We start from the raw sequence: 56,736 nt of genomic DNA, 5'->3' as shown, positions 1-56,736 counted from the left end.
GGCGATCACCATGTGCCGCATCTGCGCGGCCTGACGGCATCCGGCGAGCACGCCCATCTCGCCGAGCAGGTCCTGCCGTTCGCCCGCAAGGCGTGGGCCGACCTGCACCACCCCGACCACGGGAAGGTCCGCTTCGAACACGACCACTACCTGAAGATGTGGGCCCTGACCGAGCCGCGGCTCGAGGCCGACTTCCTCCTCCTCGACGGGGCCCAGGACACCAACCCCGTCCTCGAGGCAGTCTTCACCGCCCAGCGCCCCCACACCCAGCTCGTCATGGTCGGCGACTCCGCCCAGGCCATCTACGGCTGGCGCGGCGCCCGCGACGTCATGACCGGCTTCGACGCCACCGCCCTCACCCTGACCCGCTCCTTCCGCTTCGGCCCCCTGATCGCCGAGGAGGCCAACCGATGGCTCACTCTCGCCGACGCCCCCATCCGCCTCACCGGCACCAACACGATCACGACTGGTGGCGGCGGCCTGGAGCAGCCGGATGCGGTGCTGTGCCGCACCAACATCGGCGCCATGGCCGAAGTCATGCGCCTGCTCGCCGCCGGCCACCGCGTCGCCCTCACCCGCGGCGGACAGCAACTGGCCGCACTCGCCCTCGCCGCCCGCGACCTCAAAGACGGCCGGCGCACCAACCACCCCGAACTCGTCTTGTTTCCCTCCTGGGGAGAGCTGCAGGACTACGCCGCCTATGACCCCGCCGGACGCGACCTGCAGCCCTTCGTCGACCTCATCGACACCCACGGCCCCGACGCCATCCTCACCGCAGTCGACCAACTCACCGACGAGACCCACGCCGACGTCACCGTCTCCACCGCCCACACTGCCAAAGGCCGCGAATGGCCCACCGTCCAAATCGGCAACGACTTCCCACCACCCAAAGACACCGACCAACTGGACGACCACGGACACCCGGTGCCCGACCCCGTCAGCGACACCGACGCCCGCCTCGCCTACGTCGCCGTCACCCGCGCCCGCCACCACCTCGACCTCGGCGGCCTCACCTGGATCAACAACCAGCCCGCAACCGCCCCAACGCCAGGCGGCTGATCAGACACCGGTCCGCACCGCACCGGCAAACGAGGCATGCGCCCACAGCGGCCGCACCGGTACGCAACGCCGCGGTCAGGGCGCGGGCTCGTAGATGACCTCCCAGCCGTGCCGGCGTGGCGCTCGGTCCTGGGGTGAAAGGGCTGGAAGTCGGCGAGCCGGTTGCCGCATACCTGCCCGCCTTCGGTGGCACCGCCGAGGTGGTCACGGCAATCACTGCGTGTTCACGTCCTGTGCCAGCAGTCACAATCTGGAGCGCTGATCGTGGCTACATTAAGCGGATGGCATGATGTGGCACCTCGCAGATGGCGAATAAGTTCGTCATGCCGGCCGGCTACCTTGATGACGATGTTCCTCGGCTCGTCTTCCGGCACCCCTCGTCCCCGTTGGTCCTGATGCCAGTGCCCGACGAACTCCAGAATCAGGTCGGCGATTCCTCTGCCTGCGTGGGCAGTCAGGATGTCGGCCGGGAGTGCGAACTCGCCGGTGTGAATGGCCAGGTTGCGGCTTGCGTACATCCACGCCAAGAGGCCGTGGAAGAGCTCCTGTTGATCTTTGAGAAAGTCGATGAGAGCTGACGGTGCCGCGAGTCGGTGTTGCCAGGCGGTCAGCTGCTCCCTGGCCAGGCCGCCCGCCGCATCAGCCAGGACAGTCAGTGCGTCCGACGTCTGCTGAACGGCAGGGGGAGTTGATGCCCGTCGTGGCAGTACGGCGTCCAGGAAGTCGTTCAGATCCAATTTCCAGCTGGACATGTTGAATGGATTGTCGCGGTCACCACCTTGCAGTAGGTTCTGCCGAACGACGTCGATAGCGGGAACGAGGGCCTTCTCCAGCTGCGCGGCATGCGCTCGAGCCTCGGCTTGCCGTCGGCGGATACCTGCCAGCGAGTCCCTCAGGCGGGATGCAGCCTCGTGTGCGGCGGCAGTGGTGCCCAGGTTGGCTGCCGCGAGTGAGCGCTCGGCCTTGGCCAGTATGGCTGCGAAGCCGTCTGCATGCCACCGCGCGTGACGCAGCTGCGAATTCGCTGAATCTGTCACTGATTTGTAGACGCTCAGCAGCTGCTGTCTGACGCTGTGCAGAGCACACGCTTTGCCAATGGTCTCGAAGTCGGCCGCCGCGACCCCGGCCGACTCGATGGCGCTCCAGGCGAGGGTCACGCTGGCCACCGGGGCATCCATCCGGCCGGCCAGGTTCGCCATGCGAAGGGCTGATCGCAGAGAAGCCGACCACCCGCTGGTAAGGGGGCGAGCGGTCTTGGCGCCGCTCACCCGGCTCTCTGTCAGCAGCGGTCTGTTGGTGGGGCCGATGACGACAGAAAGCGGGCTGAGATCCAGCTCCAGGAGTCGCTGCCCTGCCGCGTATTGGTCGAGTGTCTCCGTCAGCTCCCTGGGGTGCATAGGCGATCGCAGTGTGGGCGTCCGCAGGTCGAACTTCCCCCAGGATGTCAGATCGATCCCGCCGAACCGGGCATCCTCCCGCACTCCCACCGACCACTCCCTCTGGGCATCAACTCCCCCAGCTATCAGGGCTATTGATGCCCCATCCTGCCTCATGGCGATCATGCGCTGCCGTGGGCGTCCACCGGGGGCAGGAGGGTGTGGCCTGCAGCCTGGGTCTTCACTCGTTCCTACCTCCGCGAGAGGTCTTTCAGCTGGTCATCGCGGGCCGCTCGGGACCTTTGCCTCCCCACCTACGTGGGGTCTGCCCGGCGCAGCCGCTCGGCCAACTGCGGTGGTTTTCTGTCCTGGGGCAGCACCGTCACCACAGCCGAGCACCGGCCGTCACCAGTTCAGCCAACGCGTGTAAAGTAAGCAAAAGGCAGCCCGCTGATCTTCAAACCCACAGGTCACGAAGGGTCTTCCCCACACGCGTGGGGGTCTGTCCGGCCAGCCCTCGCCGACCTCGGCGGCCTTTTCGTCTTCCCCACGCACGTGGGGGTCAGTCGAAGACCACCCAGCAGAACACCGGCCTCCTCCGGATACTCCCCACCCGCGTGGGGGTCAGTCCGCCGCTTGCTCCTCCTCATTCATGCTCGCCAGGTTTTCCCCACACGCGTGGGGGTCAGCCCTCCTGCCAGGGCTACGGCCCGTGCCGCCGCATGTTTTCCCCATGCCCGTGGGGGTCCGTCCGGCTGATGCTCCAACTCGCCCACCAGGTCACGCTCTTCCCCACGCACGTGGGGGTCCGTCTGTCCCAACCTTCGTGCTGGCCAGGGTTTTGGAGCCTTCCCCACTCGCGTGGGGGTCTGTCTTCGCCTTCGCGGTCTTCCCTGCGCCTGTAGGGTCGTGTCCGCCCGCCAAAAAGAGCGCCTCGCACAGGGGCGGGAAGGCGGACCAGCGGCGGCGAGGTTGCGGCAATGTCGTCAGGTTGCTGCCTGTTGCGCCGGAGCGGCAGCCGGCTTCGGAAAGATCCCGCCGAGCCGGTTGAGCCGGTTGAACACTGTGCGGACCTCGGTGGTCAAAGGGTCATCATGGCCGAGGTGTTGGGTGAGGAGGGAGTAGATGCCGGCAAAGGTGGCGAGTGCTTCCTCTGGTCTGTTGCTGGCTGCTTGCAGCAGACCGACCCGGCTGCGCACTTCGAGCAGCAAGGGGTCGTCGGGCGGGGTGTCCTGGATCAGCTCTGCGGCCAGGTCGGTGTATTCGGTGAGGGCTTGCTGGAGATTACCCAGACGCAGGTGGCAGAACGCGGCCTTGGCTCGACACGCCGCTCGTTGTCGTGGGTTGTCGTCGGCTGCGGCCGATTCTGTGCTGAGTGTGTTGTAAAAGGGGAGGGCTTCCCCGAAGTGTCCGGCGTCGAAGAGGGCCTGTGCCTGGACGATGCGTATAGCCGCGGGCAGTTGTGCGGTCGTGGCCGGGATGGTGGCGGGGTCGTCGGTTTGGTCGTCTTCGTCGTCGTCGGAGTGCTGGGTGGGGGCGGGGAGTGTGGTGTGGGATGCGAGCCGTTCTGCGATGAGGTGTGCGGAGGCGGGACGGTCGGCGGTGTCCTTGGCGAGCATCGTCATCAGGAGGTCGTCGACGTCCGGCGGGATCTCTGGCCGCAGTTCGCGGGCCGGGGTGGGGATGCGGGTGCGGTGGGCGTCCATCACGCTGGCCGGGTCGCCGGTGAACGGGGGCTGGCCGGTGAGCATTTCGTAGAGCAGGCAGCCCAGTGCGTAGAGGTCGGTCTGCGGCACGATGAGGCCACGGTCGGTGAACTGCTCGGGGGCCATGTAGGCGACGGTGCCGAGGAGTTGGCCGTCTTGCGTGAGGCGGGGGTAGTCGCTCCCGTAGATGGCAGCGACGCCGAAGTCGAGGAGCTTCGTTTTCCAGGCTTCGGTGATCATGATGTTGGACGGCTTGAGGTCGCGGTGGATGACGGGGTCGTCGTGAATGCAGGCCAGGGTGTCGCTGATCTGGGCCGCGTAAGACAGGGCCCGGTTGATCGGCAGGCGGCCGCCCTGCGCTGCGAGGATCTGGGCGAGGTTTTGCCCCACGATCAGTTCCCACACCATGTACAGGTCGTTCGGGCTACCGGTCAGTTCGGCGTCGTAGAGTATGGGCAGCCCGGGGTGGGTGAAGCGGGCGCCGAGTTCGGCTTCACGGCAAAAGCGGGCTGCGACGACCTCGGGGCTGATGCTGTTGGCCTGCTCGACGAGCCGCTCAGGGTTGATGATCTTGACGGCGGCCGGGCGTTTGAGCCGGGTGTCCCAGGACTGCCAGACCTGTCCCATGCTGCCCTGCCCGATCAGGGTGCGCAGTTCGAACCGTTCGATGCCGCGCATGTCAGGCGCCGCCGTTTCCGGTGGCCGGGATGAGCGCCTCGGCCAGGTCAGCGAGCGTGCCTTCGCCGGGAACAACCCAGCTGCGGGCTCCCTGGACGGCGGAAGGGGCTTCATGCCACGCGGCTTCGCTCCAGATGTGGCGAACGAGGGCACTGGGCGAGTATGCCTGCTGGTCGATTTCCCAGATCAGAGGGCGGCGCGGGTCGTTGGTCCAGGTGGCGAGGTAGCGGCGGGGGTCTTCGCTGAGCCATTCGCCGATGGCGCGCTCTTCGGTGGGGCTGGGCCGGTACATCACCCGTGTGCCGTCGGGGATACGGGCGTGGTCGACGAGCGTGGTGACGCTGTTGGGCCTGCGCCCGGCACCGGAGGACTCGTGGGTGAATAGGGTGGGGGGTGCGGTGAGAGAACGGGTGACGTCATCGGCGAGCACGTGGATTTGGCGTTCGTCGGTGAAGACACTGGCCAGGAAGAGGTGCTGGCCGAAGAGGCGCTCGACCGCGGAGGCCACGAGGTCGGCGATCTCCCAGGTGCGCTGGGCAGTCCAGTCCTCAAGTCCGTCAGCGGATTGGGAGAGTTCTTCGAGGAGGTCGGGATCAATGCTGCGGAAGACGAGGTGGGCGATCAGGAGATCGCCGTGCTCGGCGAGATCGCGGACGCGGGGCGGTCCTCCCGCTGCGGCGTAGGCCAGAGCAGTTCTCACCTGGCGCAGCAGCAAGACGCATTGCCAGATCTGGCGGGCGCTGGGCCGTCCTCCGAACAGGCGCGTGTAGGCGCCTTCCGGAGCGGGGCGCCACAGGTAGGCGGGGTCGGCGCTGGCCCGGGCGGTCAGCGAGACGTCCGGATGCGCGCAGGCCAGGGCGACGGCCGCTTCCTGCATGGTGCAGCCGGCGTCCGGGGCGGGTGCCACCGCGCCCCTTTTGTAGACGTACTCCTTGTGCAGTTCGTCAGCGAACTCGTCGCGCAGCGCCTGCTGGAAGGCATCGAGTGCGACGAAGTCGAGGGGATCAGCGGAGCCTTCGGTCTCGCCGGCCCGGGTCAGGGCGGAGGCAAAGTCTTCGGGGGCGCCTTCGAGGCAGATGATCCGCACCGGCACCAGCGCCAGGTTGCCGGTCGCGGGATGTTGGTCGACCGCCTGGGCGACCGTCGCGACCACCGTAGCCCCGTTGGTGACGCGGGCATTGTGCAGCCGCAGGAGCAGCGGCTGACCCGCTGCTCTGCGGGCGAGGAAGCTCGCTTCGATGCGGTCACAGAGCATGGTGATGCCGTTGCTGAAGTACCAGAATTCCTCCGGCGCGGTGAGCAGCCGGCTCAAGGCCGCAGGGTCGGGCCGTCCGGTGGAATACGGACGCAGAGCGGAATCGAACAGCCGGTCTCCGTGGGTGTTGTACCAGGACGCGAGTTCATCGGCGGAGACACTCGCACTGTAGGCCTGATAGGGGACGTCGATGCGGTGCCAGCCGTCTGTCAGGGTTGCCGACAGGGACACAGGGCTGGGGCCTGCGTCGGCGCGCGCCGCGGAATGGAAGTCGGCCAGTCCCAGCGTGTGCACGGTGACCGGGACGCGGCCGGCGAAGCCGAAGCCTTCTCCCACCAAAGCCAGTTGCCGCTCCACCTGAGGGGCCAGGCGGGCGTCGCCGGCCAGCGCCGCCACCAGATGAACCCGGCAGCGGGGGGAACTCAAGGCCTCGTTGATCCGATGGATCGATGCGCGGATGCGGGAGTTGAAACCCTCGTAGCGCTGGTCGGCCAGGCGTTGCAGTCCGGTCACCAGGACGGCGGCGTCCTTCTCCCCCAGTCGGGCGCGGCCCTTGTCGCTCCATTTCGCCTGCACAAGCCAGATGTCGGAGCCGCCCTTGGAGAACGCGATGGCGTCGATGCCGGAGTCTCCTGGGCCGTCCACGACGGATGCGGCAGCCTCCTGAGGGCTGCAGTCGGTGAGCATGCTGACGGCCTGGGCGGCCAGAGCCCGAGACAGCAGGACGATGTCCCGCTCCTGAGGAGAGCGGGGGGCGACGTCGGACAGATCGATCCACGGCCTGTAGGTGTGCGTGAGATAATTCCGCACAAACCGCATCGTGTTAGGCAGGGCGGAATCGTTCACCGAGCAGTCCCTTTCGTCGTCAGTGCCCCGTGCGCCGGCCGCTCACGCCGGGTCGCGCACGTACTCCACGCTCAGCGGGCTGGCCACCACGCAGCGCGCCGCCGTGTCGGTGGCCAGCAACTCGGCCGTCACGCGGGCCAGTCCGGACATCCAGGCACCGGGCACCTGGCCATGGCGGGCGTCGATCGCCTCGAGCAACTCCCGCACGCCCGCCCCGTTCAGTCCGCTGGGCGGGGGCGTCACGCCCTCGGCCGCCACATCGTGCTCCAGGGACAGGGCACGTACCGCCTGCCCGGCAGTGGTCAGGAAGGTCGTAGCGAAGCTGGAGCCGCCGTCGATGCCCTCCAGCGCAGGGGCCTCGACCGCGGCTGGTGCGAAGCCCCGCAGGTGGCGGGAGGATCCATGCAGCAGCAGGCGGCAGCCCGTCTGCTGCTCATAGGACGGGTCCTCCCCCGGAGCGGGGTCGGCAAAGAGCACCATGTGCTGGTAGTCGCCCTGCAGCGTGACACAGCGCAGCGGCGCCTCGAACCACACCCACTGGGCCGGGCGCAGTCCCGGCTGGGCAAACCACTCCGCCCGCTCCCCCAGGTGCTTGTCGAGCTTTTCCAGCTGCCGCATCCGGTCGCGCTCACTGTCGGCTGCCGGCGCATCGACATCGACACCCCCCACAGGGGTGTTCAGCCGCAGGGCACCGGGCAAAGCCAGCCGCCGCGGCAGCGAGAACTGCTGAAGCTTCGCATCTGACAGGTAGACAAACTCGCGGTACTCGCTCAATGCGCCCCCACTCCACGTGATCTCCCATCCTGCCACGTCAGTCCCGACAGCAACGCCGCCTCGCCCATATCGTCAGCCGCCAGAGCGAGCAGAAAGCTTGCCGATCCCGGCCCAGCCCACGACGGTTCTTCCCCGCGTGCGTGGGGCCTGTCCGTGAGATGGGCGTGGGTCACAGCCGGGTGACGTTCTTGCTGTCCGACACATCGCCCGTGCGGGGATCGTTTCCCGCTCCTCGATGGCGACAGTGATCCAAGGCCAGGAGAGCCTGGTCCTGGGGTGTCTGGCCGTCGGACCAGCCGTGCGAAGTGGCAGTTGTGGGAGGGTGTGCCTCTTCTGGCTGACTTATCGGCGCCATCGGTTCAGGCGCCGACGCAGCCTGGCCAGGGACGTGCGGTCGGCATCGGCACTAGCCTCGTCGAGTCGTCCGCGGTCGCGTTCGCAGTTGGCGGCGATTTCTTGGGCCGAGTAGCGTCGGCTCCAGTGGATATCGCCGTTGCGGATCCAGTAGTGGGACTGGCAGGCAAGTGCCCAGTTGCCGATCGAGGGTGCCAGGGACACGGTCTCGCCGTTGTAGGTGACAGACCACTGTGCTGGTGACAGCGGTGTGATGACTTCTTCTCCGCAGCCGCAGCAGCACAGGTGCCCGCAGGTGCGGTAGGTGATGGAGATGTACAGCACTCCCTGGTCCAGGGTGGCCGGGAAGGTTTCGACGAAGGCCGGGCGAAGGCGGCTGGCTGCGCTCACGGTAGGTCCTCGTTGGCGATCTCGTTGGTGATCAGCGAGTAGGTGGCGAAGCCTTCGGCGGCGGCGTCTGCGTAGAGTTTCCAGCGGTTGACGGCGAGGATCGCGTTGAGGGCGTTGAGGTCTGCGGTCTGGATGTTGCGCGCGTAGGCGTCGCGTTCGGGTGCCGGGGTGGGGATGCGTCCGCGGACTGGTGCACGCCGCCCGGGCAGGCTGGTCGTCACGCGCAGCAGCCCGCTGAGCCGACCGTCGATCTCCTCGATGCCCATGCCGACGTCGATGAACGGCACGTCGTGGGCTTCCAACCAGTCCATGACGGCGGGTTTGCCCGCTGCATCGTCGGAGGCGAGGAAGACGAAGGTCGCCGCTTCGAGGAGGGTGAGGTTGTCCTCGTCCAGGTACTGCTCGCAGGGGGTGATGCGGCGGTGCATGTGCGAGTAGCGGGAGGCGAAGTAGGTGGCCTTGTTGGGGCGGCTGCGCAGGGTCTCGAGGGTGGGCGCGCCTGGTGCCCGGAAGGCGTTGTGGTTGTCGAAGGTGTCGCCGTCGATGAGCCGAATGGTGTCGACCTCGGTCTTGGCGACCTGGTCCAGGATGTAGCTTCCCGATCCTCCCAGGCCGACGATCACGATGTGGTGGCCGCGGTAGCGGCGGTTGACGACGGCAAGGCCCGCGCGGGACGTCGCGGTGTCCCGGTAGGCGAACGGGCTGTCGTCGTCAACCTCTTGCCAGGCCGCGCCGGGGGTGGGCGTGACGGCTTGGTCGATCGCCTGGGCCTGGTCGGCGATGATGCGCGCGTAGGCGGTGACTTTCGTGTACTCGTCGGGGTATCCGGCCGGGCCCGGCTTGCTGGAGAGCATGAACTGCGCCTGTAGGCCGTCGGTGATGGCGCGGGCTTCGGGATTGGCCAGCGGGAGCGGTCGGCCGTGCTCGTCGCACGGGGCCGATCCCCCGAACCAGATGCGGTGGTCGGTACCGGAGACGAGACGGTCTCCGCTGACGGTCACCGGGTAGGCGAGGAAGCCGTAGCCGATGCTGCGGGCCTGGGTGACGTAGGGGATGTGGCGGACGATCAGGTGCCCCGCCTGCAGGGCGACGTCGTATCCGTCGTCGAGCAGGCGCGACAGGTCCGGGTCACGAGCGAGAAGTGCGGTAGACATCGAAGACCATTCCGTTCTTGACCTTCACGCTGTGGCCGGCCGTCAGACTGCCCGATCCGTGGCCGTCGTGGCCGCGGCTGTAGCGGACCGTGTACGTGTCCTGCTCGGTCGGTGGCTGGCCGGGGTAGGCCAGTTCGACGGCCTGCTCGAAGGTGATCTCCTTCGCCTCCCAGTCGTAGGGGCGGGTGTTGATGATGATCGTGACGGTGTGGTGTCCGTGGTCGTCCTGCGGCATCAGGTTCCTCCTGCGATGGCATGTCCGGTGTTCGGCCCCGCGCTGCGGGGCCTGGGTCTGTCGCCCGCGGCGGGCACGGCCGCGGGCGGGGCGTCGTCGGCCGTGTGCACGTGCGGCGTGGCACGGTCGGCGGGCCGGCCCTGGGGCTGCGGGGGTCAGCGTCGGGGAAGGGCCAGGAGGTTGTCGGTCCACACGCGGTCGGCGTGGGTCCGCAGGTATTTCTCGCCATGGTCCGGAGTGATCACGGCGACGGTCGCCCGGTGGCCGTCCGCGTCGCTGGTGTGGGCCTGGCCGCCTTCGTCTTCGATCCAGGTGACGATCTGTGCCCGGGTGTTCTCGCCGGTCTTGTCAGTCGCCGGGTTGGTCCACCAGAGGCGGACGATGTGCTCGTGCCTGCTTCCGCCGGCGGACAGGCGTACTGCGGTGATCTGGATAGCCATGTCTTTCCCTGCCGGCCTTGCGTGCGAGGCATCCGGCGGCCGGCTCCGGGGCCCGTCACCCCGGGTGTGGGGTGCTTCGCCTGGGACGGACGACATAACTCGCGGGTAGCGAGAGGCGGGTGCCTGATGGGGCTGGCGGGGTGTCAGGAGCAGTCGAGGCAGCGGTCGCTGCCGTCGGGGAACATGGCGGGCGGGTGCTTGATGAAGCAGGCGGGGCACAGACGTTCGTTCACGCGGGGTGTGCAGGCGCAGTGGCCGCACTCGGGGCATGGCGGGGTGCGGCAGGCGGAGCAGGCGGGTTCGAAGGAGCGGTATTCCTCGTCGCAGTGAGCGCAGAGGTATTCGCGGGTCTGGGGGCCGGTGTCCTTGGTGGGCGCGGTGAAGGTGCGCCAGGGGGCGGAGTCGGCGACGAGGACGGCGACGAGGTAGCCGTCCATCGGTGCGGTCTGCGCGTGCAGTTCGCGTCCCAGGATGCCGTCGCGGTAGCGGACCTGGGTGGTTCCCTGGGCGCGTCCGGAGCCGGAGCGGGCCCGGTCGATGACGGGGATGTCGCCCTGGAAGCTGCCGCGCCGCAGCGGCGGGAGGCCGTGGGAGGCGGCGAAGGCGAGGTGTCCGCCGGCGTCGAGGAGGAGGACATGTCCGGGGGCGGGCAGGTGCTGAACGGCCCGGACGCACACCGCCATGCGGGAGGCTCGGCTGTCCTGCCACAGCTGGGCGAGGGCGGGGGCGGTGGGCCCGGTGGAGGCCAGGTGACGGTCCACGAGCGGTGCGGGCAGCAGGATCTCGGCAGCGAACGCGTCACAGGCCGCCTCCTCCAGCAGCACTCCGCCATCGGGCTCGCGTTCGAAGGCTGCCATCAGGTCGAAGCTGTTTTTCTGCAGGTGATGGCCCAGCTCGTGCAGAGCGGTGAAGTCCCGCCGGGCTGGACTGGTGGAGGAGGCGACGGAGATACGGGGAGGCGGGCCGGCATCGTAGGCGCCGGAGACGCTGCACCGAGCGCCGGTCTGGTCCTCGGCGACCTGCCGGACCGTCAGCTGCAGCCACGTCTGTAGCTCGGCCAGAGCACCCTGTCCCAGGCGCTGGGCTGCGCCCGGTCTGCGGGTTTCCAGTTCCTGGGTTATCGCTATCGCCTGGGTGCGCGCAGTGGCAGCGAGTACGTAGTTGACCATCCCGGCTCCTACTGCCCCAGGTGCAGTTCGAAGTAGTGGTCCGTGCGGGCCACCCAGTCCGGGTGTGTGCGGTCGTCCTGGCGGGCCGCGAGCGTGAAGATGCCGTAGGCGGCGCGCAGTCGGGCCTGCTGCTCGTCCTCGGAGAGTTGGGCGGCAAGAGCCCGCACCTGCGTGCGGCGCGGCGGGCGGCTCAGTTCGTGAACCACGGGAGGCGGCAGCGCGGGGTTGGCCGCCAGAACGTCGTCTGCGGACAGGCCAAGCACAGCAGCAAGCTGCTGCGCCTGCTCGGCCGTGAGGGGGTGCTGTCCGCGCCATACGTCCAGGGCCTGGGGAGGCGGCAGCTGCAGGTGACCGGCCAGCTGCTGCACGGTGACCGCGTGTTTCCTCAACAGCTGGGGCAGGCCGCCGGATCCTTGCGGTGCCCAGCGTGCAGTGCTCAGGGCCGCCATCTGGTCCGCCAGCAGGCCCCGGTATTCCAGTGCCGCCGCGGCAGGCGAGGGCGCGGGACTCCCCCACTGCGCCCCGGACGGCAATTCTTGCGGCAGATTCGGGCCGTTGGAGGCAGGCAGCGGCATGGTCAGCTCGCTGATCTGGCGTTCCAGCACGTGCCAGGGCAACGGTCCTTTCAAACCCCACCACAGGGCCAGCGGCTGCTCCAGCGTGGAAGCGCCGGCGGGCAGTAGCAGGGTGTCCGCGTCGGCGTATTGTTCCAGGGAGAGCGGCACGGTCTGCACCGTGTCGTCGCCGACCGCCGTGATCACCAGCAGTTGGATGGTGTGCTCCCACACCGCCCGCCAGATCTGGCCGGGTTCAGGATCTTTGGGTGATGCGGTGGCGACCTTCCGGACGGCATCGGGCACCTTCAGTCCTGCCGCGGCGGCCACCAGCCGTTGATAGGCACTGCTGTGGGCAGGTTCCATCTCGCTGTCCCCCTCTCCTCGGCTGCGGTCCATCAGCGCATTCTCTTCCCACTGGATACGGACGACATCACAGGGCCGTCTCGGAGGACGGATCCGTGCAGCGGCTGAGCAGGGCCTGCATGATTGCCGCGGGATCGCCGTCCTGGGACAGAGCCAGCCGGAGTTTCTCCTTCAGGCCGGCCAGCACGGCGGCTGCCTGCTGCTGTCCGATCTCCAGCAACTGCGCGGCGTGATGGGCGTCTTCGTCCAGGTAGGGCAGGCTCAGGCGTTCGTTCGCAGTCAGCCGCTGCCAGATGCCCTCGGCGTCGCCGCCGGCTCCCGTGGGATCCGCCGACGTGGCCGTGGCGGCCTCGGCCAAGTCGGCCAAGGTCCCTTCGTCGGCGTACAACAGCGTGAAACTTGCCGCAGCCACCAGCTCGAACCGGGACTCGAGCACCTTGGCCAGGTCCTCCTCCCGCACCGCCCCACGGGCGTACCTGAGGACATGGACAAGGACGGTCTTGAGGGCGTGAACCGTCTGCCGCGGCGTGGGGCCGGAATGATTCCAGCGGGTGATACCGATGCCGCGTACGCGCCAGGCCTCGGCAATGAGATCGTCGAGATCACCCTGCCATACCGTGTCCGGAGGATGATCGCTCAGCGCCCACCGCGGCGGCGAACCCGCCGCCCGGCGAAAGGCGGCATCCTCGCCCATCAGGCGGGCGATACGGCGTCGCAGCTTGCCCCGCGGGGTCTTCTTCGCCTCATCGATGAGGAAGTTCTTGATCGACGCGAGGAACAGCCGCTCCAGCGACGCATCGTCCACGGACAGCGCAAAACACCTGGTCACGAACTGCTGCCCCGCACCCTCACGGGTCAGCATGGCGGTGATCACCTCGTAGGCCGCGTCATCACTCCACTGCGCGTAGCCCTCCGGCGGGGGAAACCCCGAAGCGTGGCGCACCTGATGCACCAAACGCCGCAGCAACTCAAACGTCTGCGGCCCCAGCTCGCCCGTCTGGGACAGCTCCTCGAACGCTCCGCCTGCCACCAGTTCACCCCCGATCCCCGCCCCGCAGAAACACCCCAAGGCTTGGTGCCTGAATACACCCGGCGCAACCCTCGCACCAGGCAACACGCGCACGGACCGCCAAAGTCATGGCCGGCTCAGGCACTCCCCGTTATCTCCTTCGCGGTCCTGCAAGAGGGCCGCTGGCCTCCGAGCCCGGCATGACTGTGCCCCCCTGTCGAACGGATGACCTGGGGAGTGGTGTCACCGGGCGGTCAGGCAGTTCAGGCCGCTCCGCTAGAAGCAACCGCGGCCAGGAAGCCGACCTCGCCAGCACAGCCGGCTCAGGTAAAGTGAGTGAATTACGGCCTGCCAATCATCAAACACACAGGTCGTTAAGGGTCTTCCCCACCCACGTGGGGGTCGTTCGCAGTGGTGGTACTCCGGACACTGCACCAGCGAGGCTTCCCTACGCGTGTGGGGGTCTGTCTGTGATGCCGCCCTCGACGTCGGCGAAGGTCTGGGCTTCCCCACACGTCTGGGGGTCGTTCCATCATCCGGTTATCCGCTAGCCCCAGCGCAGGAGTCTTCCCCACGCACGTGGGGGTCGCTCCCCCACGGTGACAACCTCGACTTCGGGCGCCCAGCCTTACCCATGCACGTGGAAGTCGTTGCCACGCGATGGGACATCGCCAAGGTCGCGTCTTCCCCACGCAGGTGGGGGTCTGTCACTACGGACGATCCGTCGGAGCACCGTGCTTGCGTACTCCCACTCGGCCCCGGCCCGTAAGCTCGTCCCGGCCCTCAGCGGGACGGTGATAGCTGATCTGCCAGCGGACGGACACAGCAACCTGTAATGCCCGGTCACAGCGCTCAGGTTCCTTCGCTCCAGCGGCGGTCCTTGGGGATCAGGCTTCAGACATAAAGGTGCAGGTCAGATAGCCACTCCTATGGCCTTCTCATTTCAGTGCGCTGGGGATTCTCACACGAGGTCACCAAGACTTCTCACTCGATGTCACCAAGTTGGCACTCTGAACAGCAGAGATGCATGACATCCAGACGAGAACCACTGGTGACGCCGAAATGAGAAGTCGCACACTGGTGGAAAACCCGACTCTGGGTGTGACCTGCTGCTTTGCAGAGCGGGCAGGTCGGTGAGGAAATACGCCGCCGCACCGAGGGTGCCGTCTGGGCCTCGCTGGCGTTCCCGCACCAGGAAGCCGCGGCTTTCCAGCTCCGTCAGCCCGCTCTTGACGGCTGAGTCACCGTCGCGGCCACGGCGGGCGATGTCGCAGACGCTCATCCGCCAGCCGTCCCGGTGCGTGCAGAGCAGTCCGAACAGGCCCTTGGCCTTGAAGGACAACCGGGGGTCACGGAAGAGCTGGTTGGCGATCTGGGTGAACTGATCGACCGCCATCACGCCCCGGCGGATCCCCGCCGGGGCGTGATGGCGGCCGGCATGCTCGGCCTCGGGGGCCGTGACCATCACGTCGGCTTCGATCAGCGCGATGTCCAAGGTGGCCGGTCGGTCGGTGATGCAGTAGACGATCTCGCCGAGGGTGCCGTCCGGACGGCGCAGGCGTTCACGGATCAGGTAGCCGTGCGCCTCGAGCTCCCGCAGGCCGGTGCGTACCGCTTCGCGTCCGTCCGGACCCAGGCGGACGAGGTCGGTGACCGTCACCTGCCAGCCATTCCTGTGCGTCGAGACGTACCCGAAGATGCCCTTCGCCTTGAACGACAGCCCGCAGTCACGAAACAGCGCGTTGGCGATCTGAGTGAACTGATCGACCGCCATGACACCCCGGCGGATCCCCGCCCCGAAGCGGCTCACCGCCCTGCCCCCGACGCCTGCCGAGCGCAGCGGCCACGGCGGCACACCGAGCCCGCCGAGACGGGGCGGCCGGTAGTCCTGGGCGTGCAGGCGTGCGTGTGTTCCATGGCGCCAGCCCACCCGCCGACCCCGACCAAGCTGACGGCCACGAGCCCCGACCACCGGTCACGATCCGGCAACGCAGCCCTCTAGTGCTCTGACCGCATTGGTTCGCCGGGTTGGTCAGGCTGCAGTCTTGAGAGGGTGTCCGCCCCAGCGGATGCCCTTCTCACTGCGAATGCGGGCGCGCTCTTTCCGTTCCGCGGCGAGGACGTCCCGGTGGCGGGCGTTGGCGTTGCGCCAGCGGAGGTAGGCGTGCAGGGCCCGGGTCTGCACGGTGTGGTTGGGGGGGTGGAGTTGGCGATGGTGAACTGCCTCAGCGGTCCGAAGTGGGCTTCGATGAGGTTCGCCCAGGAGGCGTAGGTCGGGAAGAGTCCTCCCCGCCGACGCGGGGGTGTCTCGTAGGGGGAGTCAGCGCTGCGTTTGTCGATCTCGTCCTTCCTGCCGATGCGGGGGTGTTCCGTGGGAGGTCTACCGGCGCATCGACCCGCCCGAATCCTCCCCGCCGACGCGGGGGTGTTCCGGCCAGGGCAAGCGCCCACCTGCGGGCCTGCTCCCAAGTCGCGTCGCGACAAGAACGCCAGGGGCTCCTGGACGGCCGGTATCACGACTCCGTCCCGCTCCTCTCCGGTGAACGGCATGACCGGCCCGTGTTCCACGAGGGTGTCGGTGCCGGTCGTGCCGTCGTCGGCGGCCGGTCGCGGGCGGGCCGGTGGGGTCTGGTTTGCGGGCGGGGTCAGGCCGGTGTGTTCCAGTCCTTCGGTACGGCGTCGGTGTCGGCGCCCGGGGTGGGTGCCGGGCGGGGGGCGGGGGGCGGCGTGCGGGAGAAGTGGGGGGCGGGGGACGGCTGGGGGCGGCCGGCGACCTCGGTGAACGTCGCGCGCTCGCGCAAGGCAGGGTGCTCCGCGGCTTCCTCGGGGGTGAGGACGGGCACCACACAGGCGTCCCGGTCGGCGAACACCTTGGCCCAGTGGTCCCGGGGGCGGGTCCGGAACGCTTCGGCGAACCGGTCGCGCAGGGCCGGCCAGTTCGCCTGGTCGTCGCGGTCGGGCAGGGCGGCCGCGTCCAGGTCGAGCTGTGCGCACAGGGCGTCGTAGAACCGCTGCTCGATCGCGCCGACCGCCACGTGCCCGCCGTCCTGGCATGCGTATGTGGTGTAGAACGGCGCGTCGGTCACCGTGACGTTGCCCGGGTTCTCCCGCCACTGGCGGACCATCACCTCCAGCAGGGCCGCTCCGTCGGCCATGGCCGCGTCGACCACCTGGCCGCGCCCGCTGCGCGAGCGCTCGTGCAGCGCCGCCAGGACACCGAGGACCTGGAGCAGGCCGCCGCCCGCGAAGGTGGACAGGTAGGTCGAGGGGGGCGACGGGTTGCCGGCGGCGTCCGCGTCGGTGTCGAGCACTCCGGCCAGGGCGAGGAAGCTGATGTCGTGACCGGAGCGCTGTGCCCAGGGTCCGCTCTGGCCCCAGCCGGACACCCTGGCGTAGACGAGCCGGGGGTTGGAGTCGTCGAAGGTCTCCGGGCCCAGGCCCAGACGCTCGCATGCCCCCGGGCGCAGGCCTTCGAGGAGCACGTCGGCGCGGTCCACCAGGGCGCGCACCCGGCGTATGTCGTCCGGGTTCTTCAGGTCGGCCGTGACCGAGCGGCGGGAGCGGCCGAGGGGGTCGGCGGGCCCGAATGTGCCGGCGCCCGGGCGGTCGATACGGACGACGTCGGCGCCCAGGTCTGCGAGGAGCGTGGCGGCGAAGGCGCAGGGTGCGCCGCTCGCCAGCTCGACCACACGTACACCATTGAGTGGCCCCACGAGGCTCATCTCCTTTCCAGTGACTTCTAGGATCAGTATTCACGGATCAGTTGACGATTTGCGCTTCGGGATTCCGTATTGTTTCTCCTCTGATTTCCTCCCTATCTTGCGAGTGTTTTTCTTCTTGCTTTCCCGGATGAGAAAGGGCAGGAATCGTGACGGTTCTCTACACGGCTGAGGTCACTTCGTCGGGAGACGGCCGCAAGGGCCGGGTCAGCTCCTCGGACGGCGTGCTGGAACTGGGGCTGGACGCGCCCAAGGAGGTGGGCGGCTCCGGGGAGCGGACCAATCCGGAGCAGCTGTTCGCCGCCGGGTACGCGGCCTGCTTCCACAGTGCGCTGCGGCTGTCCGCACGTGAGGCGCGGGTGCCGCTCGACGAGGAGCCGGCCGTCACGGCCCGGGTGCACCTCGAGCGGAACGTCTCCGGTTATGGGATCAGCGCCGATCTGACGGTGCGGATGCCGGGAGTGGCCGCGCAGACGGCGCGGGAGTTGGTGGACCGGGCTCATGCCCGCTGCCCGTACTCGCGGGCCGTGCGGGGCAACATCCGCGTGGGGATCGAGCTGGCCGGCTGAAGGCCGGTTCCCTTGTGGCGCGTTCGAGGGTGTCGGACGCGTTCGACGGGACGCTCTCGGTGTGTGCCGCCGGAGCCGGACAGGGTCCGGCTCCGGCGGCGTCCGCGTGTGCGGGGCGGCTCACGCCGCCGGGGGTACGGCGGCCGCGGCGGCCCTGGCGGCCTGCGGAAGGGCCGACACGATGCGGTCCACGGCCCGGTCGTCGTGCGAGGCCGACACGAACCACGCTTCGAACGGCGACGGCGGCAGGTAGACGCCCTGGCGCAGCATCGCGTGGAAGAAGGCCCGGTAGCGGAAGGCCTCGCTCGCCCTGACCTCGTCGTAGTCGCGGACCGGCCGCTGCGAGAAGAACACCGAGAACATCGTCCCGGAGTACTGCAGCACGTGGTCGACGCCCTCGGCGGAGAGCGCCGCGGACAGTTCGGTTCCGATCGTGGCGGACACGGCGTCCAGGCGCTCGTAGACCGCCTCGGTGCAGTGGCGCAGGGTCGCCAGGCCGGCGGCGGTGGCCACCGGGTTGCCCGCGAGCGTGCCCGCCTGGTAGACGGGGCCGGCCGGGGCGAGGTGGGCCATGACGTCGGCCCGGCCGCCGAAGGCCGCGGCGGGGAAGCCGCCGCCCATCACCTTGCCGTAGGTGAACAGGTCCGCCGCCACGCCGTCCCGGTCGTACCAGCCGGCGCGGCCGGCGCGGAAGCCGGTCATGACCTCGTCGGAGATGAACAGGGCGCCGTGGCGTCGGCACAGGTCCTTCAGGCCGGCGTTGAAGCCGGGCAGCGGGGGGACGGCGCCCATGTTGCCCGGCGCGGCCTCGGTGATCACGCAGGCGATCTGCGGACCGTGCTCGGCGAAGACTCGCTCGACCGCGGCCAGGTCGTTGTACGGCAGGACGAGGGTGTCGGCGGCCTGGGCGCCGGTGACGCCCGGGGTGTCGGGCAGGGCGAAGGTGGCCAGGCCGGATCCGGCGGCGGCCAGCAGTGCGTCGACGTGGCCGTGGTAGCACCCCGCGAATTTGACGATCTTGGATCGGCCGGTGAAGCCGCGGGCCAGGCGGATCGCGGACATGGTGGCCTCGGTGCCGGAGGTGACCAGCCGGACCTTCTCCACGGGGGTGACGCGGTCGACGATCTCCTCGGCGAGGGCGATCTCTCCCTCGGTCGCGGTGCCGAACGAGGTGCCCGCGGCGAGTGCGGCGGCGACCGCGTCGAGGACTGCCGGGTGCCGGTGGCCGAGGATCATCGGGCCCCAGGAGCAGATCAGGTCGACGTATTCGCGGCCTTCGACGTCGTAGAGGTACGGGCCCTGCGCGGAGGCCATGAAGACGGGGGTGCCGCCGACGGAACCGAATGCCCGCACGGGGGAGTTGACGCCGCCGGGGATGACCGTCGCGGCTCGTTCGAACAGCGAGGCCGAGGCGGTGCCGGCAGAGCCGTCGAGGGCGGCGGGTGCAGGGGTTGAGGACATCGGTCGGTGCCTTTCGCAGTTGGAAGAAGAGAAGCGGGGTGAGCGGGGCGGGGGTGGGGGGCCGGGCGGGGCCGGTGGCGGGGGGAGGGCCAGGGGTCCCGCCCGGCAGGGGCGGCCGGGAGGTCGTCCGTCAGTGGGCCGGGGTGGTGCCGGTGCTGAACGCGGCGTCCAGGACGATCGCGCCGTGCGGCAGCACTCGCACCGGGTTGAGGTCCAGTTCGAACTCGCCGGGCCAGTCGCGGATCGCGTCGGACAGCCGGTACAGCAGGTCGGCCAGTGCCGCGGTGTCGAGCTCCGCCGTGCCGCGGGCCCCGCGCAGCAGGGCGGCGCCGCGCAGTTCGGAGATCATGCGCTCGGCCTCGCCGTCGGCGAGCGGCAGCACGCGGTGTGCGACGTCGTCGAGGACTTCGGTGAAGATGCCGCCGAGCCCGACGGTCAGGACGGTTCCCAGCGGGCTGGTGCTGACGCCGACCAGCGCCTCGACCCCGTCCGGGGCCAGTTCCTCGACGAGTACCTCGCCGCCGAGCGCGGCCAGGTCGGCGAAGGCGGCCGGCGCCTGCTGTTCGGTGACGCCCACCCGGACGCCGCCCGCCTCCGACTTGTGCAGCAGTCCGGGTACGACGGCCTTCAGTACCGCGCGGCCGCCCAGCTCCCGCACCAGCGTGGCCGCGTCGTCGGCGTCGCGGGCGCCGCGCCCCTTCGGCACGGTGATCCCGGCGGCGGCGAGCAGCTGTTTCAGCTGCGGCTCGGTGGCCTGTGGCGCGGGCGCGGGGAGCGGCGGCGTGAGCGCCTCGCGGTGGGTGTCCGGGCGGGGCCGGCTGACCTGCCACAGTGCGGCGGCGGCCTTCAGCGCGCGGGCCGGCGTCGGGTAGTCCGGCAGTCGGGCGTCGCGGAGCATGGCGGGGGCGTCCGGCGCGAGGAAGTCGGCGCCGGTGCGGGCCACCAGGATCGGCTTGCCGCCCTTGCGGGCCGCCTTGGACAGGGCGGTGACCGCCTTCTGCACGTCGGGTCCGGCCATGACGCAGAAGCAGGCGATGATGATGTCGACCGAGTCGTCCGCGAGCAGCACGTCCAGCGACCGGTCGAACAGGGTGGGGTCGCTGAGCACGGTGGCGGTGATGTCGACGGGGTTCTCCACCGCGCCGAACGGCGGCACGATCTCGGTGAGCGCCGCGATGCTCTGCGGTGACAGCCGGCTGAGCTCGAGGCCGGAGTCCTCGATGGCGTCGGCGGCGAGGATGCCCGATCCGCCGGAGGTGGTGACCACGGCGACGCGCGGGCCCTTCGGGCGCAGGGGGACCTCGAACGCGGCGGCGGCGTCGAGGAGTTCGTCGATGTCGTCGACCCGGGCGATGCCCAGCCGGCGCAGCGCCGCGTCGAGCACGCGGTCGTCGGTGGTGAGGGCGCCGGTGTGGGAGGCGGCGGCGCGGCCGCCGGCTTCGGTGCGCCCGGACTTCAGCAGTGCCACCGGTTTGCCGGAGGCGCTCAGGGCGCGCAGGGTGTCCAGGTCGGGCACGTCTTCCAGGTAGCCGAGCAGTCCCTGGCACTCGGGTTCCTGGGCCAGTTCGCGCAGTACCTCCAGTGCGGTGACGTCGGCGTCGTTGCCGGTGCTCACCACCCAGCCGGGGCGCAGTCCGCGCTGGAGGGCGAGGCTCGCCGCGCCGAAGCCCAGGGCGCCGCTCTGGCTGACGAATCCGAGGGTGCCGGGTTCGAAGGGGACGCTCTCGGCGCCGAACAGGGGGCTGAAGGTGGCCAGGACACGGTTGTTGAAGCTGACGGCGCCGATGCAGTTCGGTCCGATCAGGCGCAGTCCGCCTGCGCGGGCCCGGGTGACGATGTCGTCCTGGAGGGCGGCTCCGTCGGCTCCGGTTTCCGCGAAGCCGGAGGAGGCGATGATGGCGAGGGGTATGTCGGCTTCGACGCAGTCGTCGACGGCGTCGGCGACGCGGTCCGCGCCTACCATGATCAGCGCCAGGTCTATGGGGCCGGGCGCCTGCTTGAGCGAGGCGTACGCGGGGACGCCGAGGATGCTCCCGCCCTTCGGGTTGATCGGCAGGATGCGGCCCTTGTAGCTGTGGCGCAGCAGGAAGTCCATCGGCTTGCGGCCCAGCGCCCCGGGGCGTTCCGTGGCGCCGATGACGGCGATCGAGTCGGCGTTCCACAGGGCTGAGATCGCGCTCATGCCATGACCTCCTGGGCGGACGCGGGGGCGGCGGGTGCGGGTGTGGGGTGGGGGGCGAACAGGAGGTGCAGGGCGTCGACGTAGACGTCGCCGTCGGAGCGTCCGGCCAGTTCGCGGGCGCGGACGGTGGGCTGGTGGAGCACCTTGTCGACGATGCGCCGGACGGTGCGGGAGACCTCCTGGAGGGTTTCGCCGTCCATGGCTTCCAGCCGCTTGCCGAGCCGGGTGAGTTCGGCTTCGGTGGCCTCGGCGGCGGTGGCGCGCAGGGCGGAGAGGGCGGGGGTGGCCCGGGCGGCGCGGCGGGCGGCCTTCAGGGCCTCGACCTCGGTGTCGACGATTTTGTGTGCGCTCTCGACGCTGGCCACGGACAGTTCGTCGTCGCCGCCTTCCTCGGCGATGCGCTGGAGGTCGACGAGGGTGGCTCCGGGGACCTGGCCGGCTTCGGGTTCGATGTTGCGCGGCAGGGAGAGGTCGAGCAGGTAGAGGTCGCGTCCGCCGCGCGGGCCCATGGCGTCGGCGACCTGGTGGGCGTGCAGGAGGGGTTCGGTGGCGGCCGTGCAGCTGACGACCACGTCGACCTCGGTCAGCAGGCGGGGTATGTCCTGCAGGGGGTAGCCGTGGCCGTCGGCGGTCTCGGCGAGGCGCTGGGCCTTCTGCGGGGTGCGGTTGGCCATGTGCACCCGGCTCAGGCCGGAGCGGCGCAGCGCGGCGAGGACGACCCCGCCGAACGAGCCGGCGCCGATGACCAGGGCGGTCTTCCCGTCGAGCGATCCGACCAGGCGTTCGAAGAACGCAAGGCCCGCGGTGGCCAGGGAGCGGCCGGCCTCGTTCAGGCCGGTCTCGTTGCGGGCCCGCTTGCCGGTGCGCAGCGCGGCCTGGACGGTCTGGTTGAGGGTCTTGCTGGTGGCGCCGACGCGCTGGGCGCGCTCGAGGGCTTCCTTGACCTGGCCGAGGATCTGGTCCTCGCCGAGCACGACCGAGTCGAGGCCGGAGGCGACTTGGAACAGGTGGCGCAGGGCGTCGTCGTCGTGGCGCACGTACTGGTAGGGGGTCAGTTCCTGGGCGTCGACGCCGGTGTGCTCGGCGATGAGCGCCTCGAGGACGGGCACCGGGTCGGTGTCGGAGGCGGTCTCGGCGTAGACCTCGAGCCGGTTGCAGGTGGACAGGATCAGTGAGGCGGACAGGCCGTCGGCGTCCGCGATGCGCTGGGCCAGGTCGTCGAGCGGCTTGGGGCTCTCGTAGAGCTGTTCGAGCAGGTCAAGGGGGGCGGTGGCGTGGCTGATGCCCACCGCGAGGAACCGGTTGTCGTCCGGTGTCGTTCGTTGCACGTTCCTTACACCTCGATGGATGATGTGGGGCGGGCGCCCGGCCCGGGGGGCCGGGCGTGGCGGGGGCGGGTCAGCCCAGGCGGGGCGCGAACTCGGTGGCCCAGTACGTGATGATCTGGGAGGCTCCGGCCCGGTGGATGGAGGTGAGGCTCTCCACGATGGAGCCGTCGCGCTCCAGCCAGCCCCGGGCGGCGGCGGCTTCGATCATCGAGTACTCGCCGGAGACCTGGTAGGCGGAGACGGGCACGTCGACGTGGTCGGCGATCAGCCGGACGATGTCGAGGTAGGCCAGGGCGGGCTTGACCATGACCATGTCGGCGCCTTCGGCCAGGTCGAGGGCGACCTCGCGCAGGGACTCGCGGATGTTGCCGGGGTTTTGCTGGTAGGTGCGGCGGTTGCCCTGGAGGGAGGACTCGACGGCGTCGCGGAAGGGGCCGTAGAAGTGGGAGGCGTACTTGGCCGAGTAGCCGAGGATGGCCACGTTGTGGTGGCCGGCCGCGTCGAGGGCCGCCCGGATGTGTCCGACCTGGCCGTCCATCATGCCGCTGGGGGCGACGATGTGGGCGCCGGCGTCGGCCTGCACGACGGCCGCCTGACCGTACAGCTCGACGCTGGCGTCGTTGTCGACGTCTCCGTCGGGGCCCAGGACGCCGGTGTGGCCGTGGGTGGTGTACTCGTCGAGGTTGATGTCGCCGATGACGACGGTGGCGTCGCCGACCTCGGCGACCACGTCGCGCAGTGCGACCTGGAGGATGCCGTCGGGGTCGACGGCGCCGCTGCCGCGCTCGTCCTTGTCCTGCGGGATGCCGAACAGCATCACTCCGCCCACGCCGGCGCTGACGGCCTCGACGGCCGCCTTGCGCAGGGTGTCGCGGGTGTGCTGGAAGACGCCCGGCATGGAGGGGATCTCGCGGGGGGCGGTCAGTCCCTCGCGCAGGAACAGGGGCTGGATCAGGTTGCTCGCGTGGACCTGCGTCTCGGCGGTGAGACGGCGCAGGTGGGGGGTGCGGCGCAGTCGGCGGGGGCGGTGCAGCGGGGCGCCTGCGGGGGTGCTGACGGGGGCGGGGCCGAGGGTCGACTGGATGGTCATGCGGATCACGCTCCTTGGAGGATCGAGCCGAGGAAGACCTTCTCGAGGTGCTGGGAGATCTCGGCGGGTGGGCGGTGGAACCAGTAGCCGGCGTCGGATCGGGAGAAGATGCGCAGGTCGCGCAGGGTCACGGTGAGTTCGGCGAATTTCACGGCGAGGCCGGCCGGGTCGATCACGGGCATGCCGTGCAGGTCGCGGACGCCGAGGTGCCAGAAGATCTCGTTGGGGATGCCCTCGGCGGGGATGATGATCTCGGCGCCGGCCTTGCGGGCGCGGGCGGCGGCCTCGGTGTATGCGGTGAGGAACTGGTCGCAGTCGCCGTCGAGGGCGCGGTGGACGCCGTCCCAGCCGCCCGGCACGACCTCGTAGGCGGCCATGGACCGCTCCAGGCCGTACCGGGAGACGTTGGCCCGGATGGGCTCCTGCAGCGGCGGCATGAAGCCGAGCAGGCCGAAGCGGTGTCCGGTGAGGGCCGACAGGAAGAACGCCGTCTCGCCGTAGCCCAGCGTGGGGACGGCGGCCAGGTGGCGGGCGTCGCGCAGGCCGGGGTCCTGGCCCGCCGCCGTGATCCAGGCGTCGTAGCCGGCGCGTTCGGCCTGGAGGGCCGAGTGCGCGAAGTGTTCGCTGAACAGGACCTGGGCGGCGTGGTGGCCGACCAGGCCGAAGGGGGTGTTGTCGGGGTAGGTGTCGGCCGGCAGCGTCTTGATGTCGATGACGGTGCCGGGGGCGGCGATCGCGTCCAGATGCTCGCGGTACCACTGGTCGAGCAGTGGCAGCCGTCCTTCCACGGTGTGTTTGTGGAACCAGATGCGCATGGCGCTTGCGTCCTCTCGGCTGAAAACGGGCAGGGGCAGACACGGGATGGGCGGGGTGAGGAAGAGGGGCAGGTCGGTGGGTTTAGTGGGTGAGCTGGGGCCGGGGGGCGCAGTCCAGGAGCGAGGCCTTGAGCAGGTAGTCGGTGGTGCGCTGCGGGTCGGCGGCGATGCGGCCGACGCTCTCCAGGGCGCCGCGCAGACGGGCCGGGTCGTCCAGGCCGGCCGTGCGGGCCTCGCTGCGCGGGATCACCTTGTCCGTCACCGCCTCGCGCCGTTCGGCGGCGACCGAGGCGAGGATGCGTTCGCCGGCCGCGCCGTGGTGCAGCCGGGTCAGCGCCCGTCCCCAGGCGACGGCGTCGTGCAGTCCGCAGTTCATGTTCATGCCGCCTGCGGTGGAGGTGAGGTGGGCTGCGTCCCCGGCGAACAGCACCCGGCCCGCCCGGTAGTCGGGCAGGACGAAGGAGGCGAGCCGGTAGGTGTGCGCGTCGGCGATCTGGACGTCGCCGGCGCAGGAGGGCAGGGCCCGGTGCAGCAGGGCGTTCACCTGCGCCCGCTCGACGACCTGACGGCGCGGCACGTGGGCCGGCATGCGGAAGATGAGCCGCCAGTGGTCGGGCATGCCCAGGATGCTGAAGGACTGCCGGCTGTCCCGGACGTAGGCCAGGGGCGCGAGGTCCGGCAGCAGCCCGTCGAGGGCCGTGTGCGTCACCACGCGCAGGGCGTACGAGGGGTATTCGGTGGCGCGGGAGGGCAGTTGGAGGGCGGCGCGGACGGTGCTGCGGCTGCCGTCGGCGGCCACCACGTAGTCGGCGTCCAGCGGCGTGCGCAGTCCGGTGGGCCCGTGCAGCCACAGCCGTACGGCGTCCGTGCGGGGCCGCACGTCGAAGACGGTGCTGGTGAAGCACACTTCCGCGTGCGGGTGCTCCTCGAGCGCGGACAGCAGCAGCGGGGTGAGCCGTGACTGTTCGGCGTGCACCCGGTAGGGGTGGGCGGTGCGGCCGTTCAGGGCGTCGTAGCCGATGCGGTGCAGGACCCGCTGCCCGAGGTCGCGCCACTGGATCTCGTGCACTTCCCGGCCCGCGGCGCGCAGGGGGGCCGCGACGCCCAGTTCGTCGAGCAGGTCCAGGGTGGAGGGGTGGAAGGTGGAGGCGCGGGAGGCCGTGGACAGGTCCCGGGAGGATTCCAGGACGGTGACCGGCACGCCGCCGCGGGCCAGGACCAGGGCCGTGGTGAGCCCGACCGGTCCGGCGCCGACGACGACCACCGGGCGGCGGCGCACGCTCATGCCGTCCCGCCTGTGCGGGCGGCGAGCCGGCGCAGCAGGCCCGTCTCCTGCGCGGGGTCGGCCGGCAGGCCCGTCTGCTTCAGCGCCCAGCGGGCCGAGCAGATGTTGGAGGTGAGCAGGACGCGGTCGTTGCCTTCGCCGATCTGTCGCAGGGCGTCGAACGTGAACATCCCGGTGCCGGTGAGCAGCAGGGCCTCGTCGTCGCCGAGGCCGGCCTCGGCGACCTGGCGGACGAGGTCGTCGGTGGAGACGTCGTAGGGGGAGAAACGGTCGCCGGCCCGGATCGGGACGACGCGCGAGACGGTGAGGCCGGCCTGCTCCCAGAAGGTGCGGGACAGGTCGGTCAGCCAGGGCGCGTACGGCGAGACGAGGACGATGTCCTGGACGCCGAGGTCGGCGCAGGTGTCCAGGGTGGCGAGGGTGGAGGAGGCGACGGGCCGGCCGCCCGCGTCCGCGAGCTTGTCGCACAGGGCCCGGTCGCCGTCGGGGCCGAGCAGGTAGTGCGAGCCGCTGCACGCCACGACGACCGCGCCGAGTCGCAGAGCGCCGAATCCGGCGACGACCTCGTCGAGGCCCTCGTTGTAGGTGTCCAGCCGTTCGCGCAGGGTCCGCCCGGGCAGGACCGGGAAGCGGGAGGTGTGCACGTTCATCGCGGGCCGGACGAGGCTGCCGATCTCCGGTTCGGCGGCGGCGTTGCCGGAAGGAACGACGACCCCGAGGCGTTCCGCAGATTGCAAGGACATCTTTCCCCTTTTCCGAGGCGTTTTTCCGAGGCTTTTCGGGACTTTCCCGGGACGGCTTCTTCCGTGCCGGGACGTCCGGTCGCGGGCTTTTCCCGACGCCTGGAACGCTAGGTGGGGAGGGCGGTGCGCGGCACTACGGAATCACGCAGTGAGGCGTTCCTGCTGCGGAATTCCGAAGCGGGGGACGGTGGCGCCCAGGGCGGCGGCGAGCTGGGCGCGGCGGCTGATCGACAGTTTGCGGTACATGCGGGTGAGGTGTTGTTCCACGGCCCGGCAGGACACGTTCAGCCGTTCGGCGATCCGCTGGTTGGTCATGCCGGAGAGCACCATGCGGGCGATGCGCGACTCGTGCGGGGTGAGGACCACGTCGGGGGCGGCGGCGGGGTCCTCGGGCTCGCGTCCGGTGAGCGCGCTGTGGCCGTACTCGACGTTCCAGGAGCGGATCGTGGTCCGGGCGATCAGTGCCTGCCGGACGAGGGGGTCGGCGCGCAGGATCCGGTGCAGGGAGACCTCGTCGGACACGGCGATGACCAGGATGTCCCCGTTTCCCGTGCCGGCGAGGCCGCCGCCGACGAGGATGCCGCGGCCGGACAGTGCGCGCAGGTGCGCGACGTGGTCGGGCCAGGCCTGCTGGAGGCGGGATTCGGCGGGGTGGAAGGTGCGTTCGACGACGTACGGCATGGGGTCACCTCAGCGTGGGCGCGGCGCGGTCGCCGGTGGCGGTCCGGGTGGTGGCGGTCCCGTTCCGGTCGGCGGTGGACGAGGGAGGGTGAAACGGGGGGGGCGAAGCAGGGGGCGAAACGGAGGTGAGGCGGGGGCCGGGCGGGGGGGCCGGGGCGGGCGGGCTTCCGGCGCGGTCCCGTCCAGGGGTGGTGCGTGCGGTGAGGTCCGCGGGCCTCACTGGGCGCCGGCGGTCAGACCCTTCGCCGGTGCGGGGGCGGCGGCGGGGGTGGCCGCGGCCTGCGGCGCGGGCTTGTCCACGGGCTTGCGGCGCAGCAGCGCGATCGCGACGAGCACGGCGGCGGTGCCGAGCAGGACGCTCCAGCCGAGGGACTCGCCGAGGAAGACGGCGCCCAGGACGACGGACACGACAGTCATCAGGTAAATGACGGTGGCCGCGGCGGCGGGGCCGTCCTTGGTGATGATGACCGTGTTGAGCAGGACGGCGAAGCCGGTGCACACCACGCCGAGGATGATCAGCGCGATCACGGAGTCGGTGCGCCACTCGACGGGCTCCAGGCCGATGAAGGGCACGGCGAACAGGGTGAGCACGGCGGCGATGGTCAACTGCCCGCCCGCCAGCATGAAGACGGGGATGCCGCGGCCGGCGAGGAAGCGGCCGACGTAGGCGAAGCTGCTGCCGAAGCTGACGGCGCCGAGGACGAAGCAGATGACGCTGCTGGTGGAGGCGTGGGTGCCGGGGCTCCAGGGAGCGGCGACCAGGACCACGCCGAGCAGACCGACGGCCATGCCCAGGATGCGGGCGGCGCCCAGCCGCTTCTCGGAGCCGAGCAGCACGGCCGCGCCGAGCGTCCAGACCGGGCCGGTGCCGCTGATGATGCCGGCGACGTTGCTGGAGCCGCTCACCTCGCCCTGGGCGAACAGCAGCCAGGGGATGGCGTTGCCGAGCAGCGCGGCCACGGCCATGTGTCCCAGGAGTGTGCGGTCGCGGGGCGGGCGCTGCCCCCGGGACAGGCCGATGGCCATCAGGACGGCGGCCCCGAGGACGAGCCGCACGAAGACCATCTCCACGGGCGAGAACCCGTACCCGGAGATCTTGATCCAGAGGAAGACCGAACCCCACAGCAGGCTCAGGCCGGACAGTCGCAGCAGCGCGCCGGATTTCATGGCGGACCCTCACATTCAGCGGACGACAGGGGACGACGAGGCAGAGGAGGCGGGGGCGGAACTCGTCCGCCGACCCGCACCAAGAGCGTCGCCCGTGCCGCCGCCCGGGGTCCAGCAAGTAATCTTTCCGATGAACGTGAAGGCAGACTGAAACATTCGATCCTTCGGTCGAATATGGCCTTCCCTCTATGAAATCACTGCCCGGGTGCCCCTTCCAGCTCTGATTCCGCCGCCTGCGCCGCCTCGCTCAGGGCCTCCAGGACCGCCTCGATCTGGGGCACTCCCCCACTGCCGGGCCGCACCGCGGCGAACACCCGCCGCCAGGGCGCGTCGTCGAACCGCCGCACCGTGACGCCGGGCTGGGAGGACCGGCGGGCCAGCCGGGGCACCAGACAGATGCCCAGACCCTGCCGGACGGCGGCGAAGGTGGCGTCCCAGTCGCCGATGACATGGGTGGCCTGCGGGGTGAAGCCGGCGGCCGCGCAGGCCGCGAGAGGGATCTCCTGGCACATGCCGACCGTGGCGAAGATCCACGCCTCGTCGGCCAGCTCCCCCAGGGTCAGCGAGGGCGCCTGTGCCAGCGGATGCTCCTCGGGCAGCGCCACGTCGAACACCTCCGTCATCAGGGGCCGCTTGTCGAAGCGGGAGTCGAGGGCGGGCGCCGCCGGCGACTCGACGGCGATGACCACGTCCGTGCGGCCGAGCTCCAGCAGCTCGAAGCTGACGGGCGGATCGACCTCCGCCAGCGTCGTGCGCAGCTCGGGCAGGCGCCGCTTGAGGATGCCGGCGGCCGGCAGGATGAGCGGCGAGAGCGTGGTGCCGAACCCCGACACCGACACCTCGCCGCGTTCACCCCCGCTGTGCTCGGCCAGAGCGCGGTGCAGCCGGTCGATGCTCCCGAAGATCTCCTCGGCGTGCCGCAGCACCACCTTCGCCGCGCCCGTGAGCCGCAGCCGGCGCCCCACGGGCTCGGTCAGCGGTACCCCCAACTCCTTCGCCAGACCGGCGAGTTGCTGGGAGACGGCCGACGGAGTCAGATGCAGCGCGGCCGCCACCGCGCTGACCGTGCCCCGCCGGTCCAGCTCCACCAGAACCCGCAGCTTGCGCAGATCGAGTTCGCTGCCGTACGGCTTGGCCGTCGCAGCACCCTTGTCCATGCCCATGCCTGGCGCAACGTCAGCGCAGGCGTCCGTGTTCCAGGTCGATCACCTCCTTCGCCAGCCGCTCGAACGCGGCGAGGTCGGCGGCGTCGCGGTCGGCGTCCCGCCGCTGGCCGGGGAAGGTGGGGTCGAGGACGACCGTGTCGGCGCCCAGCCGGTCGAGCAGGACGAGGTCGTCGTGGATCTGCTCCAGGCTGCCCTCCCCGAGCACCCGCCCGGCGGGCAGCGGCCGGCCGGTCAGCCGCAGCTTGATCCGCGGCGCGAGCGCGGGCACCGGCAGGTTCAGCCGCTTGGCGGTGTCGCGCAGCGCGGGCAGGCCGACGTGCACCAGCCAGTCGGCGGTCACGGAGGTCGGGTGCCAGGCGTCGCCGTACCGGGCGGCCCTGCGCAGGGCGCCCGCGCTGTGCCCGCCGATCCACACCGGCGGCCCCGAGGGCTGCACCGGGCGGGGCCCGGTGTGCACGGGAGCGAACCTGACGAACTCCCCGTCGTACGCGACGACGTCCCGCGTCCAGAACGCCTTCATCACCCGCAGGTACTCGTCGCTGCGAGCCCCCCGGCGGGCGTACGGCACCCCGAGGGCGGCGAACTCGCCCGCCGCCCAGCCCGCGGCGGCCCCGAACACGAACCGGCCCCCGCTGAGCTGGTCGATGTTCGCCACCTGACGGGCCACCAGCAAAGGGTGGCGGTACGGCAGGATGGTCACCGTCGTCCCGATGCGCACGCGGCTCGTGACGCCCGCGAGCCAGGCGAGCACGGTGAACGGGTCGTAGAACGGGGCGGGGAACAGGTGCTCCACCTCGGGCGTGGGCGCCACGTGATCGGACACCATCAGCTGGTGGTAGCCCATCTCCTCCAGCCGCCGGGCCCAGTCCAGCATGGTCCCCGCAGTGGTGGCCGGACCGTAGTTGGGCAGGTTAGCGCCGAACTTCATGGGAGTCTCCGTTTCGCTGGGACCCCGGACGCGGACGTCCGTCCGGGGCTGGGTGGGGCACGCTGGGCAGGAACCGGCGGCCGAGGAGGTGCAGCCCGCAGGCCGCGGCGGCCACGGCCGCGGCGAGCGGCGGCAGCCGGCCCGGCGCGATCCCGGCCGACAGCACGGCCCCGCCGAGCGCCGCGCCGGCCGAGCCGCCGAGATAGGTGGCGGAGCTGTTCAGCGCGAGAACGGCCGCGCCGCCCGAGGGCCGCAGCCCCAGCAGGCGGTGCTGCTGCGGCACCACGAACGCCCAGCCGGCCGCGCCCCACAGCACCAGCAGCACCAGTACGGCCGCGCCGCTCAGCAGCCCGAGCGGGGCCAGGCACAGGGCCAGTGCGGCGAGCAGCACCGCCACCTGGGCGCCGGACCGGCCGGTGCGGTCCAGCAGCGGCCCGGCCAGGAAGCTTCCCGCGACCCCTCCGGCACCCCACAGCCACAGCGCCGTCTGGTGCGCGGTGACACCGGAGGCGTCGAGCACCGGCACCAGGTAGGTGTACAGGCCCAGGCTGGCCACGGTCTGCAGGAACGTCGTCAGCACCGCCACCCCGACCCGCCGGTCCGTCAGCTGGGCGCCGCGCTCGCGCAGTCCGGGCATCGCGGCGCCGGACACCGCCGGCAGCAGCAGCGCCGCACCCGCAAGCGAGACCACGCCGATCGCGGTGACCAGCCACAACGCGGCCCGCCAGCCCGCGTGCTGGGCCAAAAACAGCCCGCCCGGCACCCCGAGCACGGTGCCCGAGCTCAGCCCGCCGAGCACCACCGCGAGCGCCCGGCCCCGCCGCTCGGGACCGGCGAGCGCGGCGGCCGCGGTCGCCGCCACCGGCATGAACACGCCCGCGGCCACCCCGGCCAGGCCGCGCGCCGCCATCAGCGCGGCCAGCGAGGGCGCCAGGGCGGAGGCGGCGTTGGCGAGGCAGAACAGGCAGAGCGCCGCGACGAGGACCTGCCGGATGCCCCATCGCGCGAGGGCCGCGCCCACGAGCGGGGCGAGCAGCGCGTAGCAGAGCATGAAGACCGTCACCAGCTGGCCCGTCACGGAGGCCGGCTCGTGCAGGTCCCTGCCGACCGCGGGCAGCAGTCCCGCCGTCACATAGGCGTCGGTCCCCACCGCCAGCGCTCCCAGCCCGAGCAGCAGCACGCGCAGCACGGTGTCTCCTCCCTCGTCGGCGTCCGCATGGCTCAAGCCTCACCCGGGGACCGGCGGGAAGGGGCGTTCGGACGGACCGGGGGTTCGGGTTCCCACACCCCCCGCGCCGCCGGACGGCTCCGGCCCGCCCGCGGCGGCCTAACGTCGGCGTCCCGACGGGGCAGTGGCCCAGCCGGCCGCCGTACCGAATCGACGTGACGGAAGGGATGAGCCATGCAGGACCGTGCCATCATCGACTCCTGGTTCCCCGCCGACCTGTTCGCGCCCGCTCACTGGGAAGAGCGCTACACGCCGCGGGAGCTGCCGCCCGGCGCCCGGGTGACCCGGTTCGCGCCCAGTCCCACCGGCTCGATGCACCTGGGCGGCCTGTACGTGGCGACACTGGCCCGCGATCTCGCCCGGCGTTCCGGCGGCGTGTACCTGGTGCGGATCGAGGACACCGACAAGGACCGTGAAGTGGCGGGCGCCGCGCAGGAGTTCGCCCGGACCTTCCGCTACTTCGGTCTGGAACCGGACGAAGGTGAACAGGAGGGCCGCTGGGGCCCCTACCGGCAGTCCGACCGCGCGGACATCTACCTGTCGTACGTGCGGGAGCTGATTCGCGAGCAGCGGGCCTACCCGTGCTTCTGCTCCCCCGAACGCCTGGAGGACAACGCCGGGGAACAGCGGCGCTCACGCTCCCCGCTCGGCTACTACGGCAAGTGGGCCCGCTGCCGTTCGCTGTCCGTGCGGGAGGCCGGGCAGCGGATCGCGGCCGGCGAGCCGTACACCGTCCGGCTGCGCTGCCCCGCGGGCCTGCCGGGCCGGGTGCGCTTCCGCGACCTGGTGCGCGGGGCGCTGACGATGCTGGACAACGGCAACGACGTGGTGGTGCTGAAGTCCGCGGACGCCGAGGGCCGCCGGCTGCCCACCTACCACCTGGCCCACGTGGTGGACGACCATCTGATGCGGGTGAACCTCGTGGTGCGCGGCGAGGAGTGGATCTCATCGCTGCCGCTGCACCACCAGCTGCACCGCGCGCTCGGTTTCCGCACGCCGGAGTACGCCCACGTCGCGCCGTTGATGAAGCTGGACGGCTCCAGTCGGCGCAAGCTGAGCAAGCGCAAGGACCCCGAGTCGGCGGCCGGGTTCTACGAGGCGGCCGGCTATCCGGCGGCGGCGGTCGGCCACTATCTGCGCGGGCTGGCCAACAGCCGTGTCGCCGGGCTGCCGACCGGCCCGGCGCTCGCCGAGCCCCTGCGGCTGGCCGAGATGGGGGCCGCCGGCCCGATGGTGGACCTGCTCAAGCTGCGCTCCCTGAGCCGCGAGTACATCGCCTCGCTGGAGCCCGAGGAGGCCCTCGCGCAGCTCGGCGACTGGGCGGCCGGGTACGCGCCCGAGTTGCTCGCCGTCCTGCGCAAGCACCCGGATCTCGCGCTGGCCGCGTTCGAGATGGCGCGGCGCGGCAACGGCACGCCCCGCAAGGACCTCGCGTGCTGGCAGGAGTTCACGGCCGCCTACGGCTTCTGCTTCCCCGAGCTGCACGAGATGGTGGACCGGCCCGACGACGGCCGGTTCGGGGGCCTGCCCGGCCCGGCGGTGTCCGCCCTCGCCGCGGACCTGACGGCGTCCTACCGGCACACGGGTCCCGCGCAGGACTGGTTCGCCGTGCTGCGCGCGGTGGCCGAGCGGCACGGCTTCGCCCCGGACGTGCGCGCCCACCGGGCCGATCCCGGCGCCTACCGGGGCTCGATCCGGGACGTGGCCAACGTTGTGCGGGTGTGCCTCACGGGCAGCCGCCGCAGCCCGGACCTGTTCCAGGTGGCCCAGTCGCTCGGGGAGGAAGAAGTGCTGCGCCGGCTCAGGCCGCTCGCCACCGGGGCGCCGGCCGGCCGGTGCTGAGAGGGCTTCCGCCGGAAGAAGGCGGGTGAGACGGCGTCCGGCGGCAGGACGCGGGAAGGGCCGGCGTCCGGCGGCGGAACCCGGGTGACACGGCGGCCGGCGGCAGGACGCGGGAAGGAACGGCGTCCGGCGGCAGGACGCGGGTGACACGGCGCTGTCGCCGCGGTGGCCGGTGCCGTTCGGCGGGCGCGGCCCGTCCCGGCACGGCGGGCGGCGGGCGGGCGGCGGGAGAGGAGGGTGCCCGGGGTGTGGGAGAGCAGCGGCGCAGGCGAGAGGGAGACGGCGGCCCGGTGTCCGGGCCGCCGTCCGGGGTGTACCCCCTCAGCTCGCGAGCAGCCGCTCGCCGCGCAGGGCGACCGCCAGCTGCGCGCGGCGGCTGATCGACAGCTTGCGGTAGATGCGCGTGATGTGCTGTTCCACCGCGCGCGGCGACACCATGAAGTGCTCGGCGATCTGCCGGTTGGTCAGTCCGTCCAGCATCATCCGGGCGACCCTCAGTTCATGGGCGCTGAGCCGCCCGTCCGGCTCGGTGTCGTCGGCGGCCGGGCCGGCACACTCTGCTCGCTCCTCCGCTCCGAGCAGATCGTCCATGCCCTGGACCGTGACGTCCACGGTCAGCCGCTCCTGGGTGTAGGGGTCCGCGCCGAGGAGCCGGTGCGCCGCGGCCTGGTCCTGCGCCTTGACCACGAGCACCTCCCTGCGGCCTTCCTCCCAGCTTCCCCCGCCGAGCAGCACGCCCTGATGCATGAGCCTGCGCCAGTACGTCCGGTGCGCCGGCCGGAGCCGGTGCAACCGGGGATCGTCCTGGAACGCACGGCTGATGATGTACCGCACGGTCACCGCCTTCTGACGTGTCTCATCTGGCTCCGCCTCCTCACGCGGCCTGGGGCACGGGCCGGGGCGGGGCCTCCTGGGCGGTGGTCCGGCGGACCACCTGGTTGACCGCGTCCGGCACGGGCCGCCCCGTCAGGGCCAGGCGTACCGAGCGGGCGACGGCGATGCCGGCCTTCTCCTGCGCCTCGTCGGTGGACGCGCCGAGATGCGGGGTGGCCACGACCTGGTCGAACTCGAACAGCGGGGAGTCCGTGCAGGGCTCCTTCGCGTACACGTCGAGGCCGGCGCCGGCGACCCGGCCCTCCTTCAGCGCCGCGTACAGCGCCTCCTCGTCGACGATCCCGCCGCGCGCGGCGTTGACGATGCGCACGCCCGGCTTGACCTTGCGCAGCGCCTCGTCGCCGATCAGACCGACCGTCTCCGGGGTCTTGGGCAGGTGGACGGTGATGAAGTCGGAGACCTCCAGCAGCTCGTCCAGCGAGAGGACCTTCACGCCCATCTGGGCGGCGCGCGCGGGCTGCACGTAGGGGTCGTAGGCGACGACCTTCATGCCGAAGCCGGACATGCGCTGGGCGACGAGGGCCCCGATGCGGCCGAGGCCGACGACGCCGAGGGTCTTCTCGGCGAGCTCCACGCCCGTGTACTTGCTGCGCTTCCACTCGCCGTTCTTCAGCGCGGCGTCGGCCTGCGGGATGTGGCGGGCGGTGGCGAGCAGCAGACCGCAGGCGAGCTCGGCGGCGGTCACGATGTTCGAGGTGGGGGCGTTGACGACCATCACGCCGGCCTTGGTGGCGGCGCAGACGTCGACGTTGTCCAGGCCGACGCCGGCTCGTGCGACGACCTTCAGCTTGTGCGCGGCGGCGATCGCCTCGGCGTCCACCTTGGTGGCCGAGCGGATCAGGATCGCGTCGACGTCGGCGAGGGCCGGGAGCAGTTCGGCTCGGTCCGCTCCGTTGCAGTGCCGGATCTCGAAGTCCGGGCCGAGTGCGTCCACGGTCGCGGGCGACAGCTCTTCAGCGATGAGTACGACAGGTCTGCTCATGGGAGATTCCCTTCCTCGATGGGGGCGGGGCGGGCGGCCAAGACCTCAGCCACCCGCCGGGTACCGGCCCCCCGCGTACAGCACTGCGGGCGGCCGTTCGTCGGCGCGCGACCAGGTCACGGCGCCGGCGACGAGAGTGTGGTCGAACACGCGGACCGAGCTGCTGACGTGGCACACCGCGGCCACCGAGGCCGCCGCCAGCACCGGGACGCCGTGCTGCGGGTGCCAGGACACGCCGCCGAAGCGCTGGGCCGCGGTGCCCGTCGCGAACTGCCCGGCCAGGTGCCGGTCGCCGAACGCCAGCACGTTCACCGCGAAGGAGCCGCCGGCCAGGACCTGTTCCAGGGTCCGGCTCGCCGTGGACAGCGAGACGAGCAACGCCGGTGGGCGCAGCGACAGCGACATGACGGCGCTCACGGTGCAGCCGACCGGCCCGTCGGGGCCCTGTGCGGTGATCACCGCGACGCCCGTGGGCAGCCGGGCCATCGCGTGGCGGAACGCCTCGCCCGACACTGCGGGGGGCGCGGACAGCAGGCTCTCGGTCGTCATCGGTGCCCCCCGCCTTCGGGGCCGGCGGTGTCACGCAGGGTCCGTTTCATGATCGTCCTCTCTGGGGGGGGGAGGTCCGTGCCCAGGGCTTGCTGAGCGCTCAGCACCTGCTCGAGCGCGCGGTCGACGACGCCGGGGCGGGGCCGTCCCCGCGCGGCGGACTCGGCCGCGAACCGCAGCGTCCGGGGCAGTTCGCCCCAGGCCGCCGACGCGGCCGCGCCCGACTCGGGGTGGAGCCGGCCGTCGGCTACCGCGAACGCCAGCGCGTAGGTGTGGTGGCGGGCGGCCGCCCACAGGTCGTCGACGTAGCGGGCGAGCACGGTGGCGTCGGTGCGCAAGGCGCCGGCGATCGCCGCCAGCGACGTCTCCAGACGAAGGCTCCAGGTTCCCGGGCCGGGTGCGGCGCCGTCGTGGGACGGCCCGGCCTGCCAGGTCAGCCAGCGGTACTGCCCGGCGGGCGGGAGCGGTGTCTCCTGGCCGAGCGCGAACCGGTCGCGGCGCACCACCTCCGGCGGCGGGTCCGGCACGGGGGCCAGGGCCGCGGCCAGAGCGGCGTCGTCGATCCAGCCGTGGAAGGGTTCCTGGTCGCCGAAGGGGGTCAGGGCGGTGAAGTGGTCGGCGATGCGCCAGCGGCCCGCCCGGTGCTCGTGGATCAGCAGCCAGTGCGGGGCGTCCGCCCGCCCGTGGGCCGCCGCCCAGGGCAGATGGCGGGTGTTGCCCGCGGCCAGGACGCGCCGCTCGTGGTGCAGGGTGTCGAGCAGCGCGGCGCGGGCCGCCGGCCAGTCGGCCGCGCCGCGGTAGGCCAGCTCCCGGCCGTCCTGCGTCCGGTCCACCCGGGGATGGTGGGAGAAGGCCAGTTCGCCGGGGGGCAGGTCCAGGCGTACGGCGAGCCGGACGCCTTCGGCGAACCGGCGCCGCACTCCCGGCACGTCGGGCGCCAGGTGGGCGAGGAGGTTCGTCGTGTAGCAGCTGAGGTCCGGCATCGTGGCCGGCGCGGCGGTCGGGTTCACGAGGTGTCCAAGTCGTGGCGAGGGGCGGAGAAGGCGCAGCTCAACGGCGTCCGCGAGCGATCGCGCAGGCTGATCCACTGGAAGTCGTGCCACTGTCCGCGGCGGCGGCCGGGCTGGATGTCGATCGCCCACGGCCGGCCGGACAGCCCGGTCCCGGCCGCTTTGACGCAGGCTTCCTGTGCGGTCCACACCCAGGCGAACTCGGCCGCCCGGGTGCGCTGCGGCAGTGTGGCGACCTGCGGGGTGTGGGTGCCGAGGCAGCGGCGCAGCAACGCGTCGGGGACGCTGTCGGGGGGCTGCTGGACGTCGACGCCGACCCGGCGGCTCCGGGCGACGGCGACGGCGACGGCGTCCCCGTCGTGGGAGATGCTGATGCCCGTGCCGGGGGCTCCGGCGAGGACGGGGCGTCCCTGCTCCTCGGCGAGCACCGGCTCGTCGGCCAGTTCCGGGAGCGTGGTGCGCAGCAGATGCCGCAGCAGGGCGCGGCTGGCGAGGAACTCCTCCACCCGCCACCGCGGCAGGACGGCCGCGGCCGCCCGGTCGTGGGGGTGCGGGTCGGGACGGGCCCACTGGCCGCGTTCGCCCCGCGCCACCCAGACACCGGGTGTGACCTGGAGCGTCAGAAGAGTCATGAGCGCAACTCCGTGAGCAGGGTGTCCGCGTGATCGGCCACGGCGGCCAGGACCACCTCGGTGACGCCGCCGCCGATGCCCAGGACGCCTGCCTCGGCGCGGATGGTCTGGGCGCCGTCGCGGGCGAAGCCGTCGGCGCCCTGGAGCTGGGCGCAGGCGGCCAGCACGGGGTCGGCGACGAGGCCCGCCGCGGATTTCAGCAGGGCGGCCGCCGCGAGGTCCTGCCGGCGGGTGACCCGTTCGGCGAGGCTCTCGCACAGCGCGCGCAGCTGGCGCACCTGCACCAGGCAGGCGGCGTAGCGCTGGCGCACGGCGTCGTGGTGCCACAGGGGCCGCCCGTCGCAGTGCCGCCGGGTCAGCCGTTCCCTGGTGTCGGCGAGCACCCTGCTGGTCAGCGCCACCGCCCACAGGGCGCCCGCGAGGCGTTCGGTGCCCATGTGCCGGGCGAAGAGCGCCATGCCGCGTCCGGGCCGCCCCACGAGGTGGTCGGGCGGCAGCCGTACGCCGTCGAGTTCGACGTGCCCGGTCGCCGAGCCCCCGAGCAGGTCGCTGTCGGCCGGGCGCACGCGCACACCGGGCGCCGTGGCGGGCACGAGCACCCAGGTGAAGCTGGTGAAGTGCCGGCCGGGCCGGTGCCGGGCGAGGACCAGCAGCCGGTCGGCGGCGCAGGCGGTGGTGATCCAGCGTTTGCCGCCGGTGAGCCGCAGCCCGTCGGTTGCGATGTCCACCTCGGTGCCGAGGCCGGCCAGATCCGAACCCGCCGCGGCGCTGTCGGTGGCGGCGAGCGCCACCGTCGCCGACCCCGACAGCGCCTCCTGGAGCGCCTGCCGTACGGGTCCCGTCGCGGGGGCGCAGGCGGCGAGGAGCGGCAGTGCGGAGGCCGCCTGGACCAGCACGCTGAGGGTGACGCCGTTGTCGCCGCGGGCGTCCACGGCCCTGATGAGGTCGGCGAGCCGTGCGGGGTCCAAGGTGGCGGCGGTCCCGGTCCCCGGGCCGGGGCCGGGGTCCTCGTGGTCGTAGAGGTCGGTCAGGACGCCCGCCGCGCCGAGCGCCGCCCACACCTCGGACACCGGTGCGGCCACGGGAAGCGCGGCCAGCGCGGCGCCCGCGCGCGGGCGGTGCCGCGCGGTCGGGGCGCGATCCGCCTCGATCAGGTCAGGCAAGGCGCACCTCCGCGTCGAGCAGGGCGAGCTTGCCGTCGACCAGGTGCAGGCGGTCGTTGCTGTAGTTCAGGGCGGCCGAGCGCAGGTCCCGCAGGCTGTGTTCCAGGCGGGTGGGTGAGTCCTTGAGGTAGCCGTGCCGCATCCCGACGGCGTCGACCAGGTCGTCGACGGCCCGGTGGCACTCGTCCGCCGCGGTGATCTTCAGCGCGTTGAGCAGCAGCTGTACCCGGGGCACGCTGAGGTCGTCGGCGGTCGCGACGACCTGGCGGGCCCGGTCCAGCAGTGCGTGCACCGTGTCGATCCGCTGCCGGGCCCGGGACAGCCGGGTCAGCAGCAGTTCGGAGTCCAGGTCGACGCGCCCGCGGTTCTGCGGGGAGCGCAGCAGTTTCACGACGCGGGAGAGCGCGCCCGCCGCGGTGCCGAGCCAGCACGCCGACCAGCCCAGATGGGCCATCGGCCCGAACACCGTGGTCACGATGGTCCGGAACGCGCCGTGCTCCCCCACCACCTGATGGGCGGGGACCGTGCCGGTCAGCCGCAGGGCGACGCTGTGGCTGGCGCGCATGCCGAGCGGCTGCCAGTCGCCCGACCGTTCGACGGTGAGCTGGTCGCGGTGGGCGTAGACCAGCGACACCTGGTTCGGGGAGGCCGGGGGCGGGCTCTGCATGGTGACGAGGAAGCCGTCGGCGTACTCGCCGCCGGTGACGATCGGCGCGAAACGGTCGAGGACGAGCTCGCCCTCGCGTGCGGCGAGCGCCGACTCGCTGCTCAGCAGGTGGCCGCCCTTGCCGGCCTCGGTGGTGACGGACGCCAGGTACATGCGGCCCGCGGCGATCTCGGGCAGCAGCTCGTCCCGCAGCCTCTCGTTGCCGTGGCGCACCACCGCGGCCACCTGCTGGCAGTGCATCACGAAGATCATCGCCACGGACATGTCGACCCGGCCGAGGGCGATGCCGGCGCTCACCACGTCGTCGGTGCTGCCGCCGAGGCCGCCGTGCGAGGCGGGGACGAGCAGGCCGAGCAGGCCGCTGCGGCGCATCTCCTCCAGCGCCTCGACCGGGAACGACGCGTCCCGGTCGGTGCGTTCGACGTGCTCGGCCGCCACGCCGGCGACCCGGGCCACCCGGTCGGCCAGTCCCGCGGCGGTCAGCGGCTCGGCGGCCGGGGCCGGCCGGGCGGGGGCGAACGTCGGCGCGCTCACGCGGCCGTCACCTGGGTCCCGTCCGTGGCGTACTGCGCGTCGAGCGCGGCGCGCACCACGGTCCACAGGCTGCCGGCGGTGGCGAACGTGTCGTCGTTCATGTCGTCGTCCGCCAGGGTCACGCCGAAGGCGTCCTCGATGGCGAAGAGCAGCTCGATGGCCTGCATCGAGTCCAGGCCCAGCTCCCTCAGCGACGCTTCGGGGGTGATCTCCTGCTCGCCGAGGAACTTCAGGAACGGCGTGAGCAGTTCGGTGAAACGGGCGTCCATCACTTCACTCCAGGGTCGGTGCCGGCCGGGGCCGGGACGGTGGTGCGGGTCAGGTGGATCCGGGTGATCTCGGGGGCCGTGCCGGGGCGGTCGCCGTCGACGACGGCTTCCGCGGGCAGCGGATGGCCGAGGAAGGCGACGAGGCTCGCGCTCAGCCCGTACGCGCCGACGTTGGGGACGGCGACGAGGTCGCCGGGGGTGAGCGCGGGCAGCTTCGCGGCGCGCGCCCAGGTGTCGAGCGGGGTGCACAGCGGGCCGGTGACCAGGGTGTCGAGGAGCGGAGCGGCGTCGGCGTCGGGCCGGGCGCCGTGCGGCACCAGGCGCGGGTTCAGGGCGGGCAGCCGGCGCAGCCCCGACATGCCGCCGAGGTGGTTGATGCCGGACTCCAGGACGACGACGTCCTTGCCGTGGGAGCGCTTCACGTCGAGCACGGCCGTCAGCAGGACCCCGGCGGTGCCCACCAGGTAGCGGCCCGACTCGAAGACGACCCGGGTGCCGTCGGTGTGCCGGCCGGGCAGTTCCGCGTCGAGCAGCGCGGTCAGCCGCGGCCGCAGTCCCGACAGGTCGATCCGCTCGCCCTGCGTCGCGAAGGGCGCGCCGAAGCCGCCGCCGAGGTCCAGGACGCGGATGCGCGTCCCGTGCCCCGCCAGGGCCGCCGTCAGGGTCTTGGCGGTGCGCAGCGAGCGGGCGAACTGGCCGACCAGCGCGTCCACTTCGCCGAGGTTGGTGCCCATGTACAGGTGGAGGCCGACGACTTCGGCGTGCGGGCGGCTCGCGAACAGTTCGGGCCGGTCGAGCACCCACCGGGTGTCGGCGCCGAACTGCGAGGCCACGCCGGTCATCGCCAGGCCCTGGCCCGGCACCGGCTGGTCGTCGTTGACGCGCAGCAGACACCGTGCGGCGGTGCCGGCCCGGCCGGCCAGACGGTCCAGCTGGCCGATCGCGTAGGGGGAGTCCACGGAGAACGTCCGCACGCCCAGCCGCAGCGCGTGGCCGATCTCCTCGTCCCGCTTGCCCGGACCGGTGTACAGGACGTCCGCGGCCGGCCAGCCCGCCCCGAGCGCGGCCTGGAGCTCGCCGGTGGAGCACACCTCGGGCAGCGCCCCGCGCTCACGCAGCACGGCCAGCAGGGAAGGGTGCGCGTTGGCCTTCAGGGAGTAGTAGAGGCCCGCCCCGTCGGGCAGCGCCTCCACCAGCGCGCCGTGGTTGCGCCGGACCTCGGCCAGGTCGTAGACGTAGGCCGGGGTGGGCAGGCGCGTCAGGACGTCGTCCGGCACCGGCGGGGCCGGCCGGACGGTGCTAGCGGGTGCGGACACGGGACGCCTCCTGCGCCAGGGCGGCGAGCGCCTTGCGGTCGATCTTGCCGTTGCCGGTCAGCGGCAGCGCGTCGACGACCAGGCAGTGGCGGGGGATCTTGAACTCCTCGATCTGCTCGCGCAGGCCCTGGAGCACCTCGGCGGGCGACAGCTCGCCGACCGCGAACAGCACCGCGGGGCGCGGGCTCTGCGGCGGCAGGACGGCGGCCGCGCCGACGGCCGGGACGCGGCGGGCGGCGGCCTCGACCTCGGTGGCGCTGACGCGGAAACCGTTCTCCTTGTAGAGGTCGTCGCGCCGGCCCTCGAAGTACAGGTAGCCCTCCTCGTCCACCCACCCGTAGTCACCGGTGTGCAGTTGCGGCAGCAGGCCCTCCACCCGGTGGAAGCGCTGCGCGGTGAGCTCCGGGCGGCGCCAGTACCCCGCCATGACGTTCGGACCGCGCACCACGATCTCGCCGACCTCGCCCGCAGGCCTGCGGCGGCCCTCCTCGTCGACGACGAACACCTCGGTGCCCGGCAGCGCGCGGCCGCTGGAGCCGGGCCGCTCCAGGTCGGCGTCGGGCGGCATGATCGTGGCCCGCTTGCACTCCGTCAGACCGAACATCAGCTGCACCCGCAGCCCCGGCAGCGCCGAACGCAGCGCCTGGAGCGTCTCGGCCGGCATCGCCGCGCCGGTGTTCGTGAGCAGCCGCAGCGGCGGCCGTTCCCGGGAGGTCCGGCGCAGCAGCCGGGCCAGGGCGTCGGCCACGGACGGGACGGCGGCGAGCACGGTGGCGCCCGTGCGCACCAGGTTGCCCAGCAGCGCCGGACCGACCTCGGCGGGCCGGCCGATCACCACGTGGGCGCCGGCCTGCGCCGACAGGAACAGCTGGTAGAGGCCGTAGTCGAAGGACAGGGGCAGCGGGCTGTAGACGACGTCGCCCGCACGGTATTGCAGCACCGACTGGATGGCCGTGGCGGCGAACGTCACCTGCTGGTGGGTGCTGACGACGGCCTTGGGCAGCGAGGTGGTGCCGGAGGTGTAGATCAGGCACACGGGGTCGACCGTGAGCGGGCCGGGCGGCGCGTCCCGCGGCACGGGCGAGCCGGTGAAGGCCACCGCGGCGACCGCCCGTGTGTCGGCCGTGCGCACCCCGCGGCGCTGCGCGGCCGACTGCGAGTCCGGCGCGTCGGTGACGAGCAGGGCGGGCTCGCAGTCGTCGAGGACGTGGTCGAGCTGGATGCCGTGGACCTGCTCGTGCAGCAGGGAGAAGGCCACTCCGGCCCTGGAGGCGGCGTACACCAGCGCGGGCTGGGCGGTGGAGCCCGGCGCGCAGATGACGAGCCGGTCGCCGCGCCGCAGTCCGCAGGCGTGCAGCCAGGCGGCCAGCCGCCGGGAGGCCGCGTCGAGTTCCCGGTAGCTGAGGGTGTGGCCGCCGCTGGTCACGGCGGGCCGCTCGGGCCACCGGGCGGCTGCCCGGTCGAGCAGGTCGTGCAGCAGGTCGGCGTGGGCGGACATCAGTTCCCTCCGGTGCGTGCGACGGGACGGGCGGGCTGCGGCGCCGTGCCGGCGGGCAGGGCGCGCAGCACGATGCGGCAGATGCCGTCGACGTGGTGCAGGTTCTCGGGGACGAGGTCGTCGGCGTCGAACTCGACGGACAGCTCGCGTTCGAGGCGTTCGACGATCTCCACCACCCGGAACGAGGTGAAGCCGGGGACGTCCGCCAGCGGCCGCCCCTCGAGCAGGGCCGCCGGGTCGGCCTTGAGCACGGCGCCCGCGGCGGCCGCGACCCGGACCCGCAGCGGGGCGGGCAGGGGTGTCGCGTCGGCCGGAGGCGGCACGGCCGCGGGGACCGTCGCGGGGCCGAACGCCTCGCGGTCCCGGCCGAGTCGCTCCGTCAGGCGCGTGAAGACCTCGCGGGTCTCGGGCCGGCCGCGCTCCACCCGCCGGTAGCCGAGGTAGACGCTCTCGGCCAGCGACTCCCACGCCTCGACGTGCGCGAGGGCCGCGCTGTCGTCGGCGAGCAGGCCGCGCGAGCTCAGGAAGCGGGCGTGCAGCCTGCGGGAGCGGGCCAGCAGCCAGGTCTCCAGGGTGAGCCGGTCGAGGGCGGCGCGCCGGTCGGGGTGCTCCGCGTACGCGGCGACGTACCGGGCGGCCGTCTCCTCGTCCGCCAGGTCCACTTCGGCCGCGGCCGGGGCGGGGGGACCTCCGGCCGGGGCGAGGGTGACCACCAGCGCCGGACCGGGCACGGCGGCGGCCAGTTCGGCGCGGCTCAGCGGGCGGCGGAGCGGGCGGGCGCTGCCCCAGGGCGTCTCGTTGTGGTAGCCGTCCACCACGACGGCGTCCGCGTCGCCGGCCGGCTCCAGCAGGAAGCTGTGCTCCATGTGCCGCCGCCCGGCATACGGCACCCACGGCAGGTGGAAGGCGTCGGCCACCACGTAGCGGCCCTCGGCCGGGGTGAGGGTCTCGCCCGGAGCGGTGGTGCGGCGGTCCAGGACGGCGAGCCCGAGGCGCTGGGCGGCCTCGGTGAGCTGGTCGGCGGCGGAACGTTCCACCGTGGGCAGTCCGTCCGGGCCCGGCAGCGGGCGGAAGCGCAGCACGGCACCCAGGTCCAGCGGAGCTCCCGGGCCGTGCCAGCGCTCGGCCAGGATCGCCAGGTTGACCTGGACGCAGTCGAACAGCGGCCATTGCACGCACGCGGGGAGGGATGCGGAGGCGGGGGCGGGCACGGAGGCGGGGTCGAGGTCAGCGGACATGAACGGCTCCCGCACCCGCCAGCTGCTCCACCGGCTCCAGAGCGCTCACGGCGCGGCGCAGCGCCTGCGGGTCGGGCGCCTCGTCGCTCAGCTCGCCGTCCAGGAACTGCTGGTAGGCCCCCAGATCGAGGTAGCCGTGGCCGCTGACGCACACCACCACGCCCTTCTCGGCGCGCAACAGGCCGTTGTTCCCCTCGGCTCCGGCGCCCGCGAGGCGCGCGGCCGCGGCCAGCGCGTGACCGGACTCCGGAGCGGGCAGCACCATCTCGCCGCGGGTGAAACGGCGGCCCGCGTCGAGCGCCTCGACCTGACCGACGGCGGTGGCCGCGATCTGGTCGCGGTGGCGCATCGCCGAGAGCACCTTCGCCGCGCCGTGGAAGCGCAGGCCGGCCGAGTGCGAGTCGGGGATCGGGTAGGAGCTGCCGATGGTGTACATGGCCTCCATCGGCCCGGTGCCGGTGGCGTCCGTGCGGTCGTAGGCGTACGTGCCGCGGGTCAGCTTGGGCGTCGTGGCGGACTCGGCGGCCACCAGCAGCGGCGGCTTCTCGCCCGCGGCGGCCGCGGCCGAGAAGAACGGCAGCGCGATCCCGCCGAAGTTGGAGCCCGCGCCCACGCAGCCCACCACCGCGTCGACCGATGCGTCCAGGCCGGCGAGCTGGTCGGCGGCCTCCAGACCGATCACCGACTGGTGCAGGATGCTGTAGGTCTCCCCGCTGCCGATGCAGAACGCCGCGCCCTCGGTGCGGGCGGCGTACTCCACCGCCTCGCCGATGGCCAGCGACAGGCTGTTGACGTCGCCCCCGGCCTGCCGGGCCACCTCCGTCAGCGGGCTGGGGCTCGCGTGCACGGTGGCCCCGAGGGTCCGCATCAGCGTGCCCCGGTACGGCTTGCGTCGCAGGCTGCCCCCGACCATGAAGACGGTGCACTTCATCCCGAACAGGGCGCAGGCGGCCGCCAGGGCGGTGCCCCACTGCCCGGCGCCGGTGCCGCTGACGAGTTCGCGCACACCGGCCCGCGCGTAGTAATAGGCCTGCGCCAGGGCGGTGTTGAGCTTGTGACTGCCGGAGATGTTGCCGCCCTCGTACTTCACGTAGATCGGCACCCGCGCGCCGACCGCTCGCTCGAAGCCCCGGGCCCGCCACAGCGGCGTGGGCCGGAACGCCCGGTAGGCGTCGGCGACCTCGGCCGGGATCTCCCAGTGCTCCTTCAGCTGCACGCTCTGGCGCACCAGCGCCATCGGCAGGTTGACCTGCACGGTGCCGCCGCCCGCGGTCTGGGGCGTACGGTCCGCGGGCAGCCGCTCGTCCAGGTGCGGCAGGACGCTGCGCCAGCGGGCGGGCAGTTCGACAGGGCTCATCGGGACGCCTCCGCCGCGGACAGGACGATCTCGATCAGGTCGTGGACGGTCCGGAAGCTGCGCCCGACGAACAGGTCGTCGGGCAGGACGATGTCGAGTTCGTCCTCCAGGCGCACCAGCATGCCCACGAAACCGAGGGAGTTGACGCGCAGGATCTCGCCGTTGAGCGGCTCGTGGTCGTCGATGTCGGCAGGCCGCAGGGACAGCCGGGACTCGGCGATGACCACGCGCTTGACGGACTCGGTGACCGCGGCGCGGTCCAGTCCGGTGATCATGGTTCCTCCGTGAAGGGTCGGGAAGGCCTGGAAGGCTCCGGGAAGGCCGGGAAGGCCGGGAGGGCCGGGAGGGCCGGGAGGGCCGGAAAGGACCCGGCACGCCCGAGAGGTCAGGGCCGGGACGCGGTCAGGGGGCTGCGCAGCGTGCCGCGCGCCTCGACGACCCAGCTGTGGGTGACGAGCGAGCCGAGGGTGACGGGGCCGCGCACGTGCATGCGGCCGGTGCTGATGGAGATCTCGGAGCCGAGGCCGAGCGTGGGGCCGTCGTGCAGCCGCAGCGAGCCGTTGACGACGATCGCCGCGGCGTCGACCCGGCGGGTGAACTCCTCGCTCACACCGGCGTCCCGGGCGAGCACGCCCTCGGTGTGCCCGGAGCCGTAGCGCCGGATGTGGGCCAGCGCCTCGTGCGGGCCGTCGACCGCGCGGACGCCGATCGTGGCGTCCAAAAACTCCCGGCCGAGGTCGTGCTCGTGCAGGTCCTCGATCCGCCAGGGCCGGGCGCCGGCCCGCCCGTCGGGCCGGGGCACCCGCGGGTCGAGCCGCACGGCCACCTGCCGGTCGTCGCGCTCGGCGGCGCGCAGGATCGCGCGCACCAGGTCACCGGCGACCTCGGCGTCGACGAGCAGCATCTCGGCGGTGTTGCAGGCGGTCGGCTCCGGCAGCTTGCTGTCCAGGGCGACCTCGGCGGCGAGGTCCAGGTCGGCGCTGCGGTGCACGTAGACGTGGTTGACGCCGCCGCCGCTGGCGATCACCGGGATCGAGGAGGCGCTGCGGCAGTAGTCGATGAGCGAGGGACTGCCCCGCGGGATCAGCACGTCGACGGCGTCGGGCCGCTTCAGCAGGGCGCGCAGCTGCGTCCGGTCGGGATCGTCCAGGACGGTGACCAGCCGGGCCGGCAGTCCCGCGGCCTCCAGGGCTTCACGGGCCACGGCGGACAGCGCCTCGTTGGTGCGGGCGATCTCCTTGCCGCCGCGCAGCAGCACGGCGTTGCCGACCGCGACGGGCAGCAGGGCGCCCTCCACGGTGACCGTGGGCCGGGCCTCGTACACCATGAACACCACGCCGAGCGGCTTGGGCGTCCGCAGCCGCACCCCCCAGTCGCCGACGGGGACCCCGGCCTCGGGGGCGGTCACCTCGGCCAGTTCGGACAGGACGGCGCGGGTCAGCTGCCGCAGCCCGTCGAGGTGGGCGTCGGTCAGGCGCAGCCGGTCGAGCAGGACGGGAGACAGGCCCCGCTCCGCGGCGAGGGCCACGTCCTGCGCGTTGGCCTTCAGGACGGCCGGCCAGTGGTCGGCCAGGCGGTCGGCGAGTTCACGGCAGTAGCGCGCGTACGCCGGGTCGCCGGTCGGCGGCGCGGCCGCCAGGGCGGCGCGGGCGGATGTGAGCAGTGCGTCGGTCATGATCTCCTACCACATGAACTGGCCGCCGTCGACGATCAGCTTCTGGCCGGTGACATAGCCGCTGAGCGGGCCCACGAGGTACTCCAGGGCGTCGGCGATGTCGTCGGGGGAACCGATGCGACGTTGCGGGATCTCGGACAGGACGGCGGCACGGTGTTGGGGTTCGTTCAGCCGGAACCGGGTGACGAGCTCCTCGGTCCCGGTCATTCCGGGGATCAGGCAGTTGACCCGGACGGCGGGCGCCAGCTCCAGGGCCAGGCACTTGGTGAGCTGGAGCAGCCCCGCCTTGGCTGCCGCGTAGTTGACGCCGTTGAGCCGGGGGCGGATGCCCGTGGTGGCACCGACGTTGACGACGGTGCCCTCCCCCGCGGCCAGCATGGCCGGGGCGAACGCCTGGGTGAGGTGGAAGGGTCCGGACAGGTTGGTGTCCAGGACGCGCTGCCAGTCGGATGCGCTGAGGTCGAGGAACGGGCGGTCGATGTTGACGCCGGCGTTGTTCACCAGCACCCGCGGCGTGCCGTGCTCGGCGAGGACGTGCCGGGCGGCCGCGCGCACCGCGTGGCTGTCGGCGACGTCGGCCCGCACGGCGATCAGGCCGTGCTCGCCGGCGGCCCGCAGGGCGGCCGCCTCGTCGGCCCGGTACAGGGCGACGGTGCGGTACCCCAGGCGCACCAGGCGCTGGGACATGGCCAGTCCGATGCCGCGGGTGCCGCCGGTGACGACGGCGAGCGGACGGGATTGGGTCATCGCGCGTACTCCTGTGCCGCGGAGGTCGTCCGGGAGAGGAACTCGTCCAGGTGCCCGAGCAGAGCGGCCTGGTGAGCGGGGTCGAAGACCTCGAAGTGCCCGCAGTCGAGGTGCCGTACGGCCAGCCGGTCGGCCAGGCTGCGCCAGCGGTCGATCTGCCGGGCGCGGTGCTCGCTCTCGCAGGCGACCAGCAGGGCGGGCCCGGCGCCCCGGACCTCGGTGCGGTGGGCGGCGCTGGCCCGGATGTGCGCCAGCGCGGTGGCCCGCGCCCGGTCGGAGTCCCGGCCGCCGCCCAGGGTGGCGACGGACCGTTCCACGGCGGACAGCAGGTCGGCCCGTACGGTGTCGCCGGTGCTCTCCCGCTCGGGGAAGCTGTCGATGAGGACGACGGCGGGCGCCGGCCCGTCCTCGGCGAGCCGGGCCGCCAGCTCCCAGGCGATCACGCCGCCGAGCGACCAGCCGATCAGCAGGTTCGGCCGGCGCGGCAGCCCCGTCACCAGGCCGAGGTACCTGCGGGTCATCTCCGGGACGCTGTCGTCGGGTTCCTCACCGGCCAGCAGGCCGTCGGCGCGGATGCCGTGCACGCTGCCGTGCCGGGCGAGCCGGCTCGCGACGCCGAGGTACTGGGCGAGCCCGCCGCCCGCCGGGTGGATCAGCAGGCTGTCCAGCGGACCCGGCCGCTGCGCGAGCAGGACCAGCAGGCGCGTGTCGCAGGCGGGGGCGGTCATCGCGCACCGTCCCGGGAGCGGGTGATCCAGCCGGCCTGGGCACGGATGGTCGGGTCGAGGAAGAAGTCGAGGACCGGGATCTGCACGCCGTGGCGTTCCTCGATCGCGGCGCGCGCGCTCATCACGTTGAGCGAGTGGGCCCCGTAGTCGAGGAGCGAGCGGTCGACGGGGACGTCGGCGCGCCCGAGCAGCTCCTGCCACAGGTGCTGGAGCCACGCTTCGAGCGGGTCCCGCGCCGTGGTGACGGCCCCGCCGGCGGACGCGGCCTCCTCGCGGACGGCCTTTTCCGCCTCCTTCAGCAGGGCGGGGCGGTCCACCTTGCCGTTGCGGGTGACGGGCACGGAAGCGACCTCGAACACCCGCGAGGGCGCCATGTACCCCGGGACCGCGCCGGCCACCCGGCGCCGCACGTCGTCGGGGAGCGGCGAGCGGCCGTCCTCCGGCACGAAGAACAGCGCCAGCTGCCGGTCGGCCCCCTCCCCCAGGACGGCGGCCACCGCGAGGCGCACGTCGGGGTGGGCGGCGGCCGCGGTCTCCAGTTCGCCGAGTTCCACCCGGTAGCCGCGGATCTTGACCTGGTCGTCGTCGCGGCCCAGGAAGAGCAGCGTGCCCTGCTCGTCGCGGAGCACCTGGTCGCCGGTGCGGTACATGCGGGCGTCGTCCCGGTCGCCGCGCGGGTCGGGCAGGAAGCGTTCCACGGTGCGCTCGGGGTCGCCGACGTACCCGTGCGCGGGGCAGGCGCCGCCCAGGTGCAGCTCGCCCGGCACGCCGAGGGGGGCGAGGTGGCCGGTGGCGTCCACCACGTGGGCGGTCGTGTGGGTGATCGGGCGGCCGATCGGGACGTGGTTCGGCAACGGTCCGGCCCCGGTGAGCCGGTGTGTGGTGACGGCGTGCGTCTCGGTGGGGCCGTAGAGGTTGACCAGGCTGATGTGCGGCCGGTCGGTGAAAAAGCGCCGGATGCCGTCGTCGAGGAGCAGCTGCTCCCCGGAGACGCACAGGTGGCGCAGTTCCGGCAGGTCGTCCCCGGCGTCCTGGGCGGCCCGGGTGAAGGGGCGCAGGGCGGCGACGGGGAGGTAGACGTGGGAGATCCGCAGCGCGCTGACCCGGGCCAGTACCGCGGGCAGGTCCCTGCGGTCGGCCGGCTCGCGCGAGACCAGGGTCCCGCCGGCCACGAGGGTGGGCACGATCTCCTGGAAGGAGACGTCGAAGCCCAGGGGGGCGTACTGCAGGAAGCGGGTGCGCTCGTCCATGTCCAGCGCGTCGAGCTGCCAGGCGGTGAGGTTCACCAGCGGACCGTTGCCCATCAGCACGCCCTTGGGGCGGCCCGTGGAGCCGGAGGTGAACATGATGTACACCCCGCCGTCGCTGCCGTCGCCGCCATCGCTGCCATCGCCGCCATCGCTGCCATCGCTGCCCTCGCTGCCGTCGCTGCCGTCGCTGCCGTCGAGGACGGTGCTGCCGTCGAGGACGGTGCTGCCGTCGCCGCCCGCCGCGGCCTCACCGGCCGGGGGCGCGGCGTCGTCGCCGGCGGCGGCCAGTTCGCTCAGCGCCACGACCCGGGCGCCGTCGACGGTGCCGTGGCCGACGACCAGCCGGCAGCCGGCCTTGCCGGTCATGTAGGCGAGCCGCTCACCGGGCAGGGTCAGGTCCAGCGGCAAGAACACGGCCTGCCGCTCGAGCACGGCCAGAACGGCGACGACCGTGTCCCCCAGCGTCGGCGTGGTCAGGCCGACCACGGTGCCGGGGCCCACCCCGTGCCGGGCCAGACCCGCCGCGGCGCAGCGGACCAGCTCCTGGAGCTCGCCGTAGGTCACACGGCGGCCGTCCTCCTCGACCGCGGTCGCCTCGGGCCGCCGGGCCAGGGCCGTGCGCAGCCAGCGGCGCAGGTCCGGGTGGGCCGGCCGGCGCCAGAAGCCGTCATGGGCGCGGGACTCGTCCGACGAGGCGTCCTCGAAGAGTTCGGCGAGGACCGTGCCGGGGCGTTCGACGGCCTTCTCCAACAGGCCGGTCAGTGAGTCGGCCAGCGCGCCGACGAGCGGTTCGGGCAGCAGCTCGCGGTCGTGCTCCAGCTCGAGGAGCCAGCCGTCAGGACCGGGGGTGACGCCCAGCCAGAGGTCGAACTTCGCGGTGCCGTTGCCGTGCTCGCGCACCCGCAGGACGGCGGAGCCGGGTTCCGCGTCGGTCGCGTCCTGCATCGCGAGCATGCAGGAGAAGACCGGGTTGCGGTTGGTCGAGCGGTCCGGTGCGACAAGGCGTACGACGCGGTCGAAGGAGACCGCCGCACTGCCCTTCACCCGGTCCGCCTCGGCGCGGACCGTCTCCGTGACGAAGACGTCGAAGGGCTGGTCCCAGTCGACGTCGACGACGAGCGGCAGGGTGTTGACGAAGAAGCCGCACAGGTCGAGCGAGCCCAGCGTGCGGCGGGCAAGCACCGGGCTGCCGAAGACCACGGGCGTGTTGCCCGAGTGCCGTGCGAGGAGCGCCGCGTAGAGGGCCGAGAAGAAGACGAACGGACTGACGCCGAGCTCCGCGCAGACCTCGCCGAGGGCCCGGGAACGCTCCGGAGAGAGCCTGATCTCCCGACGGGCCCCGGTGAAAGCCGTGGTCGCGGGGCGGTTCGGCCGGGGGTGGAGCACAGTGGCGGGCGCCGAGCGCAGCCGGTCGGCGAGTTCGGCTGCCGCCCGCTCGACGTGCTCCTCGTCGGCGGCCGACTGCTGCGCGGCCAGCTCGCGGCACAGGGCCCGTTCACGGGCGACCCGCACCCGGTCGACGTCGAGCTCCGCGCGCAAGGCCGAGGTGAGGTCGCGGACGAACTGGCGCAGCGAGAAGCCGTCGAAGACGAGGTGGTGCACCACCAGCAGCAGCGTCGAGCGGGACCGGTCGACGGTGTGCAGCAGGACCGTCCGCAGCAGCGGGGGCCGCTCCAGATCGAAGACGTGGCCGCCGAGTTGCTCGAGCAGTTCGGCGCGCCGCCGGTCGAAGCCGTCGGCGTGGGTCGGGACCACCCGCAGCGGCGCCTCGTCCGGGACGGTTCCCAGTTCGGCGTGCGGGGCGGGCCGCTCGCGCACGGCGAGGCGCAGCGCGGGCTGGACGGCCAGCACGGCGCGCAGCGCCGGGCCGAGGTCCGCGGGGGCGAGCGCCGGGTCCAGTTCCAGCTCGGCCAGGACGTTGTAGAGGTGCGGGACCGGCACCGAGCCGTGCACGACGAGCAGGCCCTGCTGGGCCGCCGTCAGCGGCAGGGTGGCGAGCTGCGGCGCGACGGTCATCGCACGCTCTCCGCGGGCACGAGAAGCCCGTGCAGCCACTGCTGGAGATCCCCGACCGTGCGGAGTGCGGCGAGGCCCGTCGGATCGATCTCCTGATCCGGGTCGGGTATCAGCTCACTGGCGATCCGCACCAGGGAGAGTGAGTCCAGTCCGACCTCGGCGAGCGGGGAATGGTCGTCGAAAGGCACACGCACATGCCTTTTGACCGCCGAAAAGATGTCGCCGCCGGTCACGTCGTCCGTACGGTTCATTAATCAGGCTCCTCAGGGCAACGGTCACTTTTATGACGCTCGAAAGATGATTCAACGATTGCCGAAGAGCGGTCAAGCAGCGCCTGCGAGGGCATCGAGTTCTTCGATGGGACGCCATCGGATAACTCGATGGGACGCCATCGAATTCCTCGATGGGACGCCATCGCTTTTCTCGATGGGAAAGCCCGGAAAGGGTGGCCGGGGAATGCGCGAACGGGGGTTTCGCGAGAGGGAGGGCGGGCCGCGGGTGCGGGTGCGGCGGATCCGGCGCGGCCGGGCGGGGTGCGGCCGGTGGCGCCGTCAGGGGCGCGCCGTCAGGGGCGCGCCGTCAGGGGCGCGCCGTCAGGGGGCGCCGTCAGGCCTGCCGGTCGGCTGCCACGGCGGCCTGCTTCGCCGAGTGCCGACGGGCCTTGGCGCGGTTGCCGCACACGCGCATCGAGCACCAGCGGCGGCTGCGGTTCTTGGACACGTCCCAGAAGACCCAGGCGCAGGCGTGCTCGGCGCAGCGCTTCAGCCGGACGGCCTCGCCGGTGACGACCAGTTCGCTCCAGGCGATCGCGAGGCCGGCCAGAGCCTTCCTGACCGGCGTCAGGTGCGGCGCGGGGGACAGGACACCGCCGTCCCGGCCGGCGCCGCGGACCGTGATCAGCACGGGAAGCTCCCGCAGGGCCTCGTCGGCGCCGGCGAGGAGCGCCGCGTCGGCCGTGTCGCCGACGTTGACGCCCAGTTCCTCCCGGATGCCGGCGCGCAGGCGCAGGCACACGGCGTGGTCCTCGGCGCCGATCCGGCGTTCGCGGTCGAACAGTCCGCGGGCGACGAGCCATGCGGACAGCGCGCCCGGCGTGGCCAGCTCGTCGGTGCCGAGCTCCACGTCGACGGTGTTGGCGAAGGCCTCGATCAGCTGGGCGGACGGCGGGGCTTCGGACATGGGTCATCTCCTCGCAGAGACTCCAGCGTACACCCGGCCTAACCGGCTAACAGCTTGACCGGGTAGCGGACATCGCTCCGCGCGTGTCAGACTCGCCTCCTCGGGAATAACCACTGAAGTCGATAGCCGGTTAGGGGAAGTGATGAGCGACCAAGCCGTCCAGACCGCGAAGGCCCCGGTGGCAGCGGTTGCGGACACCCGCACGGAGCCCGCCGCGCGACACGGCGGCCGCAACGCAGCCGTTCTCCTCGCCTTCACCGCGATCACCAACCTCGCGGACGGCGTCACCAAGATCGCCCTGCCGTTGCTGGCCACCCGCGCCTCCGCCTCGCCGGCCCAGATATCGGCGGTGTCGCTCACCCTTTCGCTGCCCTGGCTGCTGGTGGCCCTGCACGTCGGCGTCCTGGTCGACCGCGTCGACCGCCGGCGCCTGCTGTGGGGGGCGAACGCGCTGCGGCTGCTCGCGCTCGGCGCGCTCATCGAGGCTGCTTTGGCCGGCCGCGTCACCATCCCCGTGCTCTGCGTCGTGGGCGCGGTCCTCGGCGTGGCCGAGGTCATCGCGCTGACCTCGGCCTCGGCCCTGATCCCCGCCCTGATCCCGCCGGAGGGCCGCGAGCGGGTGAACGCCTGGATCGCCGGGGCCGAGACGGTCTGCAACGAGTTCTGCGGCCCCTTCGTCGGCGGCCTCCTGCTCGCGGCGGGCACCGGCTTCGCCCTCGGCACGACCTGGGTGTCCTACCTGGTGGCCGCCCTGGTCCTGCTCCTGCTCGCCGGCCGGTTCCGCGCCGCCGCAGACACCTCGCCGGCCGGCGCCGGCGCCGGCGAGAGCGTCAACCGGCAGATCACCGGCGGGCTGCGCTACCTGTGGCAGCACACGCTGCTGCGCACCATGTCCCTCGTCCTGACGGTCCTGTGCGCCTGCTGGGGGGCCTGGCTGGCGCTCATGCCGCTGTTCGCCACCGACGTGATGCAGCTCAGCCCCCGCCAGTACGGGACGCTCCTGAGCGCGCTGGGCATCGGCGGCCTGACCGGCGCCCTCGTCGTGACCGGGGTGAACCGGACCCTGGGACGCCGCTGGGTGATGTTCGCCGACCTGGTCGGCACCTTCGCGATGATGGCCGTGCCCGCGCTGACCACCGGCCTCTGGGCGGTCGCCGCCGCCGCCTTCGTCGGCGGCATGGGCGGCACCCTGTGGACGGTGAACGCCCGCACCATCGGGCAGCGCCTCGTCCCCGACTCCATGCTCGGCCGCTACACCGCCGTGAGCCGCCTCTTCAGCTGGGGCGCCATGCCCATCGGAGCCGGCGCCATGGGCCTGCTCGCCGAATGGCTCGGCCTGCGGCTCGCCTTCCTGGTCTTCGCCGCGTCCGTGGCCGTGACCGTCGTCCCCTTCCTGCGCGTCCTGACCCGTTCCGCCCTGGCGGAGGCGTACGGCGACTAGCGGGCCTCCCGCCGCGCCCTCCCGAACGGAAATTCGCGCCCGCGAGCCTTCGAGGGCCCATGAGAGCGCCGCCCGCCACCGAGCGGGCGGCGCTCTCATGGGCCCTCACTGATACTCCTCGGAAAGGCCGCCCGCGACACATACGGAATTCAGAATTTCTATGGTCACGCGGCAAGGGACGGGCGCACCCTTGCGTCCTTCCGGGCACCCGCGCATATCGTTCTCGCTACGCCTCGACAGAACATTCCATTTTCTTGTCGCGAAGCCGAGAGCTGTTCCGGCGTCATGCGACGCGTCACGGAAGAGGACCGGACATCATGAACGCCACCTGGACCATGTACGACTGGTTCGCGGCCTCCGTAGCCGAGCACGGCGACCGGCGGACCGCACTCGAGGTCGCCGGGGAGCACCTGACGTACGCCGAACTCGACGCCACCGCCCACCGGCTGGCGGCCGTACTCCTGGCCGCACACGGCGGCGTCCCCTCGCGGGTGGGCCTGCTGGCGGCCCGCAGCACGGCCGCCTACGCGGGCTATCTCGCCGTCCAGCGGCTCGGCGCCACCGTCGTCCCGCTCAACCCGGCGTTTCCTCCCGCCCGCAACGCCACGATCGCCCGCGACGCCGGTCTGGACCTCGTGATCGCCGAGGAGGGCGCGCCGGGCCACGCCGACCTGCCCGTCCCGGTCGTCGTGCTGTCGGCCGAGCGGGTGCGGGCGCTGCGCGCCGGCCCGGCGCCCGAACTCCCGGCGTCCACGGCCGGACCCGACGACCTCGCATACATCCTGTTCACCTCCGGGTCGACGGGACGGCCCAAGGGCGTGCCCATCGCCCACCGCAACGTCTCTGCCTATCTGAGCCACGTCATCGCGCGCTACGAGCTGGGGCCGGGCGCCCGCGTCTCCCAGACCTTCGACCTGACCTTCGACCCGTCGGTCTACGACATGTTCGGCGCCTGGGGCGGCGGCGCCACCCTCGTCGTGCCCGGCAAGGAGGACCTGCTGTCGCCGGTGCGGTTCGTCAACCGGCAGGGCATCACGCACTGGAACTCCGTCCCGTCCGTGGCGTCCATCGCCCGGCGGCTGCGCGCGCTGAAGCCCGGCGCCATGCCGACGCTGCGCTGGAGCCTGTTCTGCGGCGAGGCCCTGATGCTGAGCCATGCACGGGCCTGGCAGGCCGCGGCCCCCGGCTCCGTCCTGGAGAACATCTACGGCCCGACCGAGATGACCGTGACGTGGACGGAGTTCCGGCTGCCGGCCGACGCCGACGACTGGCCCCGTCCGGCCAACGGCACGGTGCCCATCGGGACGCCCTACCCCGGTCAGGAGCACCTCGTCATCGGCGAGGACGGCCGCCCGGCCCTCGACGGCGAACTGTGCGTGCGCGGCTCGCAGCGCTTCCCCGGCTATCTGGACCCGGCCCACGACATCGGCCGGTTCCTGTCCTTCGACGGCGAGCGGGCCGTCCCGTACGACGGTGCGCAGCCGCTGACCGCCGCACACTGGTACCGCACGGGCGACCGGGTCACCACCCTGGACGGGGCGCTCGTCCACCTCGGCCGTCTGGACCACCAGCTCAAGATCCGCGGCTACCGGGTGGAACTCGGCGAGATCGAGTCCGCCCTGCTCGCACAGACCGGCGTGACCGAGGCCGCCGTGGTCGCCCTGCACGGCCCGGACGGCGACATCGAGCTCGCGGCCGTGTACACCGGCTCCGCCCGGGACGCCGAGGCCCTCCTCGACGACCTGCGCGAGCGGCTGCCCGCCTACATGGTGCCGACCGTCCTCACCGCGCTGGACGCACTGCCGCTCAACGCGAACGGCAAGATCGACCGCGGGGCGCTGGCCACCTTGCTGACCGCCCCGGCCGCGGCCTGATCCGCTCCCCCGCCACGGCCCCGGCGGCCGGGCTCCCCGCGCGGGAGCCCGGCCGCCGGCGCGTGGACGCGCCCGCCGTCCCGGTGCCCCCCGATGCGGCGAGCGCCCTCCGGTGACGCGCGCCCGCACCGGCGTTGTGCCCGCCACG

47 protein-coding genes and 3 pseudogenes (1 of these 50 only partly in view) are annotated in these 56,736 nt (G+C 72.3%); 5 read left to right on the top strand and 45 right to left on the bottom strand.

Annotated features, from left to right (window positions below; translation table 11 throughout):
- A protein-coding gene (locus BG482_RS22960; RefSeq protein WP_069770977.1) for a UvrD-helicase domain-containing protein crosses the window boundary here: on the top strand, positions 1-1,059 show its 3' portion. It extends 330 nt beyond the left edge of the window; 1,059 of the gene's 1,389 nt are visible here — the last part of the coding sequence; its start codon lies off the left edge, out of view; the stop codon is at positions 1,057-1,059.
- A gap of 224 nt (positions 1,060-1,283) precedes the next feature.
- On the opposite strand, the gene BG482_RS22955 is transcribed toward BG482_RS22960, so the two are convergent.
- From BG482_RS22955 to BG482_RS22890, 14 genes and pseudogenes are all read right to left on the bottom strand, one after another.
- Positions 1,284-2,258 (bottom strand): hypothetical protein, encoded by a 975-nt coding sequence (locus BG482_RS22955; RefSeq protein WP_141746653.1) that lies wholly within the window; start codon positions 2,256-2,258, stop codon positions 1,284-1,286.
- Positions 2,259-3,421: 1,163 nt separating this feature from the next.
- Positions 3,422-4,819 carry a serine/threonine-protein kinase gene (locus BG482_RS22950; RefSeq protein WP_069770975.1) on the bottom strand — a complete coding sequence of 466 codons (1,398 nt, stop codon included), beginning with the start codon at positions 4,817-4,819 and terminating at the stop codon, positions 3,422-3,424.
- A gap of 1 nt (position 4,820) precedes the next feature.
- Positions 4,821-6,920, bottom strand: coding sequence for an AIPR family protein (locus tag BG482_RS22945; RefSeq protein WP_141746652.1), 2,100 nt, complete (start codon positions 6,918-6,920; stop codon positions 4,821-4,823).
- A gap of 42 nt (positions 6,921-6,962) precedes the next feature.
- On the bottom strand, positions 6,963-7,694 hold the full coding sequence (locus BG482_RS22940) for an SAVMC3_10250 family protein (RefSeq protein WP_069770973.1): 732 nt from the start codon (positions 7,692-7,694) through the stop codon (positions 6,963-6,965).
- A 342-nt stretch (positions 7,695-8,036) separates the two neighbouring features.
- Positions 8,037-8,438, bottom strand: a complete 402-nt coding sequence (locus BG482_RS22935; protein WP_069770972.1) for a DUF6527 family protein — start codon at positions 8,436-8,438, stop codon at positions 8,037-8,039.
- Positions 8,435-9,592, bottom strand: a complete 1,158-nt coding sequence (locus tag BG482_RS22930) for a ThiF family adenylyltransferase (protein WP_069770971.1) — start codon at positions 9,590-9,592, stop codon at positions 8,435-8,437. Before BG482_RS22930 ends, BG482_RS22935 begins: the two co-directional genes overlap by 4 nt.
- Positions 9,567-9,827, bottom strand: coding sequence for a multiubiquitin domain-containing protein (locus BG482_RS22925; RefSeq protein ID WP_069770970.1), 261 nt, complete (start codon positions 9,825-9,827; stop codon positions 9,567-9,569). Before BG482_RS22925 ends, BG482_RS22930 begins: the two co-directional genes overlap by 26 nt.
- A gap of 155 nt (positions 9,828-9,982) precedes the next feature.
- Entirely contained in the window at positions 9,983-10,267 is a 285-nt protein-coding gene (locus tag BG482_RS22920) for a DUF3892 domain-containing protein (protein ID WP_069770969.1), read from the bottom strand.
- 143 nt (positions 10,268-10,410) lie between these two features.
- Complete coding sequence (locus tag BG482_RS22915) at positions 10,411-11,436, bottom strand: ImmA/IrrE family metallo-endopeptidase (protein ID WP_069770968.1); 1,026 nt, start codon at positions 11,434-11,436, stop codon at positions 10,411-10,413.
- 8 nt (positions 11,437-11,444) lie between these two features.
- On the bottom strand, positions 11,445-12,389 hold the full coding sequence (locus BG482_RS22910) for a hypothetical protein (protein ID WP_069770967.1): 945 nt from the start codon (positions 12,387-12,389) through the stop codon (positions 11,445-11,447).
- Between the two features lie 34 nt (positions 12,390-12,423).
- Complete coding sequence (locus tag BG482_RS22905) at positions 12,424-13,386, bottom strand: hypothetical protein (protein ID WP_069770966.1); 963 nt, start codon at positions 13,384-13,386, stop codon at positions 12,424-12,426.
- A gap of 1,054 nt (positions 13,387-14,440) precedes the next feature.
- Positions 14,441-15,175: pseudogene (locus BG482_RS22900) on the bottom strand (hypothetical protein); the annotation flags it as partial.
- 222 nt (positions 15,176-15,397) lie between these two features.
- A pseudogene (locus tag BG482_RS41305) lies at positions 15,398-15,642 on the bottom strand (IS630 family transposase); the annotation flags it as partial.
- 368 nt (positions 15,643-16,010) lie between these two features.
- The gene (locus BG482_RS22890) at positions 16,011-17,087 is read right to left on the bottom strand and encodes a CaiB/BaiF CoA-transferase family protein (RefSeq protein WP_069770964.1); all 1,077 of its coding nucleotides are present in this window, start codon (positions 17,085-17,087) and stop codon (positions 16,011-16,013) included.
- A 146-nt stretch (positions 17,088-17,233) separates the two neighbouring features.
- On the opposite strand from BG482_RS22890, the gene BG482_RS22885 reads away from it, so the two are divergent.
- Positions 17,234-17,653: an organic hydroperoxide resistance protein gene (locus BG482_RS22885; RefSeq protein ID WP_069770963.1), complete on the top strand. Its 420-nt coding sequence runs from the start codon at positions 17,234-17,236 to the stop codon at positions 17,651-17,653.
- A 120-nt stretch (positions 17,654-17,773) separates the two neighbouring features.
- Here the strand turns inward: BG482_RS22885 and hemL are convergent, their stop codons facing one another.
- From hemL to BG482_RS22825, 12 genes are all read right to left on the bottom strand, one after another.
- Complete coding sequence (gene hemL / locus BG482_RS22880; RefSeq protein WP_069770962.1) at positions 17,774-19,114, bottom strand: glutamate-1-semialdehyde 2,1-aminomutase; 1,341 nt, start codon at positions 19,112-19,114, stop codon at positions 17,774-17,776.
- Between the two features lie 130 nt (positions 19,115-19,244).
- On the bottom strand, positions 19,245-21,296 hold the full coding sequence (locus BG482_RS22875; RefSeq protein WP_069770961.1) for an acetate--CoA ligase family protein: 2,052 nt from the start codon (positions 21,294-21,296) through the stop codon (positions 19,245-19,247).
- A complete protein-coding gene (gene hemA / locus BG482_RS22870) occupies positions 21,293-22,624 on the bottom strand; it encodes a glutamyl-tRNA reductase (RefSeq protein ID WP_079142041.1) in 1,332 nt (443 codons plus the stop codon). The genes BG482_RS22875 and hemA overlap by 4 nt, the downstream gene beginning before the upstream one ends.
- Before the next feature lie 70 nt (positions 22,625-22,694).
- Positions 22,695-23,714, bottom strand: a complete 1,020-nt coding sequence (gene hemB / locus BG482_RS22865; protein ID WP_069770960.1) for a porphobilinogen synthase — start codon at positions 23,712-23,714, stop codon at positions 22,695-22,697.
- 5 nt (positions 23,715-23,719) lie between these two features.
- Positions 23,720-24,529, bottom strand: a complete 810-nt coding sequence (locus BG482_RS22860) for an aspartate/glutamate racemase family protein (RefSeq protein ID WP_069770959.1) — start codon at positions 24,527-24,529, stop codon at positions 23,720-23,722.
- A gap of 82 nt (positions 24,530-24,611) precedes the next feature.
- Complete coding sequence (locus BG482_RS22855) at positions 24,612-25,814, bottom strand: NAD(P)/FAD-dependent oxidoreductase (protein ID WP_069770958.1); 1,203 nt, start codon at positions 25,812-25,814, stop codon at positions 24,612-24,614.
- Complete coding sequence (locus tag BG482_RS22850) at positions 25,811-26,557, bottom strand: arylmalonate decarboxylase (protein ID WP_069770957.1); 747 nt, start codon at positions 26,555-26,557, stop codon at positions 25,811-25,813. Before BG482_RS22850 ends, BG482_RS22855 begins: the two co-directional genes overlap by 4 nt.
- Positions 26,558-26,698: 141 nt before the next feature.
- Entirely contained in the window at positions 26,699-27,238 is a 540-nt protein-coding gene (locus tag BG482_RS22845; protein ID WP_107450692.1) for a LuxR C-terminal-related transcriptional regulator, read from the bottom strand.
- Positions 27,239-27,454: 216 nt separating this feature from the next.
- A complete protein-coding gene (locus tag BG482_RS22840; protein WP_069770956.1) occupies positions 27,455-28,405 on the bottom strand; it encodes a DMT family transporter in 951 nt (316 codons plus the stop codon).
- A gap of 194 nt (positions 28,406-28,599) precedes the next feature.
- Positions 28,600-29,562 (bottom strand): LysR family transcriptional regulator, encoded by a 963-nt coding sequence (locus BG482_RS22835; RefSeq protein WP_069771015.1) that lies wholly within the window; start codon positions 29,560-29,562, stop codon positions 28,600-28,602.
- 19 nt (positions 29,563-29,581) lie between these two features.
- Entirely contained in the window at positions 29,582-30,499 is a 918-nt protein-coding gene (locus tag BG482_RS22830) for a TIGR03619 family F420-dependent LLM class oxidoreductase (RefSeq protein ID WP_069770955.1), read from the bottom strand.
- Entirely contained in the window at positions 30,483-31,724 is a 1,242-nt protein-coding gene (locus BG482_RS22825; protein WP_256096453.1) for an MFS transporter, read from the bottom strand. The genes BG482_RS22830 and BG482_RS22825 overlap by 17 nt, the downstream gene beginning before the upstream one ends.
- A gap of 177 nt (positions 31,725-31,901) precedes the next feature.
- Here BG482_RS22825 and BG482_RS22820 point away from each other — a divergent pair, with 177 nt between their 5' ends.
- Positions 31,902-33,569 carry a glutamate--tRNA ligase gene (locus BG482_RS22820; RefSeq protein WP_069770953.1) on the top strand — a complete coding sequence of 556 codons (1,668 nt, stop codon included), beginning with the start codon at positions 31,902-31,904 and terminating at the stop codon, positions 33,567-33,569.
- A gap of 321 nt (positions 33,570-33,890) precedes the next feature.
- Here the strand turns inward: BG482_RS22820 and BG482_RS22815 are convergent, their stop codons facing one another.
- The 19 genes and pseudogenes from BG482_RS22815 to BG482_RS22725 form a co-directional block, all read right to left on the bottom strand.
- Positions 33,891-34,403: a LuxR C-terminal-related transcriptional regulator gene (locus BG482_RS22815; protein WP_069771014.1), complete on the bottom strand. Its 513-nt coding sequence runs from the start codon at positions 34,401-34,403 to the stop codon at positions 33,891-33,893.
- A 103-nt stretch (positions 34,404-34,506) separates the two neighbouring features.
- Positions 34,507-35,445 (bottom strand): annotated as a pseudogene (locus tag BG482_RS22810) (hydroxyacid dehydrogenase); the annotation flags it as partial.
- A 45-nt stretch (positions 35,446-35,490) separates the two neighbouring features.
- On the bottom strand, positions 35,491-35,994 hold the full coding sequence (locus tag BG482_RS22805) for a flavin reductase family protein (RefSeq protein WP_069770952.1): 504 nt from the start codon (positions 35,992-35,994) through the stop codon (positions 35,491-35,493).
- Positions 35,991-37,004, bottom strand: a complete 1,014-nt coding sequence (locus BG482_RS22800; protein ID WP_069770951.1) for a hypothetical protein — start codon at positions 37,002-37,004, stop codon at positions 35,991-35,993. The genes BG482_RS22805 and BG482_RS22800 overlap by 4 nt, the downstream gene beginning before the upstream one ends.
- Positions 37,001-37,636 carry a 4'-phosphopantetheinyl transferase superfamily protein gene (locus tag BG482_RS22795; protein WP_079142039.1) on the bottom strand — a complete coding sequence of 212 codons (636 nt, stop codon included), beginning with the start codon at positions 37,634-37,636 and terminating at the stop codon, positions 37,001-37,003. The genes BG482_RS22800 and BG482_RS22795 overlap by 4 nt, the downstream gene beginning before the upstream one ends.
- Entirely contained in the window at positions 37,633-38,799 is a 1,167-nt protein-coding gene (locus tag BG482_RS22790) for an acyl-CoA dehydrogenase family protein (protein WP_218108799.1), read from the bottom strand. Before BG482_RS22790 ends, BG482_RS22795 begins: the two co-directional genes overlap by 4 nt.
- The gene (locus BG482_RS22785) at positions 38,792-40,000 is read right to left on the bottom strand and encodes an acyl-CoA dehydrogenase family protein (protein ID WP_256096452.1); all 1,209 of its coding nucleotides are present in this window, start codon (positions 39,998-40,000) and stop codon (positions 38,792-38,794) included. The genes BG482_RS22790 and BG482_RS22785 overlap by 8 nt, the downstream gene beginning before the upstream one ends.
- The gene (locus tag BG482_RS22780) at positions 39,997-40,269 is read right to left on the bottom strand and encodes an acyl carrier protein (protein WP_069770950.1); all 273 of its coding nucleotides are present in this window, start codon (positions 40,267-40,269) and stop codon (positions 39,997-39,999) included. The genes BG482_RS22785 and BG482_RS22780 overlap by 4 nt, the downstream gene beginning before the upstream one ends.
- On the bottom strand, positions 40,269-41,585 hold the full coding sequence (locus tag BG482_RS22775; protein ID WP_218108798.1) for a type III PLP-dependent enzyme: 1,317 nt from the start codon (positions 41,583-41,585) through the stop codon (positions 40,269-40,271). The genes BG482_RS22780 and BG482_RS22775 overlap by 1 nt, the downstream gene beginning before the upstream one ends.
- The gene (locus BG482_RS22770; RefSeq protein WP_069770949.1) at positions 41,569-43,083 is read right to left on the bottom strand and encodes a class I adenylate-forming enzyme family protein; all 1,515 of its coding nucleotides are present in this window, start codon (positions 43,081-43,083) and stop codon (positions 41,569-41,571) included. The genes BG482_RS22775 and BG482_RS22770 overlap by 17 nt, the downstream gene beginning before the upstream one ends.
- On the bottom strand, positions 43,083-44,321 hold the full coding sequence (locus BG482_RS22765) for an acyl carrier protein (RefSeq protein WP_218108797.1): 1,239 nt from the start codon (positions 44,319-44,321) through the stop codon (positions 43,083-43,085). The genes BG482_RS22770 and BG482_RS22765 overlap by 1 nt, the downstream gene beginning before the upstream one ends.
- On the bottom strand, positions 44,311-45,678 hold the full coding sequence (locus BG482_RS22760; protein WP_069770948.1) for a TrpB-like pyridoxal phosphate-dependent enzyme: 1,368 nt from the start codon (positions 45,676-45,678) through the stop codon (positions 44,311-44,313). The genes BG482_RS22765 and BG482_RS22760 overlap by 11 nt, the downstream gene beginning before the upstream one ends.
- Entirely contained in the window at positions 45,675-45,953 is a 279-nt protein-coding gene (locus BG482_RS22755; RefSeq protein WP_069770947.1) for an acyl carrier protein, read from the bottom strand. Before BG482_RS22755 ends, BG482_RS22760 begins: the two co-directional genes overlap by 4 nt.
- A 110-nt stretch (positions 45,954-46,063) precedes the next feature.
- Complete coding sequence (locus tag BG482_RS22750) at positions 46,064-47,353, bottom strand: glutamate-5-semialdehyde dehydrogenase (protein ID WP_107450691.1); 1,290 nt, start codon at positions 47,351-47,353, stop codon at positions 46,064-46,066.
- Positions 47,354-47,359: 6 nt separating this feature from the next.
- Positions 47,360-48,100: an SDR family NAD(P)-dependent oxidoreductase gene (locus BG482_RS22745; protein ID WP_069770945.1), complete on the bottom strand. Its 741-nt coding sequence runs from the start codon at positions 48,098-48,100 to the stop codon at positions 47,360-47,362.
- Entirely contained in the window at positions 48,097-48,828 is a 732-nt protein-coding gene (locus BG482_RS22740) for an alpha/beta fold hydrolase (RefSeq protein WP_069770944.1), read from the bottom strand. The genes BG482_RS22745 and BG482_RS22740 overlap by 4 nt, the downstream gene beginning before the upstream one ends.
- Entirely contained in the window at positions 48,825-52,094 is a 3,270-nt protein-coding gene (locus BG482_RS22735) for an amino acid adenylation domain-containing protein (RefSeq protein WP_069770943.1), read from the bottom strand. The genes BG482_RS22740 and BG482_RS22735 overlap by 4 nt, the downstream gene beginning before the upstream one ends.
- Entirely contained in the window at positions 52,091-52,345 is a 255-nt protein-coding gene (locus tag BG482_RS22730; RefSeq protein ID WP_069770942.1) for an acyl carrier protein, read from the bottom strand. The genes BG482_RS22735 and BG482_RS22730 overlap by 4 nt, the downstream gene beginning before the upstream one ends.
- 355 nt (positions 52,346-52,700) lie before the next feature.
- Complete coding sequence (locus BG482_RS22725) at positions 52,701-53,273, bottom strand: CGNR zinc finger domain-containing protein (protein ID WP_069770941.1); 573 nt, start codon at positions 53,271-53,273, stop codon at positions 52,701-52,703.
- Positions 53,274-53,415: 142 nt separating this feature from the next.
- Here BG482_RS22725 and BG482_RS22720 point away from each other — a divergent pair, with 142 nt between their 5' ends.
- Both BG482_RS22720 and BG482_RS22715 read left to right on the top strand, forming a co-directional pair.
- Positions 53,416-54,714 carry an MFS transporter gene (locus BG482_RS22720; RefSeq protein WP_069770940.1) on the top strand — a complete coding sequence of 433 codons (1,299 nt, stop codon included), beginning with the start codon at positions 53,416-53,418 and terminating at the stop codon, positions 54,712-54,714.
- Positions 54,715-55,031: 317 nt separating this feature from the next.
- Positions 55,032-56,588, top strand: a complete 1,557-nt coding sequence (locus tag BG482_RS22715; RefSeq protein ID WP_069770939.1) for an amino acid adenylation domain-containing protein — start codon at positions 55,032-55,034, stop codon at positions 56,586-56,588.
- Positions 56,589-56,736: the final 148 nt, after the last annotated feature.

This window comes from Streptomyces sp. LUP30 (genome assembly GCF_001746365.1).
Classification (GTDB): domain Bacteria; phylum Actinomycetota; class Actinomycetes; order Streptomycetales; family Streptomycetaceae; genus Streptomyces.
Note: the sequence above shows the minus strand (reverse complement) of the source record. Positions and strands in the feature narration are given on the sequence as shown.

Bases quoted from the DNA above. Each gene is read 5' to 3' on its own strand.
- BG482_RS22955 (WP_141746653.1), bottom strand. From the start codon at position 2,258: ATGGCGAACCTGGCCGGCCGGATGGATGCCCCGGTGGCCAGCGTGACC.
- BG482_RS22950 (WP_069770975.1), bottom strand. From the start codon at position 4,819: ATGCGCGGCATCGAACGGTTCGAACTGCGCACCCTGATCGGGCAGGGC.
- BG482_RS22930 (WP_069770971.1), bottom strand. From the start codon at position 9,592: ATGTCTACCGCACTTCTCGCTCGTGACCCGGACCTGTCGCGCCTGCTC.
- BG482_RS22925 (WP_069770970.1), bottom strand. From the start codon at position 9,827: ATGCCGCAGGACGACCACGGACACCACACCGTCACGATCATCATCAAC.
- BG482_RS22920 (WP_069770969.1), bottom strand. From the start codon at position 10,267: ATGGCTATCCAGATCACCGCAGTACGCCTGTCCGCCGGCGGAAGCAGG.
- BG482_RS22915 (WP_069770968.1), bottom strand. From the start codon at position 11,436: ATGGTCAACTACGTACTCGCTGCCACTGCGCGCACCCAGGCGATAGCG.
- BG482_RS22910 (WP_069770967.1), bottom strand. From the start codon at position 12,389: ATGGACCGCAGCCGAGGAGAGGGGGACAGCGAGATGGAACCTGCCCAC.
- BG482_RS22890 (WP_069770964.1), bottom strand. From the start codon at position 17,087: ATGAGCCTCGTGGGGCCACTCAATGGTGTACGTGTGGTCGAGCTGGCG.
- hemL (WP_069770962.1), bottom strand. From the start codon at position 19,114: ATGTCCTCAACCCCTGCACCCGCCGCCCTCGACGGCTCTGCCGGCACC.
- BG482_RS22875 (WP_069770961.1), bottom strand. From the start codon at position 21,296: ATGAGCGCGATCTCAGCCCTGTGGAACGCCGACTCGATCGCCGTCATC.
- hemB (WP_069770960.1), bottom strand. From the start codon at position 23,714: ATGACCATCCAGTCGACCCTCGGCCCCGCCCCCGTCAGCACCCCCGCA.
- BG482_RS22860 (WP_069770959.1), bottom strand. From the start codon at position 24,529: ATGCGCATCTGGTTCCACAAACACACCGTGGAAGGACGGCTGCCACTG.
- BG482_RS22855 (WP_069770958.1), bottom strand. From the start codon at position 25,814: ATGAGCGTGCGCCGCCGCCCGGTGGTCGTCGTCGGCGCCGGACCGGTC.
- BG482_RS22850 (WP_069770957.1), bottom strand. From the start codon at position 26,557: ATGTCCTTGCAATCTGCGGAACGCCTCGGGGTCGTCGTTCCTTCCGGC.
- BG482_RS22845 (WP_107450692.1), bottom strand. From the start codon at position 27,238: ATGCCGTACGTCGTCGAACGCACCTTCCACCCCGCCGAATCCCGCCTC.
- BG482_RS22840 (WP_069770956.1), bottom strand. From the start codon at position 28,405: ATGAAATCCGGCGCGCTGCTGCGACTGTCCGGCCTGAGCCTGCTGTGG.
- BG482_RS22835 (WP_069771015.1), bottom strand. From the start codon at position 29,562: ATGGACAAGGGTGCTGCGACGGCCAAGCCGTACGGCAGCGAACTCGAT.
- BG482_RS22830 (WP_069770955.1), bottom strand. From the start codon at position 30,499: ATGAAGTTCGGCGCTAACCTGCCCAACTACGGTCCGGCCACCACTGCG.
- BG482_RS22820 (WP_069770953.1), top strand. From the start codon at position 31,902: ATGCAGGACCGTGCCATCATCGACTCCTGGTTCCCCGCCGACCTGTTC.
- BG482_RS22805 (WP_069770952.1), bottom strand. From the start codon at position 35,994: ATGACGACCGAGAGCCTGCTGTCCGCGCCCCCCGCAGTGTCGGGCGAG.
- BG482_RS22795 (WP_079142039.1), bottom strand. From the start codon at position 37,636: ATGACTCTTCTGACGCTCCAGGTCACACCCGGTGTCTGGGTGGCGCGG.
- BG482_RS22780 (WP_069770950.1), bottom strand. From the start codon at position 40,269: ATGGACGCCCGTTTCACCGAACTGCTCACGCCGTTCCTGAAGTTCCTC.
- BG482_RS22770 (WP_069770949.1), bottom strand. From the start codon at position 43,083: ATGTCCGCCCACGCCGACCTGCTGCACGACCTGCTCGACCGGGCAGCC.
- BG482_RS22765 (WP_218108797.1), bottom strand. From the start codon at position 44,321: ATGTCCGCTGACCTCGACCCCGCCTCCGTGCCCGCCCCCGCCTCCGCA.
- BG482_RS22760 (WP_069770948.1), bottom strand. From the start codon at position 45,678: ATGAGCCCTGTCGAACTGCCCGCCCGCTGGCGCAGCGTCCTGCCGCAC.
- BG482_RS22755 (WP_069770947.1), bottom strand. From the start codon at position 45,953: ATGATCACCGGACTGGACCGCGCCGCGGTCACCGAGTCCGTCAAGCGC.
- BG482_RS22750 (WP_107450691.1), bottom strand. From the start codon at position 47,353: ATGACCGACGCACTGCTCACATCCGCCCGCGCCGCCCTGGCGGCCGCG.
- BG482_RS22745 (WP_069770945.1), bottom strand. From the start codon at position 48,100: ATGACCCAATCCCGTCCGCTCGCCGTCGTCACCGGCGGCACCCGCGGC.
- BG482_RS22740 (WP_069770944.1), bottom strand. From the start codon at position 48,828: ATGACCGCCCCCGCCTGCGACACGCGCCTGCTGGTCCTGCTCGCGCAG.
- BG482_RS22735 (WP_069770943.1), bottom strand. From the start codon at position 52,094: ATGACCGTCGCGCCGCAGCTCGCCACCCTGCCGCTGACGGCGGCCCAG.
- BG482_RS22730 (WP_069770942.1), bottom strand. From the start codon at position 52,345: ATGAACCGTACGGACGACGTGACCGGCGGCGACATCTTTTCGGCGGTC.
- BG482_RS22725 (WP_069770941.1), bottom strand. From the start codon at position 53,273: ATGTCCGAAGCCCCGCCGTCCGCCCAGCTGATCGAGGCCTTCGCCAAC.
- BG482_RS22720 (WP_069770940.1), top strand. From the start codon at position 53,416: ATGAGCGACCAAGCCGTCCAGACCGCGAAGGCCCCGGTGGCAGCGGTT.
- BG482_RS22715 (WP_069770939.1), top strand. From the start codon at position 55,032: ATGAACGCCACCTGGACCATGTACGACTGGTTCGCGGCCTCCGTAGCC.